The following is a 56424-nucleotide window of genomic DNA, read 5'->3' as shown; positions in this document are numbered from 1 at the left end:
CGGCGACTTCGTCGAGGTGCAGGGTACGGGCGAGGCGGGCGTCTTCGCCCGCGACCAGCTCGACGCGCTGCTCGACCTGGGCGTGGCGGGCTGCCTGGAACTGGCCGACGCGCAGCGGAAGGCGCTCTCGTCATGAACAAGGTCCTGCTCGCCACCCGGAACCGGAAGAAGCTGGTCGAGCTCCAGCGGATCCTGGACGGCGCGCTCGGCGCGCACCGGATCGCCCTGCTCGGGCTCGACGACGTCGAGGAGTACCCGGAGCTGCCGGAGACCGGCCTCACGTTCGGTGAGAACGCGCTGATCAAGGCGCGGGAGGGCTGCCGGCGTACCGGCCTGCCGACCATCGCCGACGACTCCGGGCTGGCGGTGGACGCGCTCAACGGCATGCCGGGCGTGTTCAGCGCCCGCTGGTCCGGCCGGCACGGCGACGACCACGCCAACCTCCAGCTCGTGCTGGACCAGGTCGGCGACGTGCCGGACGAGCACCGGGGCGCCGCGTTCGTCTGCACCGTCGCGCTGGTGCTGCCCGGCGGCAAGGAGCACCTGGTCGACGGCCGTCAGTCCGGCCGGCTGCTGCGCGCGCCGCGCGGCGACGGCGGGTTCGGATACGACCCGATCTTCCTCGGTGACGGGCAGGAGCGGACCAACGCGGAGCTGACGCCCGAGGAGAAGGATGCGGTCAGCCACCGCGGCAAGGCGCTGCGGGAGCTGGCCAAGCTGGTCGCGAAGGTGCTCCCGCCCGCCGCCTGAGCTCAGCCGAGCGGGCCGATCTCCCGTTCGATCGCCGCGCGCAGCTCCGGGCCGCGTACCACGTCCCGCGCGGCCTCCATGAGCGGCGCGAGGAACACGTCCGGTCCCGGCTCGCCGATGGTGCGGCCGAGCACGTCGAGCGCCGCCCGCCCGGCCGGTGACGGGGTCAGCGGCGCGCGGAGCTGGAGCCCGCGTACGGCCGCCAGCAGCTCCACCGCGAGCAGGCTGGTCAGGTTGTCCAGCACCGTGCGCAGCTTCTTGGTGGCCGCCCAGCCCATCGAGACGTGGTCCTCCTGCATGCCGCTGGTGGGCAGCGAGTCGATCGAGGCGGGCGCGGCGAGCCGGCGGTTCTCCGCGACGATCCCGGCGGCGGTGTACTGGGCGATCATCAGCCCGGAGTTCACCCCGGCGTCGGGGGACAGGAACGCGGGCAGCTCCCGGGAGCGGGTCACGTCCAGCAGGCGGTCCACCCGGCGCTCGGCGATCGCGCCCACCTCGGCGGCGGCGATGGCCAGGTAGTCGGCGGCGAAGCCGAGCGGCGCGCCGTGGAAGTTGCCTGTCGACTCGACCCGCCCGTCCGGCAGCACCACCGGGTTGTCCACCACCGACAGCAGTTCCCGGCCCGCGACCACCTCGACGAAGTCGAGCGTGTCCCGGGCCGCGCCGGCGACCTGCGGGGCGCAACGCATCGAGTACGCGTCCTGCACTGCGTGCGCCAGGTCGTCGCGGTGCGAGTCCATCACCGCCGAGCCCTGCAACAGCCGGTGGATGTTCGCCGCCGACGCGGCCTGCCCGGGGTGCGGGCGGATCGCGTGCAGCTCGGGCAGGAACGGCCGCTCCGAGCCGAGCATCGCCTCGATGGCGAGCGCCGCCGTCACGTCCGCCATGGCGAACAGGTGCCGGGCGTCGGAGACGGCGAGCAGCAGCATGCCGAGCATGCCGTCGGTGCCGTTGATCAGCGCCAGCCCTTCCTTGGCTGCGAGCGACACCGGCTTCAGCCCGACCCGGCGCAGCGCGTCCGCGGCCGGGATGCGGTCACCGGCCGGGCCGAGCACCCAGCCCTCACCGAGCAGCACCAGCGCGCAGTGCGCCAGCGGCGCCAGGTCGCCTGATGCGCCGAGCGAGCCGTGCTCCGGCACCCACGGGGTGACCTCGTGGTTGAGCAGGTCCACGAGCGCCTCGGCGACCAGCGGGCGGACCCCGGAACGGCCGAGCGCCAGCGACCGGACCCGCAGCAGCATCATGGCGCGTACCACCTCGCGCGGCATCGGCGCGCCCACCCCCGCGGCATGCGAGCGGATCAGCGCGTGCTGAAGCTCGGCCCGCCGCTCCGGGGCGACGAACGTGTTGGCGAGGGCGCCGAAGCCGGTGGAGACGCCGTACACCGGGCGGCCGGCCGCCTCGATTCCGTCCACGACGGACCGTGAGGTCGCCATCGCCTCGGTGGCGGCCGGGTCGAGCACGACCTTTGCGGTGCCGCGGGCCACCGCGAGCACGTCGGCGGCGGTGACGCCGGTGGACAGGATGGTCACGGTGGTCATCGCGGTACTCCGTTGTGCAGGACCTGGCGGATCAGTGGCACCCCCGGCCGGTAGGCCAGGTGCAGGTGGGACGGGGCGTCGAGGATGATCAGGTCGGCCCGCGCCCCGGGGGTCAGCCGCCCCACGTCGGTGCGGCGCAGCGCCGCCGCCCCGCCGGCGGTCGCGGCCCACACCGCCTCCGCCGGGGTCATCCGCATCTCGCGTACGGCGAGCGCGACGCAGAACGGCATCGACGACGTGTACGACGAGCCGGGGTTGCAGTCGGTGGCCAGCGCGACAGTCACGCCCGCGTCGAGCAGCCGCCGGGCGTCCGGGTACGGAGACCGGGTGGAGAACTCCGCGCCCGGCAGCAGCGTGGCGACCGTCTCCGAGCCGGCCAGCACGTCGATGTCGGCGTCGGTCAGGTGGGTGCAGTGGTCGACGCTGGCCGCGCCCAGCTCCACGCCGAGCTGGACCCCCGGCCCGGGGCCGAGCTGGTTGGCGTGCAGCCGTACGCCCAGACCGGCGGCCTGCCCGCAGGCGAGGATCGCCCGCGCGTGGTCGGCGTCGAACGCACCCCGCTCGCAGAACACGTCGATCCAGCGGGCGTACGGCGCGGCGGCGGCGAGCATCGGCCCGCAGACCATGCCCACGTAGTCGTCGGGGCGGTCGGCGTACTCGGCGGGGACCACGTGCGCGCCGAGGAACGTGGTGTCCTCGGTGAACTCGGCGGCGATCCGGAGCGAGCGGGCCTCGTCGGCGACGTTCAGGCCGTACCCGCTCTTGATCTCGACGGTGGTGGTGCCCTGCCGCAGCATCTCGGCGCGCAGCCGGCCCACAGTGGCGCGCAGGTCGTCGTCGGAGGCCGCGCGGGTGGCGCCCACAGTGGTCCGGATGCCGCCCCCGGTGTACGGCTCGCCGGCCATCCGGGCGGCGAACTCGGCGGCCCGGTCCCCGGCGAAGACCAGGTGGGCGTGGCTGTCCACGAAGCCGGGCAGCACCGCCGCCCCGCCGGCGTCGATCCGCCGGTCGGCGGCCGGCGCGTCGCGGGCCGGCCCGGTCCAGGCCACCTGCCCGTCCTCGACCAGCAGGGCGGCGTCGCGCCGGATGCCCAGCGGGTCGCCGTCGCGGCCGTCGTTCGTGACCAGCTCGCCGATGTGGTCGACGAGCAGGCTGCCGCGCATCACGAGTCGTCCTTCGCGGTCACCGCCGCGATCGCGTCCCGCAGCTCGGTGGGTACGTCCACGGTCAGGTGCCGGCCGCCGTCCACCACGGGCCGGCCGTCGACCACGACGCTCGTCACGTCGGCGGCGGTGGCGGCGAAGAACGCGCCGACCGGCGGCACACCGGCGGTGCGGGCGCTGTCCAGCCGTACCGTGACCAGGTCCGCCCGCTGCCCGACGGCGAGCCGGCCGGCGTCGCCCCAGCCCAGCGCGGCGTGCCCGCCGACGGTGGCGGCGCCGACCAGCTCGGCCGGCGTGAAGTGCCCCCGCCGCCGGGTACGCAGCCGCTCGTCCATCTCCAGCGCGCGGGCCTCCTCGAACAGGTCCACCACGGCGTGGCTGTCGCTGCCCAGGCTCAGCGGGCTGCCCGCGTCGGCCATCCGCCGCACCGGGCCGACCCCGTCGGCCAGGTCGCGTTCGGTGGTGGGGCAGACGCAGACCCGGGTACGGCTGTCGCCGAGCAGCGCCACGTCGGCGGCGGTCGGGTGGGTGGCGTGCACGGCTGTGGTGTGCGGGCCGAGCACGCCGTGGTCGGCCAGCAGCCGTGTCGGCGTGCACCCGTGCACGGCCCGGCAGGCGTCGTTCTCGGCCGGCTGTTCCGACAGGTGCACGTGCAGCGGCAGCCCGTTGCGGTCGGCCCAGCCGGCCACGGTGGCGAGCTGATCGGCCGGGACCGCGCGCACCGAGTGGATGGCCGCGCCGAGCCGGACGTGGTCGTCGGCCGGGCGGAACGCGTCCACCCGCGCCGCCCAGCGCAGCGCGTCGCCGTCACCGAAGCGGCGCTGCGGCCCGGCCAGCGGCGTGCCGTCCACGCCCCCGGCCAGGTACGCGGTGTCCAGCAGCGTGAGCCGGATCCCGGCGTGCGCGGCGGCCTCCACGAGCGCGGCGGACATGGCGTTCGGGTCGTCGTACGGGGTGCCGCCGGGACCGTGGTGCAGGTAGTGGAACTCGCCCACGCAGGTGATCCCGGACAGCGCCATCTCCGCGTACACGGCGCGGGCCAGCGCCAGGTAGGTGTCCGGGTCGAGCCGGATCGCGACGGCGTACATCAGGCTGCGCCAGGACCAGAAGTCGCCGCGCCCGTCGTGGGTGCGCCCGCGCAGCGCCCGGTGGAACGCGTGCGAGTGGGCGTTTGCCAGGCCGGGCACCGTCAGGCCGGGCAGCCGGACCGCGTCGCCGAGTACCTCCACCCCGGCGGCGGGCGGACTGTCCACGGTCAGCGGGGTGACAGCGGTGATCCGCCCGTCGGTCGCCTCGATCAGCACGTCCCGGGTGGGCTCGGCGCGGTCGGGCAGCCAGGCGTACTCGGCCAGCCAGCGGGTCAGCGGCATGCCAGCTCCTCCAGCACCCGGGCCAGGGCGGCCACCCCGGCGGCGCAGTCGGCGTCGGTGGCCGCCTCGGCGGGGGAGTGCGACACCCCGGTCGGGTTGCGCACGAACAGCATCGCGGTGGGCAGGTGCGCCGCCAGCACGCCCGCGTCGTGCCCGGCGCCGGTGGGCAGCACCGGCGCGTCGAGCAGCGCGGCCAGCCGGTCGGCCAGCCCGCGGTCGAACGCGACGAGCGGGGTCGCCGACTCCTGCGTGCAGGTCAGCGCGGTGCCGTCGCGGCCGGCCCGGTCGGCGGCCTTGGTGCGTACCGCCTCGACCAGACCGTACAGCGTCTCCGCCTCGGCCGCCCGCGCGTCGAGCCAGCCGGTGACCCGGGACGGGATCGCGTTGGTGGCGTTCGGCTCGACCGACACCCGGCCCACTGTGGCGTGCGCGTCGCGCAGCCGGGCCTCCTTGTTCGCCGCCAGCACGGTGAACGCGTACGTGAGCATCGGGTCGCGGCGGTCCGCCATCCGGGTCGTACCCGCGTGGTTGCCCTCGCCGGTGAAGTCGAACCGCCACCGGCCGTGCGGCCAGATCGCGGAGGCCACCGCGACCGGCGCGTCCAGGTCGACCAGCGCGCGGCCCTGCTCGACGTGCAGCTCCACGAAGGCCGCGAAGCGGCCGAGCAGCGCCGGGTCGGCGCCCGCCGGCCGCTCGCCGAGCGCCTCGGCGAAGGTCGTCCCGGCCTGGTCGCGCAGCCCGGCCGCGCGGTCGACGTCGATCTCGCCGGTGAGCAGCCGCGACCCCAGGCAGGGTACGCCGAACCGCGCGCCCTCCTCCTCCACGAACGCGGCCACCACCATCGGCCGGTCCGGGGTGACGCCCGCGGCCCGCAGCTCGTCCACGGCGAGGAACGCGCTGACGATGCCGAGCGGACCGTCGTACGCGCCGCCGTGCGGCACCGAGTCGAAGTGGCTGCCGGTGAGCACCGCCGCGCCGGCCGCCGGGTCGCCCCACCAGGCGAACAGGTTGCCGTTGCCGTCCTGCTGAACCGGCATCCCGCGGGCGTCGGCCTGGTTGTGGAACCACTCCCGCAGCCGCAGCTCCGGTTCGGTCAGCGCGTAGCGCAGGTAGCCGCCGCTGCCGGCGTCCCGCCCGACCGGGGCGATCTCGTCCCACAGCGCGCGGAACCGGTCCGCCAGGTCGGTCACAGGTCTCCCTCGGTCATGGGGACGCGCACGCCGGTGCGCTCGGCGACCGCGCGGGCGTCGTCGTAGCCGGCGTCGACGTGCCGGATCACGCCCATCGCCGGGTCGTTCGTGAGCACCCGCTCGATCTTCTGCCCCGCGAGGGCGCTGCCGTCGGCCACGCAGACCTGGCCGGCGTGGATGGACCGGCCGATGCCGACGCCGCCGCCGTGGTGGATCGACACCCAGGACGCGCCGCTGGCGGTGTTGACGAGCGCGTTCAGCAGCGGCCAGTCGGCGATCGCGTCGGAGCCGTCGGCCATCGCCTCGGTCTCCCGGTACGGGCTGGCCACGCTGCCGCAGTCCAGGTGGTCGCGGCCGATCACCACCGGGGCGCTCAGCTCGCCCGAGGCGACCATCTCGTTGAACCGCACCCCGGCCCGGTCGCGCTCGCCGTAGCCGAGCCAGCAGATCCGCGCCGGCAGGCCCTGGAACGCGACCCGCTCGCCGGCCATCCGGATCCACCGGGCGAGGGACTCGTTCTCCGGGAACAGGTCGAGGACGGCCCGGTCGGTGGCCGCGATGTCCTTCGGGTCGCCGGAGAGCGCGGCCCAGCGGAACGGGCCCTTGCCCTCGCAGAACAACGGCCTGATGTACGCGGGCACGAACCCGGGGAAGTCGAACGCCCGCTCGTACCCGCCGAGCTTGGCCTCGCCCCGGATCGAGTTGCCGTAGTCGAAGACCTCCGCGCCCGCGTCCAGGAAACCGACCATCGCCTCCACGTGCTTCGCCATCGACGCCCGGGCCCGGTCGGTGAACTCGGCCGGCTTGGCCGCCGCGTAGTCCCGCGCGTCGCCGAGGTCCACGCCCTCCGGCACGTACGACAGCGGGTCGTGCGCGCTGGTCTGGTCGGTCACGATGTCGATGGCCACGCCCCGGCGCAGCAGCTCGGGGAAGACCGTGGCGGCGTTGCCGACCACCCCGACACTCAGGGCCCGCCGGTCCCGCTTCGCGGCGAGCGCCCGCTCGACCGCGTCGTCGAGCGAGTCGGCGATCTCGTCGAGGTAGCGGTCGTGCGCCCGCCGCTCCAGCCGGGACCGGTCCACGTCCACGATCAGGCAGACGCCGCCGTTCATGGTGACCGCCAGCGGCTGCGCGCCGCCCATGCCGCCGCACCCGGCGGTGAGCGTCAGCGTGCCGGCGAGCGTGCCCTCGAAGCGCTTGGCGGCGACAGCGGCGAACGTCTCGTACGTGCCCTGGAGGATGCCCTGGGTGCCGATGTAGATCCAGGAACCGGCCGTCATCTGCCCGTACATGGTCAGGCCCAGCGACTCCAGGCGGCGGAACTCCGGCCAGGTGGCCCAGTCGCCGACCAGGTTCGAGTTGGCCAGCAGCACGCGCGGTGCCCACTCGTGGGTGCGCATCACCCCGACCGGCCGGCCCGACTGCACCAGCATCGTCTCGTCGTCGCGCAGCTCGGTGAGCGTGCGCACCAGCGCGTGGTACGACGGCCAGTCCCGGGCCGCCTTGCCGGTGCCGCCGTAGACCACCAGGTCCTCGGGGCGCTCGGCCACCTCCGGGTCGAGATTGTTCATCAGCATCCGGAGGGCGGCCTCCTGCGGCCACCCCTTCGCGGTGCGTGCGGTGCCGCGGGCGGCGCGGACGGGCTGGTGCATCTCGTACTCCTCTCAGCCGAGGAACAACTGGCGGCGGGCGGCGGACGACTCGAACGCCTCGAGCCGGTTCTGGGTCTCGGCCGGCGCGGCGTCGCAGATCGCCTGGAGCACCACCATGGCCAGCGTCATCGGGGCGGTGTGCAGGTCGAAGACCAGGTCGGCGCCGACGGCGGCGGGCAGGACCACCTCGGCGTGCTCGGCGGCCGGGCTCACCGGCGAGTCGGTGATCGCCACGACGGTCAGCCCGGCGTCCCGGGCCTCGCGCAGTGCGTCGAGGGTCTCCCGGGGGTAGCGGGGCAGCACGAACGCGAGCAGCGCCGTCGCGCCGGCCGCGACCGCCTGGTCCAGGCGGTCGACGAGCATGCTGCCGCCGTCGTCGAACACCCGCACGTCGGGGTGCACCTTCGCGGCGAAGTACGCGAAGTACGCGGCGAGCGGCGCGGCGGCGCGCAGCCCGAGCACCGGCAGCGGACGGCTGGCCGCGAGCAGCTTCCCCACCTCGGCGACCCGCTCGGCGTCGGCGAGCTGCGCGGCGAGCCGGTCGAGATTGTCCCGCTCGGCGTGCACCGCCCGTTGCAGGGCGTTGCCGGCGGCCGGTTCGGCCGACCCGGTGACAGTCAGTTCCCGCAGGCGGCGGCGCAGCGCGGGGTAGCCGTCGTGCCCGAGCGCCATGGCGAACCGGGTCACCGACGGCTGGCTGACGCCCGCCAGCTCGGCCACCTCGGCGGCGGACAGGTAGGCCGCCGCGCCCGCGTGCCGCACCAGGCAGTGGGCGATGCGGCGCTGGGTCGGGGTGAGCCGTACGCCGTGGAAGAGGTCGAGCAGGCGGTCAGGGGCGGCCGCACTGCTTTCATTCACCCCGCGACTCTATGCATGAAAACTTTCAGAGCGCAAGCGTCGATCAGCCGTTCCAGGGCTGCGCGGGAGGCGTGAGCGCCCTTACGGTGCCACCCGTGACACCCGAGACCCCGGCGGATGCGTACGACAGCCATATCCGTGCCCGAGTCATCGACTTCTTCACCCTGGAGGGATTGCCCTGGCCGCGTCGGCTCTGGGATGTCGGCTCGTTGCTCGCTCTGGAGGAGTTGCTGGAAGCAAGCTCGTGGGCACGGCACTGCGTTCTGTCCGCGGCCGCGGTCGACTGGCAGCGTCACGAACTCCTGAAAGCCATCGGGCCGGACGTCGGTCTCGGGGACAGAGAACTGCGTGTCCAGCTGACGTCGCTGCTGAAGCAACCGCTTCCAGATCCCAGCCCCGCTCACCGTCGACTGCGGGAAGTTGTCGAACATGCCCGGGGTGGCTACCTGGATCGCTGGGCTGCGGCAGCCGCACTACCCGAGGGGCGCCGGCCCCAGCCGGAACGGCTTGCCCGTGTCATCGCGGCGCATCTGCTCGACCTCGGCTACGACGCGAGTTACCTGGCCACCTGGATCGGGCAACTCGCGCACCGGCGCGCGAGCGCAGAGGAAGTCCTACAGGGTGCCGTCGCTCTCGACAGGGCCGCGCCGCACGAATTCACCGTTCTCGTGGTTCTGGAAAGTGCCCCCGAGCGCGAGCAGGCACAAAAGCACGAGATGTGGCTCTCGGGCCGGGAGGTCGTGGATTGGCTGAAGCAACGTGGCCATCCGACCAGTGGTGTCCGGGCCGGCGGCGGATTCCTCTACCGGATGACCGCGCGGGACCCGTTCAGTGCGGCGAGCCAGGCCCGTGAATTCGTCGAGCGGATGGTGGCGCGGTCGTCGTTCATGCGCGGCAACCGAGGTGGTATCCGTCCGGCCGCGCAGATGTGGGTCGACCAGCATCCTGACCCGATCCCCTTCGTCACCCCGGCCCGAGGTGCGGATGTCCTGTCCCTGGTGAACGAAGGGCATCTCTACCAGGTAGATGGGCAACGAACGTTGATCGACGACGCCCTGGAGCTTGCGGCGCCTGTCAACCGCGGTGTGCTCGGGCCGGCTGTGGCCGGAGCGTGGGCAGCAGTGGAATCACTGCTGTCGCACCCGGATGACCCGGCCGAAGAGCAGCGGTCAGGCAAGGCGGTCGCAGCGGATCGGCTGGCGGCCATCATCGCCTGCTCGTGGCCCCGAGCCGAGTTGACCGCCCTCGCGCACAGGCACCAGCCCTCGACCCCTGATGCGCTCACCGAGCAGTTGGCAGGTTGCACGACCAACCGCGATCGGGCCTCAGCCGTGGCCGAAGCCCTGGCGGCCGGGAAGTCACTCCACCTGGCCGACCGGTTCCGCCGCGATGCGGACATCGCGGCGGTGCACCGGATGCGCCGGGTTGTCGCCAGCCCGAGGGGAGAACTGGCAACCGCAGTAACGATTTTCCGCATCGGCATACGTCGTCTGTGCCGGACCCGCAACATCGTGCTGCATGGTGGCTCCACCCAGGGGGTGGCGTTGAAGGCCGCCCTGCGCATTGCTGCTCCGCTGGTGGGCGCCGGGCTGGATCGGATCACGTACGCAGCGCTTGCGGAAGGCCTAACTCCGCTCGACCTGGCCGCGCGGGCCGAGGTAGGTCTCAAGTTGGTAGGGGGCGAGACCGGTCTGAGCGTGGTCGATCTCCTTGAGCCCCGCCGGTGACCTGAGAATCAAACTGACCAAAGCAAGAGGGCCCCGGCCAATTGGCGGGGGCCCCTGCAATGCTGAGACGAGTATACACGGGCCTTGGAGATCGACGGGCTCAAGAGATAAGGCTTCTCCCAGGCCATCTCGTCACCGCCGCGATGGAATTCTCAGGCACGTACGACGTTGAACAGCCGATGTCGGCGCTGACGAACGCAGGCGGCAAGCTCGCGAGCGTGCTCTCTGTATGATCCCGCACGGCGGGTGAGCAGAGGAGTGGGGCATGCAGCCGGAAGGTCCGTACAGGTTCACCGAGGTGCTGGGCGAGTGCCAGGTCGGCAGGGCCTGGGCCGCGCTCGACGGGCAGGACCGCGCGCTCACCGTGGCGGTCCTGGACGGCGCCGCTGCCGGTGACCAGCGCTGGCGCGAGGCGTTCACGAACGCGGCGAACGTGCTGGCTCAGACGCCCGGCGGCCACCGGTACGTGAACTCCGACTTCGCCGCCGGTCAGCCCTGGGTGGCGTACCCGTCCGACGAGGACGGTGCGGCCGAGCGGCTGTTCCGCAGCCTGGGCATGGACTACCAGCGCACCGCCACCGGCGAGATGCTCCCGCCGCCCCCGCCGGTGTCCGCGCCGCCGCAGCAGGTCTCGTCGCCGCCGCAGTTGCCGTGGAGCCCGCAGCCGTGGGCGATGACGCCGCAGCAGCCGGTCTCCGGTGCGCCCGTCTCGTCCGGCGCGCCCGTGTCGCCCGGCATGCCGGTGTCGCCGGGCATGCCGGTGTCGCCGGGCATGCCGGTGCCGGCGATCCCGGCCCAGGCCACCGCCGCGGATCCGCTCGTGCCGACCGGCGGTCCCCGGATCGCCCCGGTCGCCCGCCCGCCCAAGAGCCGTACCGGCCTGTGGATCGGTGGCGTGGTCATGGCGGCGGTGCTCGCCGGTGGCGCTGGTCTGCTGGCCGGGCGGTCGCTGGCCGACGGCGGCGAACCGTCCACTCCGACTGCCAGCGCCTCCCCGGCGCTGTACGAGGCCACTCAGCAGTCGCTGAACAAGGCGAAGTTCGACGCCACGCTCATGCCGATCGCCGAGCCGTGGCTCGACGGGGTGGGCGGCTGCGCGATCAACACCGAGAAGAGCGGCCCCGGGCTCGCCGCCGGGGAGAAGCAGCACGTCTTCTGCCGCTACCTGGGTGTGTCGCTGCACTTCGCCGAGTACGAGTCGGCCGAGAAGAAGGAGGCGGCGCGCGCCTTCCGCCAGCAGATGGGCATCATCGGCCGGGCGCTCGCGCCGGGCATGCGGGAGGCCGGTCCGGCCACCGGCGGCGTCAGTGGCGCACAGGGCAGCTACGTCGAGTACGCCGGCAACGGCCAGGACGGCCGCCCGGTCTGCGGCATCTGGTGGGGCCGCGACGACAACACCAGCGCGATCTACATGGAGACGCCCTGCGGAGCCGGGCTCGGCGGCAACTGGGACGCGCTGCGCGACCTCTGGCAGCGCCACAGCTAACGGACGCGGGCGCCGTTCGGCGGCGGCACCAGGCAGACGTCGCTGCCCTTGGTGACGCCCGCGGCCAGGTCGAAGCGGACCACGCGTGCCCCGCTGAACTGCCGCTCGGTGACCGCCACGCCGCTGCCGCCGAGCCGGACGATGACGTCCCGGTTGGCCCCGTCGGCCCAGTCGGTGGCCTGGAACAGCCAGACCCGGGCCCGTCCGGGCAGCAGCGTCGACACCGTCCGCCCGGGGCAGCCGCCGGGTCCGGCCGCTACCACGTAGGCGTCCGCCGCCGGGCCGTACCAGGTCTGGGCGTTCCACGACACGGTGGTGGCCAGCACGAGGTCACCCGGGCGGCGTTTGTCGTCCAGGTAGCCCAGCGCGCCCCGGTAGTCGACAGCGTTGGCGCCGCCGCCCTGGGCGAAGGCCCGCGCCGGATGGACAGTCGCCACCACGGCGGTCGCCAGCTGCGGAACGGCGAGCGCGAGCACCAGCACCACGCCGACCACCCACCGGATCCGGGCGGGCAGGCCGGCCCGCGTCGGCGGCGGCGCGACGGCGAGCGCGGCGAGCAGCAGGCAGGCGGGCACCGCGTAGAGCGCCAGCCGGCCGTTGAACGGGTAGACCGACACGGCCGCGCCGGCCAGCCCGGCCGCCAGCGGCGTGAGCAGGACCAGCACGGCCACCGTGGAGAGCCTGCGCAGCCCGGCGGCCGTGCCCAGCACCAGCAGCGGTACGACGACCCACGCCGACCAGGCCACGAACGGCACCGTGGCGAGACTCCGGTACGTCGCCGCGAGCCATTCCACAGTGGCGGCCAGGTCGGTGAGCGGGTGCGCCGGGTAGATCGACTTTGCCCGCCAGTACGCGGCGAGCTGCGGATCGGCGAGCCCCGGTGCCAGGAACAGCACGTAGACCACGAGCGCCACCACGGCCCAGGCCGGCGCCGGGGCGAGGAACCGGCCCACCTCCCGCCACCTGCTCGCCCACTGCCGATCAGGGCGGGACAGCGCGTACCCGCCGAGCAGCACGCCGAGCGCGCCGGTGACCGGAATGGACAACGTGCTGACGAACGCCATGACCGCCGCGGCCGACCAGAACACCGCCGACCCGGCCCAGGTGACGCCGTCCCGGACGAGCAGCAGCGCCAGCCCGACCACGAGCGTGACGCCGAACGCCTCGGCGCTGTACTGCTTCAGCTCGTTGGAGTAGCCGATCAGGAACGGCGCGACGGCGACCAGCAGCAGCGCCGCCAGCGCGGCGAGTGGTGGCACGAGCCGCCGGCCGAGCCAGGCCACGAGCGGCAGCAGCGCCAGCCCGAACAGCAGCGGCACCAGCCGCAGCGCCCGCTCACCGTCGCCGAACTGCTCGTACGCGAACCGTTCCAGCCACAGCCAGCCGGGCGGCGCGGACTGGCTGAACGCCAGCGGCCGCAACAGGTCCAGGTAGCCGCGCTCCCGGATGTTGTGCGCCACGTACAGCTCGTCGCTCCAGAAGCTGCGCGCGTACGCCCACTGCCGGATCCGCAGCACGGCGCCCAGCGCGACCAGCAGGCCCGCGACGGACCAGTACGGGGACCGGCTCAGCCGGTCCCACGCGACGGCGACGTACGCCACCGGCGTGCCCGGCCGCGACGGCGCCGGTGTCGCGGGCGCCATCGAGGGGGAGAAGGCCGGGCGTGTCACGGACACGGCGAGACGGTATCAAAACGTCTTTCACGTCAGCGGCCCCGCGACCGGCTCCGATCACTCCCCGGCGCGGTCCGGAGCGGACGGCAGGTCCGGAGCGGACGGCAGGTCCGGAGCGGACGGCAGGTCCGGAGTGGACGGCAGATCCGGAGTGGACGGCAGGTCCGGAGGGGACGCGACCGGCGGCACCGCCGTGCCGACCAGCCCGGCGGCCCGGCGGTGCCGGCGCGCGGGTCGCGGCAGGCCGACCAGGAACTCCGGGTACAGCCCGAAGAACGTCCGGGCGCTGCGCAGCTCCAGCGTGTGCGCGTGGGACCAGCGCACCGAGTTCGTCGCGCGGGCCCAGTGGTGGGTCCACCGCACGTCACCGAGCACCGCCACCGGCATCCCGTGCCGCCAGGCGCGCAGCCCCAGCTCGTGGTCCTCGTAGTAGAGGAAGAACCGCTCGTTCCACCCGCCCAGCTCGGTGACGTCAGCGGTCCGGCCGGCCACCGCCGCGCCCATCACCCAGGCCACGTGGCGCGTCTCGCCGGGCGCGGCCACCAGCCGGTACGAGGCGTGCAGCCGGGACAGCGGCCACACCTTCCGGTTGCCGAGCTTCGCCGTCGCGTACGGGAAACCACGCCCGTTGGCCTGCGGTGTGCCGTCGGTGCCCAGCAGTTGCGGCGCGACCAGCCCGCCGTGCGTGTCCAGGTGCCGGGCCAGCGCGTCCAGTCCGTCCGGGCGTACCTCCAGGTCGGGGTTGGCGAACAGCACGTACCGGCCGGTCGCCTGGCGCAGCGCGACGTTGTTGGCCCGGGAGAAGCCGACGTTCTCCGGCAGCCGGATCACCCGCGCGCCCAGCTCCTCGGCGACCGCCGCCGAGTCGTCGGTCGAGGCGTTGTCGACCACCAGCCACTCGTACGGCTTCGGCCCGCGCCAGCAGCGGCGCAACGTGTCCGCCGAGTGGTAGGTGACTGTCACCACGGTCCACGGCTGTGCCGTCATCACGCCCTCCGAGCGGTCAGGTAGCCGAGCAGCGACGCGAACCCGAAGCGCCGCCCGGTCCAGCGGCGGCGAGCCGCCGGCCCTTCGGCCAGCCCGCGTCCGACGCCGCGCAGGAACGGGCGCAGCAGGCCCTGCCGGACCCGCCGGGCGGCCAGCGCGAGGTGCGCGAGCGCCAGCACCGGCACCGCCACGAGCAGCAGCGGCCAGGTGAACGTGCGGGACGCGACAAGCAGCCGGTTGCGGGCCAGCAGGAACGCCCGGAACCCCTGCAACCGGGTGTCGCCGTCCACGCTGTGCCCGCCCGCGTGCGGCAGCACCACGTCCAGCGCGCGCGTGCGCAGCCCGGAGGCGTAGAGCCGGAACGCCAGGTCGGCGTCCTCGCCCCACGCGAACAGGTGCTCGTCGAAGCCGCCGAACCGCCGGTACAGCGCGGCCGGGAAGACCGCCGCGCCGCCGGACGGGCCGAGCGGTGCACGGCCGGCGGTGGACCGCCTGTCGATGAACAGCGACACCGGGTTCAGGTCGATGCCCACGTACTCGCCGCCGTGCATGGCGAGGCCGACAGCGAGCGGGGCGGCCGGGTCGGCGGCGACGGCGGCGCAGATCCGGGCCAGCGCGTCGTCCGGCAGCCACACGTCCGGGTTCAGCAGCAGCAGGTGGCTCGTGGTGACCGTCGCCGCGGCCCGGTTGCAGCCGGCCGCGAAACCCGGGTTGGTGGAGTCGGGCAGGTACGCGTACCGGTCGGCGGGCAGGTGCCCGGCGATTACCTCGGCGCACCCGTCGGAGGGCCAGTTGTCCGCGAAGACGAACCGGACCGGCAGGTCACCGGCGCTGCGGACCCAGGTCGGCAACGTCTCGGCGAGCATGCCGGCGGACCGGTAGAGGACGGTGACCACGGTGAGCCCGTCGAACGTCATGCCGTGCTCCTGCCCAGCCGGTGCAGCACCCAGAGGCCGGGCACGAGGCTCAACCAGGTCGGATAGATCAGCGGATACAGCTCGTAGACGCCGAACAGCGCGAAGTAGACGACGAACGCCCGCGCCAGCTGCCCGGCCGGCGCGCGGGAGAACTCGAACCACCGCTCGGTCGCGCCCACCGCCAGCCCCAGCGCGGCCAGGAAGAACACCGCACCCAGCGGGCCGTAGTCGAGCAGCGGGATGGCCACGAACGTCGCCGTGTTCATCAGGTACGGCTGGCTGAGCTGGGACGTCAGCCCGTACAGGTCCGCCTTGCCCACGATCGGCTCGACCCGGGAGCCGAGGAACGTCAGCGAGTACGTGCCGTACCGGGGTTCCAGGTGTTCCCGCTGCGACCACACCCGCCCGAACGTCTCGGTGGACGAACTCAGCGACAGGTCCAGCGACCCGGCGCTGCTGGTGAGCGCGTTGCTGCCGTAGCGGGCCCGGAACTCGGTCTCGAACGCGCCGGTGCCGGCCATGGTGCGCTGCCCGCCGAGGAACACCGCCGCCCCGAGCGCCAGCGCGCCGATCAGCAGCACCACAGGGGTACGCGCGGCCAGGAACGACGCGGCCCGCCCTCGGGTACGCCGGACCGACAGCGCCGCGATCAGCGCGGGCGCGATGCCCACCAGCACCGAGTTCTTGCTCGCGCCGAGCGCCGCGCCGACGGTGAAGACAGCGGTGAGCGCGTAGTAGACGGGCAGCGCCCGGCCGCGCGCGGACAACGCGCGCAGCAGCGAGACGGCCATGCCGAGCGTCCACGCCTCGGACAGCAGCCCGATGACCAGGTTCGACTGCTCGCGCAGCACCTGCCGGGCGGCGTCCGGGTTGTCGGCGAGCAGCGGCGGCACGGTTCCCCGGAACCGGATCGCCGCGGTCACCACAGCGATGCCGAGCAGCACGAACAGGTACGTCAGCAGGCGCCGCTCGGACGGCCAGGACAGCGCCGGACGGGACCGTTCGCCGTCCTCGTCCCGCCTGTCGATCAGCCGCCGGCCGGCCGCCCAGGCCAGCAGGAAGACGGTGACGTAACCGGCGAGCACCGGCAGCACGCCGCGACCGGCCCACGAGTCGTACGGGCCGGGCAGTACCCGCACGGCGAGCAGCGCGGCGGTCCAGACGGCGGCGCAGGCGGCGAGCGCCCACATCCGCAGTCGCGCGGCGAGCAGCGTGCCGACCGCCAGCGCGAGCGCGACGGCGATCCCGGCGTCGAGCGTGGCCAGCAGTGCCGCCGCGCCGAGCGCGAACGGGATCCCGACCGACCAGAGGCGTCGCTCAGCGGCTGTCACGGGCGACCGTCCGGTACAGGTCGTGCCAGGTGTCCACGCATCCGTCGAACGAGTGCCGGTCCGCGTACTGCCGGGCCAGCTCGCGCCGCCGCTCGTCCCACGCGGCCGGGTCAATGGCGGTCCGTACGGCGGCGGCCAGCGCCTGCGGCGTCAGCTCCGCCCGGTACGCGAGCACGCCGTCACCGGCGGCTGTCACCTCGGTCAGGCCGCCCGCGCCGGAGTGCACCACCGGCACACCCAGCGACATCGCCTCCAGCGCGCTGCGCCCGAACGCCTCCACCCGGGACGGCACCAGCAGGCAGTGCAGCCGTTGCAGGAACGGCGCGGCGTCCACCCGGCCGACCAGGTGCAGGTTCGGCCGCTCCTCGACGTCGACGGTGCCCGCGCCGGCCACCAGGAACTCCACGTCCGGCAGCGCCGCGGCGACGCCTGCCAGCAGGTCGGCGCCCTTCTCCCGTTCCAGCCGGCCGAGGAAGCCGACCCGGACCGGGCCGTCCGGTGCGAGGCCGCCGGTGTCGGTCACCTGCGGCCAGATGGCGGGCAGCGGGTTCGGGATCACCCGCACGTCACGGATCCGCCCGCGTACCCGAAGCTCGTGGGCCTCGAAGCCGGAGACCGCGACCGTCGCGTGCGGCCGCAGCCGCCGGAACATCAGGTCGGTGCTGATGTTTGCCTGCACCGCGGCCTTCGCGCGCAGCGTCTCCGCCGTGTCGCGGTACTGCCAGAGGCTGTTGTGCAGCGTCACCACCAGCGGCGTGCGGCGGCCCCGCACGCCCAGGCCGGCGCGGGCGTGCATCGCGGCGGAGAGCAGGTGCGCGCTCACCACGTCCGGCCGCAGCTCCTCGACGAGGGCGCGGATGCCGCGCGCGTACCCCAGGTCCACCCGCTTGGCCGCGCCCAGCGGACGCCACGGCACGCCCGCGTCCCGCAACGCCGCCGCGACCTCGTCGTCAGGGGTGGCGGCGACCACGTCGACGCCGCGGGCCGCGAGCGCCGGAAGCATCTCGATCAGGAAGCGCTCGGCGCCGCCGAGCTGCCGCCGCCCCGACCCGCCGGTGGTGCAGACGAACAGCACCCTCATCGGACGCCCATGCCTTCCAGGGCGCCGCGGGCGATCGCCCGCCGCGCCGCCCCGCCGCCCACCGCCGCCCGGGCGAGCACCCCCACTGTGTACGCGGAACAGGCCACAGTGCCCCGCCACCCGGCCAGCTCACGGCTGGCCCGGATGAACTCCCGGGTCTGCCGGCGGGAGATCTCCTCCGCGGCCCACCGCCGCTTCGCGCTCGCGTCGTCCTCGTGCGTGACGACGGCGTCCGGCAGGTACGCCAGGCGCAGCCCGAGCCGCCGCACCGCCCAGCACAGCCGCAGGTCCTCGGAGTAGAAGAACGACGACTCGTCCACCCCGCCGATCCGGTCCAGCGTCTCCCGCCGGATCGCCACGAACGGCCCGGAGAGCCAGTCGCCACGCTCCGGTGGCGCCACGATCCGCAGCCTCGGGAACACCAGGCTGAGCCCGGTGGCGTGCGCGACGCCGGTGCCCACTGTGAGGAACCGGCCGGCCGCGGTCTGGTCCCGGCCGGTCGCGTCCAGCACCTTCGGGAACGCCGCGCCCACAGCCGGGTCGTCCAGTTCGGCCGCCAGCCGCTCGATCGCGCCCGGCCGCACCAGGATGTCGTTGTTGGACAGCACCACCCGGGACCGGGTGCTGTGCCGGACGCCGAGGTTCATGCCCTTGGCGTAGCCGAGGTTCGTCTCCGAACGCACGTACCGCGCGCCGGTCTCGGCGCACATCGCCCGCAACTTGTCGCTGATCTCGGCGGCGCTGCCGTTGTCCACCACGACGGCTTCCACACCCTCGGGCAGCGAGCGGACGCAGCCGTCGGTGCGCTCGAAGTCTTCCCAGGTCAACACGACGATTGAGACGTCCACCGCTAGGCCATCCGATTGACGAGGAGGTGCGTGGACCGCTGGAGTCGCTGCCGGGTGCGCAACGCGTAGACGCCGTAGGCGACAGACGACGCGACCGCGGCGCCGAGCGCGCCGGCCCACGGGATGAGCAGAACGTACAGCACGACCGACACCGACATGGTGACCAGGGCCACGGCGGTGGTGGCCTGCTCGCCCGCGCGCTTGAGCAGCGCCGCGCTCCACGTCTTGCCGGCCGACAACGCCAGCGTCCCCGGCAGCAGGAGCAGCCCGAAGATCCAGGCGTCGTGGTAGTCGGGCGCCAGCACGCCGAGCACCGCCAGGCCGATCACGGCGAGCGCGGCGATCGGCAGCGCCGACCTGACCACGTCGCGGCCGTGGTCGCCGATCGCGTCCGGGTCGCGTTCGGCAAGGATCCGCTGCGCCCGTACCACCGCGCCGGACTGCGCGAACTCCAGCGCCGCCACCGCCAGCGCGAACACGCCGAGCGCACCCGCGCCGGCGAAGCGGGCCACCAGGACCTGGCTCAGCCGGTACGTCAGCATCTGCGCGCACACCCCGACGTGCAGCCGGCCCACCGCGAGCAGGTCGGCGCGGTACTCCGTGCGCCCGGCCGTCGCCGCCGGCACCGGACCGAACCGCCGCGCCCAGCCCAGCACCGCCACCCCGAGCACCGTCGCGGTGGCGACCTGCACGCCCAGCCAGAGGACGCTCCACAGGCCACCGTCGAGCCGGTGGCCCAGCCACAGCAGCCCGTACCCGGCCACCAGCACCGCACCGCCGAGCGCCCGCATCGTGTAGACGAACCAGAACCGCTTCAGGCGCAGGCCGAGCGAGGCAGCAGTGTTGAACACGGTGAGCGCGCAGCCCGCCCCGATGCCGACCGGGTGGCTGCCCAGCCCGGCCAGCGTGGTCAGCAGCGCCGAGGCCAGCGCGGTGAGGCCGAGTGACACGGTCAGGATGCCGGCGATCCACAGGCGACCGCGCGACATGATCCAGCCGGCCGGGCGGGACAGCAGAAACGTGTCGACGGACAGGCCGCCGAGAGCCGCGCCCACTGTGGCGCTGACCATGTTCGCCGCGAGTTCGCCGCGTTCCGCCGCCGGCAGCGTCACCGACACCAGCGCGGCGAGGCCGGTCAGGCCCAGGGCGACCAGATAGAGACGCTCGGGGGAGACGATCCGCCGGAGCCGGCCTAACACCCGGCGCCCAGGCGCCGGCACCGGCCACGAGCCGGCCACGCGGAATCCACTCGATCTTCCCCCGAGATGCGCGGATGTGTGCGGGCCTGTTCTACCCGACATGAGCGCCGCCGCGCAATGGACCCGGCGGGCGGGTACGCCCAGGGCTCCACGACGCCGGTAGGGTGACGCGTCGTGGACCTCGCCCACTTCCGCGACACGATCGGCAGGCGGTGGCCGATCGTGCTGGCGCTGACGCTGCTGTGCGGCGCGTTCACCGGGGTCCTCGCCGAACGCCGGCCGCCGGTCTACCGGGCCGAGACCCAGATGCTCGTCACGTTCGCCGCCGAGAAGTCGGCCGAGCCCCAGCCCCGCCCGCCTGCGGACGAGGCGGGCCGGCTGATGCAGCGGCGGGTGAAGACGTACGCCACCATGATGAACACGCCCCGGCTGACCCGCCCGGTGATCGACTCGCTCGGACTGCCGTACACCACCGACGACCTGGCCGGCCGTGTCGTCGCCTCGTCCACTGTCGACTCGCTGGCGATCGACGTGGCGGTCACCGACCGGTCCGCCGGCACGGCCGCGGCGATCGCCGCCGCGCTCGCCGCCGAACTGCAACGGATCGCCGAACGTGACCTGCCGCCCGCCGGACTCGGGCTCAAGGCCCACGTCGCGGTGGTCCGGGCCGCCGCGCCGCCGCCGCGTCCCGAGCCGGTGCGGTGGCAGTGGTACGCCCTCGGCGGCGCGCTCGGCGGCCTGGCCGTCGGGGTCGGCATCGCGCTGGTGCTCGGCTACCGCAGGGCCGGCACTCCGGTGAGCGCGGACGTGCGGGCGCTCTGGGCGACGGTGGCGCGCCGCCGTCCGGCCGACGCCGTCGCGGAGCCGGCGGGTGTGCCGGGTCAGAGCGACGGCCGGGTGTCCAACGCTTCGGTGAAGGAGCGGCAGGCGTCGTAGCCGGGCAACAGGCCCGCCGCCCGCGCCTCGGCCAGGCGCGGTGCCGACGCGTCCCGCTCGGACAGCAGCGGCGTCGCCGCCGGCCAGTCGATCCCGAGGTCCGGATCGAGCGGGTGCACCGTGTGCTCGGCCGCCGGGTTGTACGTGGCGGAGCAGAGGTAGCTGAGCGTCGCGTCGTCGGTGAGCGCGCAGAACCCGTGCCCCAGCCCCTCGGCCAGGTAGACGGCCCGCCGGTCGGTGTCGTCGAGACGTACCGCCTCCCACCGGCCGTACGTCGGCGAGCCGACCCGCACGTCCACCACCACGTCCAGCACCGCCCCGCGCGCGCAGGTCACGTACTTGGCCTGCCCGGGCGGTACGTCGGCGAAGTGGATGCCGCGCACCACGTCCCGCGCCGACACGGACAGGTTGCCCTGCGCCAGCCGCAGCGGATGCCCGACCGCCTCGGCGAGCCGGTCGAAGCGGTACCACTCCAGGAACAGGCCGCGCGGGTCGCCGTGCAGGCGCGGGGTCACCTCCCAGGCACCCTCGATGCCCAGCGGACGGATCTTCACGACGCGCCCACCGTCCCGGACCGGTCGGCGAGCAGGCCCAGCAGGTACTCGCCGTAGCCGCTGCGGGTCAGCGGATGGGCCAGCATCCGCAGCCGCTCGTCGTCGATCAGCCCGGACCGCCAGACGACCTCCTCGACGCAGCCGATCTTCATGCCCTGGCGTTCCTCGATCACCCGGACGAACTCGGCGGCCTGCATCATCGACGCGAACGTGCCGGTGTCCAGCCAGGCGGTGCCCCGGTCGAGCACCGTCACCGTCAGCTCGCCCCACGCCCGGTACGTCTCGTTGATCGCGGTGATCTCCAGCTCGCCGCGGGCGCTCGGGGTCAGCTTGCGGGCGATGTCGACCACCCGGTTGTCGTAGAAGTAGAGGCCCGGCACCGCGTACCGGGACCGGGGGCGGGCCGGCTTCTCCTCGATCGACAGCACCCGGCCGGCGTCGTCGAACTCGACCACGCCGTAGTCCTGCGGGTTCGCCACCGGGTACGCGAAGACCCGCCCACCGGCCGGTTCGCGGTGCTGCGCGAGCTGCCGGCCGAGCCCGACGCCGTGGAAGATGTTGTCGCCGAGGATCAGCGCCACCGACTCCTCGCCGACGAAGTCGGCGCCGAGCAGGAACGCCTGCGCGATGCCCTCCGGGCGGGGCTGCTCGGTGTACGACAGGCGCAGCCCCCACTGACTGCCGTCGCCGAGCAGCCGCTCGAACTGGGTGCGGTCCTCCGGTGTGGTCACCACCAGGATCTCCCGCACCCCGGCCATCACCAGAGTGGAGAGCGGGTAGTAGACCATCGGCTTGTCGAACACCGGCATCAGTTGCTTCGAGACGGCCCGGGTGATCGGCCAGAGCCGGGATCCGGTGCCACCGGCGAGAAGGATTCCGCGCACCCGCGGAGACTACCCGCGACGCCGCCGCCCCCGTGGCCCGTCGACGTCCCGCCCGGGCTGCCGCTACGGCGTAGACTCCACGACCCGTGAGGGTCCTCGTCACCGGCGGCGCCGGCTTCATCGGGTCGGAGTACGTGCGGATGCTGCTGGGCGTGCCCGGCGGCGACGCGGCCGGGGTGCCGGTCGAGGGCCCGGCCGCGCTCACAGTGCTGGACAAGCTCACCTACTCCGGCAACCTGGCGAACCTGGCGCCGGTACGCGACGACCCCCGGCTGCGCTTCGTCCGCGGTGACATCTGCGATCCGGCGCTTGTCGACGAGGTGGTGCCGGGCCACGACGTGATCGTCCACTTCGCCGCCGAGTCGCACGTGGACCGTTCGATCACCGGCGCGGCACCGTTCGTCACCACGAACGTCCTCGGCACCCAGACGCTGCTGGACGCCGCGCTGCGGCACGGCGTCCGCCGGTTCGTGCACGTCTCCACCGACGAGGTGTACGGCTCGATCGACTCCGGCTCGTGGACGGAGGACTGGCCGCTGGCGCCGAACTCGCCGTACTCCGCGTCGAAGGCCGGGTCGGACCTGCTGGCGCTGTCCTACCACCGCACCCACGGCCTGGACGTCGTGGTGACCCGCTGCTCCAACAACTACGGGCCGTACCAGTTCCCGGAGAAGGTCGTCCCGCTGTTCGTGACCAACCTGCTCGACGGCGGCACCGTGCCGCTCTACGGCGACGGCGGCAACGTCCGGGACTGGCTGCACGTGCACGACCACTGCCGGGGCGTGGCGATGGTGCAGGAGAAGGGGCGGGCCGGTGAGGTCTACCACATCGGCGGCGGCACCGAGCTGACCAACCGGCAGCTCACCGAGCGGCTCCTGGCGGCGTGCGGGGCCGGCTGGGACCGGGTCGTGCCGGTCACCGACCGCAAGGGCCACGACCGCCGGTACTCGCTGGACATCAGCAAGATCAGCAGCGAGCTGGGGTACGCCCCGAGCATCGACCTCGACCGGGGCCTGGCCGAGACGATCAGCTGGTACCGGGACAACCGGGCCTGGTGGGAGCCGCTGAAGACGGCCGGCCCCGAATGACCCGGATCCTGGTCACCGGCGCGGGCGGGATGCTCGGGCGGGACCTGCTGGCCGTGCTGCGGACCCGGCCGGACCTGTCCGTCACCGCCGCCGGCCGCGCCGACCTCGACGTCACCGACACACACGCGGTCCGGGACGCGGTGGGCGGCCACGACGTGGTGTTCAACGCGGCCGCGTGGACCGACGTGGACGGCGCCGAGACGCGCGAGCGGGACGCCACCGCCGTGAACGGCGACGCGGTGGCCGCGCTGGCCGGCGCCTGTGCCGTGTCCGGCGCGCGTCTCGTGCACGTCTCCACCGACTACGTGTTCGCCGGGGACGCCACCGAGCCGTACCCGGAGGACGCCCCGACCGGCCCGGTCAACGCGTACGGGCGCAGCAAGCTCGCCGGGGAGCGGGCGGTGGCCCGGCTGCTGCCCGAGACCGGGTACGTGGTGCGCACCGCCTGGCTCTACGCCACCCACGGGCGCAACTTCGTCACCACCATGCTGCGGCTGGCGGCCGAACGCGACCGGCTCGACGTGGTGGACGACCAGCGCGGACAGCCCACCTGGTCGTACCGGCTCGCGGAGCGTCTCGTGGCGCTCGCCGACGCGGCGCTCGCCGGCGACGCGGCACCGGGGACGTACCACGGCACCGCCGCCGGCGAGACCACCTGGTACGGCCTGGCCCGCGCCGTGTTCGCCCTGCGTGGTCTCGACCCGGACCGGGTCCGGCCGACGACGAGCGACAGCTTCCCGCGCCCGGCGCCGCGCCCCCGCTACAGCGTGCTGGCGCACGGCCGGTGGGCCGCCGCGAAGCTGCCGCCGCCGGGGGAGTGGCACGCGGACCTGGCCGAGGCGTTCAGCGCCCTCCGCCCCGGAACACCTCGGTGACGGTACGCAGCACGATCTTGATGTCGAGCCAGAGCGACCAGTTCTCGACGTAGTAGTTGTCGAACCGCGCCCGGTCCGAGATCGGCGTGTCCCCGCGCAGACCGCTGACCTGCGCCAGCCCGGTGAGCCCGACCGGTACGCGGTGCCGCATCGCGTACCTCGGGTATTCCATGGAGAACTTCTCCACGAAGTACGGCCGCTCCGGCCGGGGCCCCACCACGCTCATCTCGCCGCGCAGGATGTTCCACAGCTGCGGCAGCTCGTCCAGTGAGGTACGCCGCATGAACCGCCCGATCGGCCCGACCCGCTCGTCGTGCGCGATCGACCAGGTGGTCTGCGACTCGTACTCGTCGGCCGGGCGCATCGACCGGAACTTGATCACGTGGAACGGCTTGCCGTACCGGCCGATGCGCTCCTGACGGAAGAACACGCCCCGGCCGCCGTCGAGGAACGTGGCGACGGCGCAGAGCAGCAGCAGCGGGCTCAGCACGAGCAGGGCGGTCACCGCGAACACCACGTCGGAGGCGCGTTTGAGCCGCCACCGGGGGCCGGTGAGCGTGGTGTCGCCGATCTTGACGATCGGGATGGCGCCGATGTGGTCGGGGTAGCCGCCCTGCGACCGCGAGCCCCACAGGCGCGGCACCGCCCACAGGTCACAGCGGGAACTGGCCGGGCGCAGCAGCGCCTCCATCAGGTCGGCCTCGGAGCAGTCCGGGTCCGCGATGACCAGGACCTCGCACTCCAGCATCTCGGCGAGCTTCTCCAGGTCGTCGATGGTGCCGATGAGCGGCAACGCGCCGATCCGCGGCCGCGACGGGGCGTCGACGGCGCCGACGAACCGCAGCCCGTACTGCGGGTAGCGCCGCAGCAGCCGGGCCAGCTCGCCGCCGATCGGCCCGCCGCCGATGACTATCGCGTTGTGCTCCACCCACCGGCGCTTGCGGGCCAGCAGGATGAGCCGGCTGTTCAGCGCCCGCCCGACGATCACCAGGCCGGCGGAGAGCGCGACACCGCGCATGAACCCGCTGACGTACGGCACCGAGTCGTGCCGCAACGCCGCGATGATCGCCCCCACCGCGCCGGAGGCCAGCAACCGGCCGCCGAGGCTCGGCAGTTCGTCCAGGATGCTGATGTGCCGGCGCGGCCGGTAGAGCCCGCCCGCGGCGAACAGGCCCACTGTGAGCGCGGCGTTGAACAACGTGCCACGCCAGTAGTTCTGGGTCAGCAGCAGCGGCGTGAGCAGCGCCGCGACGTCGATGGGCGCGGTCACCATCCAGGCCCGCAACCATCGGGTACGCGTCGACGCGCGCGACCCCGCGTACGGCAGCACAGTGGTCGTGTCCATGCCGCTGTCCATCGGCCTGTTCATGGCCACACCGGACGGCGGCGCGGACGGATGCTCGAACGCCGGCAGGCGTGGCATGGTCGATCCTCCCCCGTGACGCCGCCGGCCCGGATACAGAGACCGACGGCGATCGCAGGATACGAGCGACCCCGCCCCGCCGCCAGCACCGGCATGGCAGATCGACGTCCTACTTTCCGCTGATGGCGAGGATCTCGGGGACCGAGTCGCGGCGCACCGCGTCGAACAGCGTCTTCGAGCGCGCCGGATCGGGGAACACGACGCTCTCGCTGCCGACCCGGCCGGTGCCCTTGACCGGGCAGGTGAAGAACGTCAGGTTGCCGCCGCGCAGGCCCCGCATCTCCATCGCGAGATCCACCAGCGACAGTGACTTGTCGACGGCCACCGAGTCGGACGTGGCGCGGACGAACGAGTTCAGCTTGGCCGGGTTGGTCAGCACACCGCCCGAGGCGGCCTTGTCCAGGATCGCCTTGATCACCTGCTGCTGGTGCCGGATACGCGCGAAGTCGCCGTCCGGGAAGGCGTGCCGCTCCCGCGCGTAGTCCAGCGCGGCGGCCCCGTCCATCGTCTGCCGGCCCTTCTCGAAGGTCCGCGTGCCGATCAGCGAGTACTTCGTGGTGAAGCCCTTCTCCACGTCGATCTCGACACCGCCGAGCGCGTCGATGATCTCCTTGAAGCCGGCGAAGTCGACCATCGCCACGTTGTCCACCCGGACGCCGCTGAACTTCTCCACCGTCTGCACCATCAGCGGCACGCCGCCCCAGGCGTACGCGGCATTGATCTTCGCGTCGCGACCGCCGCGGCCTTCCTTCGACTTCGGGACGGCCGTCCAGGTGTCGCGGGGGATCGAGATGAGCTGGGCGCTCGACCGGTCCTTCGGCAGGTGGGCCAGGATGATCGTGTCGCTGCGCGAGCCGCCGGTGCTCTCCGGGTCGCGGGAGTCGCTGCCCAGGATCATGATGTTCATCGCGCCCTTGGCCTCGACCTGCGGCCGCGACTCGTCCGGGACGCCCTCGAAGGCGTCGACCCGCTCGATCGACTTGTCGACGGAGCGGTAGTAGAGGCCGCCGGCCAGGGCGGTGCCGCCGGTCAGCAGCACCACTACGAGCAGCACGATCAGGGCGATCCGCCGGCCCCGGCGGCGCCGGGGCGCCTTCTCCTCCACCGGCCCGCCCGGCTCCACATCGGAGCCCTGCGCGCGAGTGTCGGAATCGGTGAGCTGGTGGCGATCTGACATGCCGCGATGCTACTGATTCGCGTCGTACCGTGTGGACCCGCGCCCGGACGGTGACGCCCCGGCGGCGCGGGTCCGCCGCGGTGAGGTGGCCGGTTCCGGGCCTTGCCCCGGCCGGCTGCGGGATCGATGATAGTGAGGAATGCCACATCGACCGAGGAGTCGAGATGCAGGTCATCCACCAACCGCGGGTGGCGTGGGACGCCGCCCGGGTCATCGGCGGGGCGATCCACGACGAGCAGCTGTTCGGCTGGCTGCGTGGCGAACTCGGCGCCCTGATGGGCCCTGCGGCGGCGGTGGCCCTCGACGAGAGCCGGGACCGGGTCCGCTGGGCCGGCGACGCCCGGCTGCCGGTCGAGACCGGCGTGTGGCGCGTCCGCCTGGAGGACTCGCTGCGGCAGCGCCCCGACCTGGCCGGCGGGCTGGCCGGTGTCGTCTCCACCGCCCGTACGCTGCGCCCGGTTTAGCTTTCGCTTAGCTCGCTTGTCCCACGGCGCGCCGGTCCGGCAGCATCGACCGGCGTGACCGACGGCCCCGCACCCCACCCGCCGACCACCGGCGCCGCGCCCGGACCCGCCACCCCGGACGACCGGCGCCGCACCGCCGCACGCCGTCGCCGCCTGGCCGCCGCCGGGCTGGTCACCGTCGCCGCCGCGGTCGCGGTGACCCTCGCGGTACGCGGCGGGGCCGCCCCCGCCTGCGCCGCCCCGGCTGGGCGCGCTGCCGTGGCCGCTCTTCCGCCCGCGGTTCTGCCGCCCGGCGCTGCCCTGCCGGTGGCTGCGGCCCCGCCCGTCGGTGGCGCGACGCACAGCGGCAAGGCCACCTTCTACGACTCCGAGGGTGCCGGTGGCAACTGCTCCCGGCCCGCCGCGCCCGCCGACCGGATGTACGTCGCGCTCGGCCCGAGCGAGTACGCCTCCGGCGCCTCCTGCGGCGGCTTCCTCGACGTCACCGGCCCACGCGGCACCGTCCGGGTGCTCGTGATGGACCAGTGCCCGGAGTGCGCACCAGGCCACCTCGACCTGTCCGCCGAGGCGTTCGCCCGGATCGCCGATCCGGTGCAGGGAGTGGTGAAGGTCAGCTACCGCGCGGTGGTGAACCCGAGGCTGCCCGGCCCGCTCACCTTCCGGATGAAGGAGGGCTCGTCGCAGTGGTGGTTCGCCGTCCTGGTCGGTGACCACGGCAACCCGCTGCGCTCGGTCGAGGTTCGGCAGAACGGTTCGTGGCGGGCGGCGCAGCGGCAGGACTACAACTACTGGCTGATCCCGTCCGGGGCCGGTCCCGGCCCGTACGAGATCCGGGTCACCGACGTGTACGGCCACCGCGTGACGGCCACCGGCGTCCGGATGCTCCCCGGCCAGGTGCAGCGCAGCAAGACCCGCATGTACGGCGCCGATCCCGCCACCCCCAGGCCGACCCCGAAGAAGCCGACCCCGACGCCCAGAACCTCCACCCCAAGCCCTTCCACCCGCACAACGTCGCCGGCCCCCGCCCCCGCCCCGGTGGACCCCGTCGTGCAGGCAGCCGCCGCCCTTCCCACCCAAACCCCCTGTTCCTGACCCGCCCCCACCTCGTTGATCTTGCACTTGCGGCCCTCGACATGCCCTGAATGCGGCTTTTGCGGGGGCGGAAAGTGCAAGATCGGCGGGGCAGGCTAGGGCGGGGCGGGGCAGGGCGGGGTGGGGTGGGTGGGTCAGGGGGAGGTGGGGAGGTCCAGCCACATGAGGATCTCGTCGCGGGCGTCGGTGGGGGACAGGCGCAGTGCGGCGGGGAGGCGGCCGATCTCGCGGTAGCCGAGGCGCTTGTAGAAGCGGTCCAGCCCCAGGCCGTCGCGGACCGTCACGTGCAGCGCCGTCAGGCCGAGGCCGCAGGCGATCCGCTCGGCCTCGCGCATCAGCGCCGCGCCGTGGCCGCGTCCCTGCGTGTCCGGGTGCACCATGACGCGCTTGAGCACCCGCCAGTGCGTCTTGAGGTGGAACCGGTTGTCGGCGATGACCAGCACCGCGACCAGCTTCTCGCCCTCGTAGCCGGCGAGCAGCCGGTCCGGCCCGTCCGCCACCTCGTCGAGCGTGGAGGTGGCGAGCGGGCGTACGTCGTCGGCCGTCACCGGGGCGACGAAGCCGACGGCGCCGCCGGCGTTCGTCACGTCCACCCAGAGCGCGATGATCTGCTCGCGCAGTTCGGGAGTCAGGTCGGGGTCGAGTACGAAGCGCAGGTCCACGACGCCATCCTGCGCGTGACGACGTGGCCCGGACCCGCGTTCGTGATGCGGGTGACACAGTTGATGGTGCGGGAGGGGGGTTTCGAACCCCCACGTCCTCTCGGACACAGGCTCCTAAGGCCTGCGCGTCTGCCGTTCCGCCACTCCCGCCGGCCCGCTGAGTTTAGAGCGTCGCGCCGGAGCCGTGTGTACTCCGGGCCGCGACCGGCCGCGACGCGACGAGCCGCGACGAGGCGGCCCGTCCGGCGACCTCAGTCGAGGCCGAGGTCCCGGCGCAGCTTGGCGACGTGGCCGGTGGCCCGCACGTTGTAGAACGCCTGCTCGATCTTGCCGTCCTCGTCCACCACGAACGTCGAGCGGATCACGCCGGTGACGGTGCGGCCGTACATCTGCTTCTCGCCGAACGCGCCGTACGCGGTCAGCACCGCCTTGTCCTCGTCGGAGACCAGCGGGAACGTGATGGCGTCCCGGTCGCGGAACTTGGCGAGCTTCGCGGGCTTGTCCGGCGAGACGCCCACCACCTCGTAGCCGACGGCCTGGAGGGAGGCGAGCGAGTCCCGGAAGTCACACGCCTGCTTCGTGCAGCCGGGCGTCATGGCGGCCGGGTACGCGTACAGGATGACCTTGCGGCCGCGCAGGCCGGACAGGGACAGCGTGCCGCCGTCGTCGGTGGGGAGGGTGAAGTCGGGGGCGGGGTCGCCGGGCTTGAGGCGGTCGGTCATGGCGGTGACGATACCGCCGGGCCGGTACGGTCGGCGGGCGGCGACGCGCGGGCGCGGTGACGGGCACCATGTGCAGTTGCAAGATATTGGCAACAGTGCCTTCCTGGAAATACGCTGAGCGCGTGGACACCCTGGCGATGCACATCTCCAACGGGATCATCAACGGTCCGGTCGCCGCGATCTTCGCGGCTCTCGCCCTCGCCGCGCTCGCCTTCTGCGTGCTGCGGGGCCGCGCCGACCTCGACGACCGGCTGGCCCCGATGGCCGGGCTGGTGGCGGCGTTCATCTTCGCCGTGCAGATGCTCAACTTCCCGATCTTCACCGCCGGGGTCAGCGGTCACCTGCTCGGCGGGGCGCTGGCCGCGCTGCTCGTCGGCCCCTGGGTCGGCGCGCTCTGCGTCGCCGTGGTGCTCATCGTGCAGGCGCTGGTCTTCGGTGACGGCGGGGTGGCGATGCTCGGCCTCAACATCACCAACATGGCGCTGCTCGGCACCGCCGCCGCGTACCTGCTGATCGCGCTCCTGCTGCGCGTGCTGCCGCGCACCCCGGCCGGCCTGGCGGTCACCGCGTTCGTGTCCGCGCTGGTCAGCGTGGTGGTCGCGTCCCAGGGCTTCGTCCTGCAGTACTGGCTGGGCGGCACCACCGACCTCGGCGGCAACCTCACCGGCCTGGCCGGCACCATGGCCTTCGCCCACCTGCTCATCGGCATCGGCGAGGGCCTGATCACCGCGACCACTGTGGTCACCGTCGCCAAGGTCCGGCCCGACCTGGTGTACGCGCTGCGCGCCCTCAAGCCGGCCACGCCGGCTCCCGCCGTCCCGGTCGCCGGAGGTGCCCGATGAGCAAGCGTCACTGGCCGTTCCTGCTCGGCGGCCTGCTGGTGGCCCTGCTGCTGGCCGGCGTGGTCAGCAACTACGCCTCCTCGCACCCGGACGGGCTCGACTCGTCGCTGCTCAAGGGCTGCACCGTCAACGCCGACGACGAGATCACCGGCGGCAGCTGCCCGGCCCAGCAGGCCAAGGACCACGAGCTGGCGGACAGCCCGCTCGCCGACTACGGCGTCCGCGGCATCGGCAACGACTTCCTCTCCACCGGCCTGTCCGGCGTACTCGGCGTGCTGCTCACCTTCGCGCTCGGCGGCGGCCTGTTCTGGCTGGCCCGCCGCCGCGGCCCCGCCACGCCCGTCACGTCCGCCGGGCCCGGGGCGCCTGACACGACCACCGCGACCACCGACCCGGCGGGCGACGCAGCGACCCCGTCCACCGGCACCCGCTGACCATGGGCGCCGGGCACGCGCACGTCCTCTACCGCGAGTCCGGCTCGCCGGTGCACCGCCTCCCGCCCGAGGTGAAGATCGCCGCGATGGTGCTGTTCACCATCGCGGTGGTGGCGACGCCCCGGGAGGCGTACTGGGCCTTCGGCGGCTACGCGCTCCTGGTCGCCGCGGTGGCCGCGCTGGCCCGGGTCGGCCCGCGCTGGCTGCTCAGCCGGGCACTGATCGAGCTGCCGTTCGTGCTGTTCGCGTTCGCGCTGCCGTTCCTCGGGGCGGGGGAGCGGGTCGAGGTAGCAGGGCTCGCCCTGTCCGTCGACGGGCTGCACGGCGCGTTCAACATCCTCGCCAAGGGCACGCTCGGCGTACTCGCGTCGCTCCTGCTGGCGGCGACCACGACGACGCGTGACCTGCTGCTCGGCCTGGACCGGCTGCGGTGCCCACAGATCCTCACCCAGATCGCCACGTTCATGCTGCGCTACCTGGAGGTGCTCGTCGGCGAGGCCCGCCGGATGCGCGTGGCGCGGGTGTCGCGCGGCGACGACCCACGGTTCCTGTGGCAGTTGCGCGGCTTCGCGGCCGGGGTCGGCGCGCTGTTCCTGCGCGCGTTCGAGCGCGGCGAGCGGGTCTACCTGGCGATGCTCTCGCGCGGCTACACCGGCCGGATGCCGGCGGTGTGGCAGGGGGCCGGCGCGGCCACCGCCGGCCAGTGGGCGGCCGCCGCGACCGTGCCGGCGATCGCGGCCACCATCGCCGCCGTCGCGCTCGTCCTGCAATGATCGGGTACGTGCAGCAGCCGCCCTCCCTCGACGTCAACGGCGTCCGGTACGCGTACCCGGACGGTCACGTCGCCCTGCACGGCGTGGACCTGACCGTGCCGCGCGGCGATCGGGTGGCGCTGCTCGGGCCCAACGGCGCCGGCAAGACCACGCTCGTGCTGCACCTCAACGGCATCCTCACCCCGACCGAGGGCACGGTGACCGTCGGCGGCCTGACCGTCAGCCGGGACCGGGACACGCTGGCCGAGGTACGCCGCCGCGTCGGCATCGTCTTCCAGGACCCGGACGACCAGCTGTTCCTGCCCACAGTCGCCGAGGACGTGGCGTTCGGCCCGGCCAACCTGGGCCTGCGCGGCGCCGAGCTGGCCGCCCGGGTCGACGAGGCGCTCGCGGCGGTCGGCATGAGCGAGCATCGGGACCGCGCGCCGCACCACCTGTCGTTCGGGCAGCGGCGCCGGGTGGCGGTGGCGACGGTGCTGGCCATGCGCCCGGAGATCCTGGTGCTGGACGAGCCGTCGTCGAACCTCGACCCGGCCGCCCGCCGCGAGCTGGCGGAGATCCTGCGCTCCCTGCCGGTGACGCTGCTCATGGTCACGCACGACCTGCCGTACGCGGCCGAGCTGTGCCCCCGCTCGGTGATCCTGGACGGCGGCCGCATCGTCGCCGACGCCCCCACCGCCGACCTCCTGTCCGACGAGGCGCTGCTCACGGCCCACCGCCTGGAGCTCCCCTACGGCTTCGCCCCCCGCCCCACCTGACCCGGCCCTCGCCTCTCCCGCCCTCTCCGCCGTGAGTGCGGCGGGAGTGGAACGTGATGGGTGTGTCGGGGGCGGTTTGACACCCGTGGTGTTCCACTCGTGCGTGCCCGGGGCGCTCGCAGCGCTCGGTGATCTTGCCATTGGGGCCCTCGAGATGTCGTGAACGCCTTGGATGCCGGGGCGGAATATGCGAGATCGCGGGGGTTCAGGTGGGCACTAGTTCCTCGTTCGGGCTGGTTGTTGTGGCGAGCGTCCTCCCGTTATGCGAGATTGGCGTTTCGCATCGTGGGAGCAGTGGAGATCTTGGTAGGAAAGGGCCCCTATGGGGGCCGTTTGGTACCAAGATCTCGCCGAGGGCCGGGGACGCTTGACAACCTCCACTCACAGATCGCCAGGGCGGGGCGGGGCGGGGTCAGGGCGTGGGGGTTGGGTGGGGGGTGGCGCGGGCTGCCCTCGCGGCGGTGCGCAGGCGCAGCAGTCCTGCCGCGACCGCGCCGGCGCCTGTCGCCAGGCCGACCACCACGAGCACCCGCACCAGCGTGGCCGGGCCGGCGGCCGGGGGGATCGCGCGGGACAGCGCGGCCAGGTTCGTCGCCCCGGCGAACAGCGTGAGGCAGGCGCCTGCGAGCGCCAGCACGAAGTCGGCGGCCGGGCGGCGGGCCAGCGCGAACCCGCCCGCGGCGAGCGCGCCGAGCCCGGTGAGCAGTGTCCACACCTGGCCGGTGACCAGCTCGGCGAGCGTTCCGCCGACGCCGGGCGCGCCGGTGTCCAGCGCGCGGGCGACGGTGAGCGCCACCGTGGCGGCGCCGCCCAGGGCGAGCAGCGCGCCCACCGCGCGCAGCGCCCGCACCCCGGCGGCGGTGCCACCAGGTGCCAGCCCGGCCGCGCCGATCAGCAGGAAGCCCAGCGTGGCGGCAACCCACCAGGGGTACGGGTCGGGCGGCGGCACCCAGTCCAGCGTGCCGCGTACGGCTCCGGTGGTGTCACCGGCGCGCAGCGGCACCGCCCAGTCGCGTACCCGGTGTTCCCGGTCCGGGTCGGCGGCGACGGCGGCCGGCGGAGCCTCCTCCCGCCACAGCGTGCGCTGGTCGTGCCAGCGGGCGGTGGGGCCGTCGTCGATCCGCCGCCAGTCGGGCGCGGCGGCCGGGTTCGCCTCGGCCGGCAGCCGGGTCTCCCCGGCCAGCGTCCGGTTCAGGTACGTGGCGGGGGAGCGGGTGTTCTCGTACACGCCGCCCGGGCCGATGCGCAGGTACGGCTCACCGGAGTAGCCGAGCACGGTGACCTCGGCGCCGGTGTCGTTCGTCAGCTCCAGTCGTGCGCCGGCCTCCACCATGCGCGCGGTGAGGCCGGGCCGATCCGGGTCGACGCCGCTGATCGTGGCGCGGTAGTCGGTGCCGTCGGGCGCGTCCGCGCCGTGTGCGGCGGCCGGCGCGGCGAGCGTGAGCACTGCGGTGGCCGCGACGGCGAGCACCAGCGCGGCCCGGCGCAGGGGTGCGATCACTTGCCGGCCGCCTCCACCGCCGACTTGAGCCCTTCGGGGCTGCGGTCCTGGAGCTCGCTGCCGTTGACCTTGATGGTCGGGGTGCTGGTCACGCCGGACTTGCTCGCCTCCTCGGTGACGTGCTCGGTCCACGACCGGTACGTGCCGTCGGAGACGCAGGAGGCGAACTCGTCCCGGTTCAGTCCGACGCCCGCGCCGATGTCGACGAGTTCGTCGTTGCTGAGCCCGGCGCCGCCCTCCGGCGGCTGCTTGGCGAAGAGCTGGTCGGTGAACTCGCGGAACTTGCCGCCCTGGGCGGCGCAGCCGGAGGCGGCCGAGGAGCGGGTCGAGTATTCCGTGGTGGAGAAGCGGTTCAGGAACGCCACCGGGTGGAACACCAGCTTCGCCTTGCCCTCACTGACGAGCTGGTTGAGCGTCTCGCCGTTGACCTGCTGGAACTGCTTGCAGGCCGGGCAGAGGTAGTCCTCGTACAGGTCGATGGTGACCGGCCCGGTGCCGAGCACGATGCCGGTGCCGGCGTCGTTGGCCCCGGGCGGGGCGGTGAACTCGTCGGACTTCTGGCTGGAGTAGACCGCCCAGCCGATGCCGCCGGCGATGACGAGCACCAGCACCGCGGCGATCGAGGTCCAGAGCGTCCGCTTGCGCCGCTTCTCCCGGGCGATCTGCTCGCGTACGACCCGGGCCGCGTCCTTGCGCCCCTTGCGACTACTCATCGGTGTCCTCCACGGTGTCGTCGCCCGCCAGCCACCCGTCCACGGAGAACGGGGTGCGGGGCCAGATCAGCAGGAACCCGGCGAGTACCAGGAACCCGAGGTCCCGGAGGATCTCCGGGAGGTAGCTGGGCGTCTGGCCGGCGGCGAGCTGCCCGCCGCTGCCGAAACACCCGCAGTCGATGGCCAGGCCACGGGCCCAGGCCGAGGCGATGCCGGCGATGAAGACCACGAGCAGCGCCGCTGAGACGCCGGCGCTGATCCGGGTGGCGAGCCCGGCGAGCAGCAGGACGCCCAGGGCCAGCTCGACGAACGGCAGCGCCGCGCCGATCACCGTGGCCACGTCGTACGGCATCACCTGGTACGCGTTCACGGCCCGGCCGGAGGCGGCAAGGTCGCCGACCTTGGTGCCACCGGCGATCAGCCACACGGCGGCCAGTCCGAGGCGGGCCGCGACGCCGAGCCAGGGCCGCAGGGCCGGCCAGCGGCCGTCCCGAGGTGAGGGGGAGGGGGTCACAGTCATTCGTCGTCCGAGCGCCACGAAAGGTTCCCGCTATCCGGCCAACGTGTCGCCGACGGCGTCGACCAGTTCGTCGCGGGCGCGGGCGACCCGGGAGCGGATCGTGCCCACCGGCACCCCCTCCACGTCGGCGGCCTCGGCGTACGACAGGCCGAGCAGTTGGGTGAGCACGAACGCGGAGCGCCGCTCGGCGGGCAGCCGGCGGACCAGGTCGGTGGCGCCGAGCTGCCCGGCCGGGTCCGGGTACGGGCGGTCGGTGGCGGCCTGGGCGGCGAGCCGCGCGTCGAGCCGGCGGCGGCGCACCACTGTGCGCAGGTGGTCGGCGCAGGCCCGCCGGGCGATGCCGAGCAGCCAGGTCCGCACGCTGGAGCGCCCCTCGAAGCCGGGCAGCGCCCGGAACGCCCGCAGGTACGTCTCCTGGGTGAGGTCGTCCGCGGTGTCCGGGTCGACGAGCGCGGCGGCGAAGCGCCACACCTCGGCCTGGGTGGCCCGGACGAAGGCGGCCTGCGCGTCGCGGTCGCCGTCGCGGGCGGCCAGCGCCCAGCCGGTGGCCGCGTCCCGGGCAGCGTCGGACGCCGACTCGGGGCGGTCGGCGGCGGGGTCGCGCGGGCCGGGGATCACGTCACCCGAGGTTACGCGGCGTACCTGGAGGGGACAGGGTCCTTCGACCCATTCCGTGGTCCCGCACACGCCGGGAACTTTTCCCGCCCACCGTCCGACTACCCTCCCATGACCTCCGAGCAGGCCCGGCGTGGCGCGCGCCGCCGTGCCGGGTGGGCGCTCGGTCACGCCCGCCCGAGACCGGCTCGCCGGACCCGCCCCGGTTCGGGAACCATGGCGGTCATGACTGCTGCCGTACGCCGCCCGTCCCGGGCCGTCGCCGCCCGCTCCGGGGCCGCCGCCGGGCTGCTGCTCCTGCTGGTCGCCCTGCTGCTCGCCCCGGCCTCCCCGGCTGCCGCCCACGCGGTGCTGGTGAGCAGCAGCCCTGCCGCCTCCGCCGTGGTGCCCGAGGCGCCCGCGCAGGTGGTGATCACGTTCAGTGAGGGCGTCCGCAAGGTGCCCGGGAAGGTCCGGGTGATCGCCCCCGACGGCTCGCGCGCCGACCGGGGCGAGCCGACGTTCCAGGGCGCCGAGGTCACCATCCCGGTGGACCCGTCCGGCGGGCGCGGCACCTACCTGGTGAGCTACCGGGTCATCTCGGCCGACAGCCACCCCGTCTCCGGCGCCTTCACCTACTCCGTCGGCGCACCGTCCGAGCCACCCACCGACAGCGGTTCGGACAACCGGGCGAACCCGGTCACCGAGAACGCGGTGAAGGTGGCGAAGTACGCCGGCTACGTCGGGTTGCTGCTGCTCGTCGGCCCGGCGCTGGTGCTCGCCGCGCTCTGGCCGCGCCGGCTGTCCCGCCGGGGACCGGCGCGGCTGGCCTGGACCGGGCTGGGCCTGCTGGCGGTGGCCACGGTGGCCGAGGTGTGGCTGCAGGTGCCGTACGTCAACGGCGGTGGTTTGTTCGACGTGACCGGCTCCGGACTCAGTGACGTGCTCGGCAGCGCCTACGGCACCACGCACCTGGTCCGGCTGGGCCTGCTCGCGGCGGCGGCGTTCCTGCTCCGGCCGCTGTTCGCCGGCCCGATCGGCCGTACCGACGGGATCATCCTGGCGGTCCTCGGCGGCGCGGCGCTGTTCACCTGGCCGCTGGCCGGGCACGCGGCGGCCTCGCCCGCGCCCGCGGTGTCGGTGGTGGTGGACGCGGTGCACCTGGGCGGCATGGCGGTGTGGCTGGGCGGCCTGGTCATGCTCGCGGTGTTCCTGCTGCGTCAGGCCGACGAGCGCGAGCTGGACGCGATCCTGCCGATCTGGTCCCGCTGGGCCGCGCTCGCGGTGGCCGCGCTGCTGCTGGCCGGCACCGTGCAGGGCCTGATCGAGGTGGCCGGTCTGCAGGCGCTGTTCGACACCACGTACGGCCGGCTCCTGCTCGCCAAGATCGCGCTGTTCGTGCTGGTGATCGGCGTGGCCGCGTACTCCCGGGCGCTGGTGCGGCGGCGGGTCGCCGCCGGCCGGCCGGGCTCGATGCGGCGGGCGGTGGTGGCCGAGCTGGCGATCACGGCGGTGGTGCTGGGCGTGTCGGCGACGCTCGTGCAGACCACCCCGGCGCGTACCGCCGCCGCGAACGTCGCGGGCGCCGAGCAGGGCTACTTCTCGGCCACGCTGAGCAGCCCGCTCTACTCGCTGGAGGTCCAGGTGGACCCGGCCGAGACCGGCAACAACTCGATGCACCTGTACGCCTACACCAAGGACAGCCGCCCGCAGCCGGTGCAGGAGTGGAAGGTCACCGCCGCGCTGCCGTCGGCCGGGATCGAGCCGATCACCGTCCCGCTGCTGCCGTTGAGCGACAACCACGCCACCGGCGAGGTCAACCTGCCGGCCCGGGGTGACTGGCAGGTGCGCATCACCGTCCGCACGTCCGACATCGACCAGGCCACGGTGACCGCCACCGTGCCGATCAAGTAACGGAAGGTCCCATCTGATGATCCGTCTCCGGCGCTCCGCGACAGTCGCCGCGCTGACCCTCACCGCCGTCGCCACGGCCGTGCTCGGCGTGGCCGGTGCGGCCTCGGCGCACGTCACGATCAACCCGGCCGAGGGTACGCAGGGCGGCTACGGCCGGTTCGCGTTCCGGGTGCCGAACGAGAGCGACACGGCGTCGACGGTCAAGGTCGAGGTGAACCTGCCGGAGAACGCCCCGGTCGGCTCGGTCTCCACCATGCCGGTGGCGGGCTGGACGGTGGCGGTGGAGAAGCGCAAGGTCGATCCGCCGATCGAGGTGCACGGCAGCCAGCTCACCGAGGCGGTCTCCAAGCTGACCTTCACGGCCGCGCCGAACGGCGGCGTGAAGCCGGGCGAGTTCCAGGAGTTCCCGGTGTCGATGGGCCCGCTGCCGCAGGCCGACACGATGGTGTTCAAGGTGCTCCAGACGTACTCCGACGGCAACGTCTCCCGGTGGATCGAGGAGCCGACGCCGGGCGCGGAGGAGCCGGAGAACCCGGCGCCGGTGCTCAAGCTGGCCGCGGCGGCGCCCGCCTCGTCCGCTGCGAGCGCGCCGGCCGCCGCAGCCGACGACGATGACGACGACGGCTCCGGCGGGGCCACCGCCCTCGGCGTGGCCGGCCTGGTCGCCGGACTGGGCGGCCTGGCCCTCGGCGGTCTGGCGTTCGCTCGTACCCGGCGGGAGCCCGCCGCGAAGTCCTGAACGCGAGCCACGCACCGGCCCGGCGGAACGATCCGCCGGGCCGGTCGCCGTTCCGGCCCCGGTGCCGCCGATATCCGGCGATCGGCCGATCCCCGTCGGTAAGGTCGGCCGGGTAATCGGCTACCGAGAGGGACGACGCGAATGCGTTTCGTACGCACGATCGCCGGCATGGTGCTGCTGGCGTTGGGGATTCCGGCGCTGCTGGCGGGCGGAGGTCTCTGGCTCGCCGCCCGGCACGCCGGCCCGGACGGCGGCTTCGGCGCCCGGTTCGAGCCGGTCCGCACGCCGGCCCGCGCGGTGCTGGTGACCGACGTGGACGCGTTGCTACGCGCCGACCTGCCGCTGGCGCGTACCGGACAGGCCCGGCTGCACCTGACCGCGCGGGACGACGACGGCCCGGTCTTCCTCGGCCTCGCCCCGGCCGACCAGGTGCGACGGTGGCTGGCCGACATCCCGCACAGCACCGTGCGCCGCGTCGCGGTCACCCGGGGCCCGCTGCCTGTCGATCTCGACCCGGCCACCGTCGGCGCCGCCACCGCCGCGCCGATGACGGAGCCCTTCTGGGTACGCGAGGGCGTCGGCTCCCTGGAGTGGAGCCCGGCGGAACTGTCCGGCCGGTCGCTGAGCCTGGTCGTGATGCGCGTGGACGGCGCGGACGAGCTCGACCTGCGGATGCGTGCCGAGCTGCGGGCCGGATGGTTCCCCGGGCTGGCATGGGCGCTGCTGGCCGGCGGCACGCTGCTGGTGGTCCTCGCGGTGGCGGTGCTGCTGCGCCCGCTGCGGCCGCGTGAGGTGGTCTTCGTGGTCGAGCCGGACCAGGTGCCGGTGCTGGCCGGGCGTCTCGGCGTCACCTCGCTGAGCGGCCTGGGCCGCCAGCCGGGCCCGGTGTCGCGACCCGAGCGGCACCTGGTGGCGGTGGGCTCCGGGTCCGGCGGGCGGACCCGTGCGGCGATCGCCGCCCCGCCCCGCCGGTGCCCCGACGACAAGGACTGAGGACGGGAAACCGAACGGCCCTCCGCGCTGCCGACGCGGAGGGCCGTTCATCACCGGGGGATCGGTGCTACCTGGGAGAAAACTGAGGTAGTTGATACCAGATTAGCGCTGATCGCCGTTTGTTGCGAGGTGTGTCCGTTCAGTCCGGGTCATCGGTTTCTCGCCCGCATGACGGCGGATCGGCAGCACCGCGAGCAGGAGCAGGCTGAGCAGCACGTACACGTTGCGGACGACGAAGTCGACAGGATCGTCCGTGTGCACGATGGCGGTACCCCAGTCCTGGAACGTCACCAACCCGTACACGATCGGCAGGCCGACGACGGCGACCAGCGCGAAGAGGCCGCCGCGACGGCGGGCCCCGGCGGGCGTCGCCGGATCGGCGTCCAGTGCCGCGTCGACGAGCACCACCACCGCGGGGATGAACCAGTACAGGTGGTGGATCCAGGTGATCGGGCTGACCAGCCCGCCCACCAGCCCGGTCACTGTGAGACCCACGAGCGCGTCCCCCGCCCGGGCCGCGCGCGCCGCCCGCCACAGGCCGAACGCGGCCACCGCCAGCGCGAGCAGCAGCCACAGCAGCCGGTCCGGCTCGGCCGGCGCGGTCAGGCGGCTGAGCAGCCCGAACAGCGACTGGTTGCCGGTGTAGTCGGGGCGGCCCACCCGGTCGGTCACCCACAGCTCGTGCGTCCAGAACCGCCACGAGTCACCCGGCGCGACCGCCGCGGCCAGCAGCGTGGCCACCGCCGCCGTCACCGCCGCCACGGCCGCCGCCCGCCACTTCCGGGCGGCCAGCAGGTAGAGCACGAAGATGCCGGGGAACAGCTTGAGCGCCGCGGCCAGGCCCACGCCCACACCGGCCCAGCGCCGCCCTTGCGGTACGGCGAACAGCAGGTCGCCCAGGATCAGCACCACCAGCAGCATGTTGATCTGCCCGAGCGTGAGCGTCTCCCGCGTGCTCTCCACCGCCAGCACCAGCAGCACGGCGACGGTCAGGCCGAACCCGCGCGGCAGATCGTGCCGCCGCAGCACCGGCAGCACCAGCCAGCGGGTGGTCACCACCACGGCGGCCACCGTCAGCACCGCGAAGGCGGCGATCGCCACCCCGAGCCTCAGGTACCCGAACGGCGCCAGGAGCAGCGCCGCGAACGGCGGATAGGTGAAGTACAGCGCGCCCTGCAGCCGGTCCGGCTGGACGTAGTCGTAGAGCGGGTGCCCGGCCGCCCACCAGTCCATCGCCGACATGTAGATCTTCTGGTCGTAGTAGTCGTGGCGCAGGTTGGGCAGGTAGAGCGCCGGCAGGATCGCGGCCAGCGCCAGCACCGTGAGCACCCGGCGAGCCGTACGCGCGCCCGCGTCGTCGCGGGCGACGGCGGGTGGGGCGACGGGTTCGGCTGGCACGCAGGAAACCCTAGCGGTCCACCTCGGCCGCCGGGCCGAGGCGCGGGCGCGTCGGCGGCGCGTAGTCTGTTCCGGTGGCTGATCTTCTCGTCTGGATCGACTGTGAGATGACCGGGCTCGACCTGCGGCGGGACGCCCTGATCGAGGTCGCCGCGCTCGTCACCGATCCCGACCTCAACGTGCTCGGTGACGGCGTCGACGTGGTGATCCACGCCGACGACGAGGCGCTCGACGGCATGCCGGAGATCGTGCGCACCATGCACGCCAAGTCCGGCCTCACCGAGGAGGTACGCCGCTCCACGGTGACGCTGGCCGAGGCCGAGGACATGGTGCTCGACTACGTGACCAGCTACGTGAAGGACCCGCGCACGGCCCCGCTGTGCGGCAACTCGATCGCCACCGACAGGGGCTTCCTGGCCCGCGACATGACCCGGCTCGACGCGCACCTGCACTACCGGATGATCGACGTGTCCTCGATCAAGGAGCTGTGCCGGCGCTGGTACCCGCGGGTGTACTTCGGGCAGCCGCAGAAGGGCCTGGCCCACCGGGCGCTCGCCGACATCCGGGAGAGCATCCGCGAGCTGGAGTACTACCGGCGGACCGTGTTCGTGCCGCTGCCGGGGCCGGACGTCGAGGCCGCGAAGGCGATCGCCGCCCAGCTCTGAGGGCCCCGCCGAACCCGGTGGACGGGGTCGGCGGGAGTGTGGCTATGATTAGTCCGCGCACCGCCCCGGGCGACCGGAGCGGCGAGCATGGTGGCTGTAGCTCAGTTGGCAGAGCACCGGGTTGTGGTCCCGGTTGTCGTGGGTTCAATTCCCATCAGTCACCCCACACGACGAAGCCCCCTCCTCCGGGAGGGGGCTTCGTCGTGTGCCGGGGTCAGGGGGTGGGCTCGACGCTGGGCGTACCGGCGTCCGGCGTGGTGTCGGCCGACGGCGGCTCGTACGGCAGGGCGCTGCCCTTGACGTACTCGTCCCAGCTCATGTTCCAGTCGGTCCAGCCGTTGCCGTTCTGGAGCTTGCGCTCGGTGCCCTTCACGGTGATCGGGTCACCGATGCGGGTGTTGGCGAACAGCCAGTTGCCTTCCTTCATCGAGACGTTGACGCAGCCGTGCGACACGTTCGTGCGGCCCTGCACGCCCTCGGACCAGGGCGCGGCGTGGATGAACTCGCCGCCCCAGGTGAGCCGCTGGGCGTAGTCGATCTCGGTGCGGTAGCCCTCCTCCGGGCCCAGCTCCTCCATGGTGTCGAAGACCGTGTGCCGGAGCTTCTCGATCACCACCATGGTGCCGCTGGAGGACGGGGTGCTCTTCTTGCCCAGGCTCACCGGGATGGTCTTGACCACCTTGCCGTCGCGGGTGACGGTCATCCGCTTGGTGCGGTTGTCGACTGTCATCACGAACGACGGACCGATCTTGACGTCGACGCTGAGGTCGGCCCGGCCGTACCAGCCGCCGCCCAGCGGCAGCCCGCCCGCCTGCACCTTGTAGCTGACCGTGCTGTTGGCCTTCCAGAACGTCTTCGGCCGGTAGCGCACCTCGGTCGGGCTCACCCAGTGCCAGATGCCCTCCTGGGCCGGCTTCGAGGTGACTGTCATCCGGCGCTGGATGTCGTCGCGGTAGTCCTCCGGGATGGCCCGGCCGAATTTCACGATCAGCGGCATGCCGACACCCACCACCTGGTTGTCGCCCAGGAAGCTGGTGACCCGGATCTGCTTGGCCGGCTTCGCCATCGTGGTGAACGTGCTGGTGGCGGTGGCGGGCTTGCCGTCGTCGCCGGTCGCGGTGACGGTCGCCGTGTACGTCTGCCCGTACTCCAGGGCCGCTGACGGCAGCCAGCTCCCGCCGTCCGCTGCGAGCGTGCCGTCGACGACCTTGCCGGCGGCGTCCTTCAGCTCGACTGTGGTCTCCTGCGCCTCCTTCGTGGTGAAGGTGACGGCGGTGGACGCCGGTACGTCCTTGGCGTCGGCGGCGGGCTCGCTGATGGTGGCCGCCGCCTTCGGGGCCTTCTCACCGCCGTCGCCGCCGCCCTGCCAGCTCGACGGCTTGTCGCCGCCGCCGCTGGTGCAGGCGGTCAGGGCCATCGCGGCGGCGAGCAGCCCGGCTGCCAGCGCACGGCGGCGGCCGACGCGTCGGGCGCTCGCGCCCCGGATCGGTTCGTCCTGGCCAGCTCGCATGACTCCCTCACAAGGTGATGCCGTTCCCCGTCGTCTCAGGTCAGACGCGCCGGAGCGGGTACGCGTTGCCGGACGTGAAACGGAACACCCCGCACGGGTGTAACGATTCCACTGGCGTCCGGCGCTTCGTCGGAGGTGGCGTGTCCGACCACGTTACGCCGGTCAGAACGGCGCCGGCTGCCCGCCCTGCGGAACCGGCAGCGCGCTGCCGGCGACGAACTGCGACCAGCTCATGCTCCACGCCGTCCAGCCGTTGCCGGGGGCCAGGCGGCGCTCGGTGCCCTTCACCGTGATCGGGTCGCCCACCATCGTCTTGCCGAACAGCCACCGGCCGTTGGCCATCGACACGTTGACGCAGCCGTGCGAGACGTTGCGGCGCCCCTGCACGCCCTCGGACCAGGGCGCGGCATGGATGTACTCGCCGCCCCAGGTGATCCGCTGGGCGAAGTCGATCTCGGTGACGTAGCGGTTGGCCGGGTCCGGCTCGCTGCGGGTGTCGAAGACGGTGGACTCCTTCTTCTCCATCACCACCATCGTGCCGCTGGAGGAGGGGGTGCTCTTCTTGCCCAGGCTCACCGGCAGCGTACGGATCACCGCGCCGTTCTCGGAGACCGTCATCTGCTTGGTCGCGTTGTCCACGGTCATCTCGAACGCGCGGCCGATCTTGGCGGTGGCGCTGCGGTCGATGTTGCCGTACCGGCCGTTGCTCAGCGGGATCCCGGCCAGCGCCAGCCGGACCGTGATCGTGGTGCCGGTCTTCCAGTACTCCCGGGCCCGGTAGTACGCCTGCGTACCGTTGTCGACCCAGTGCCAGGCGCCGGGCTGCGGCGGGTCGGTCTGCACGAACATCCGCTTCTGCACCGCGGCGCGGTCCTTCTTCGGGATGCCCGGGGAGAACTCGGCGACCACCGGCATGGCCACGCCGTACGTCTTGCCGCTGAACATGTAGAGGCCGGAGCCGATCATCGACTTGGGCTTGGCCATCGTGGTGAACGTGCTGGTGCCCTGGTAGGTCTGGCCGTCCTTGCCGGCGCCGGTGACCGTGGCGGTGTACTTGGTGCCGTACTTCAGCGCTGCCGACGGCACCCAGCTGGAGCCGTCGCGCCGCATTCGCCCGGCGACGTTCGTCCCGTCGGCGGCGGCGAGCACCACCTTCGACACGGTGCCGCCACCGGGGATGCGGGCGCTGATCTCGGTGCTGACCGGCCGGGCGTTCGCGCCGTCGGCCGGGCTCACCGTCAGCGGCGGCGCGGCGGCGCTGTCGCTGGGTGCGACGCTCGGGTCGGGTGCGGAGGACGAGACGCCGCCCACCTGCTGCTGACCGGGCACGAACTCCGGCTTCTTCCCCTCGTCGCCGCCGCCGCACCCGGTCAGTGCCAGCGACGCCGTCAGGACCAGGACGCCCACCGTCGCCCCGGCCCGCGCGAACCTGCCCATGCCCACCCCTGTCCTCGCATGCCTGGCGGACATCGTGCCGTATCGACGCTCACACGCCCGCCCCCGCGCCGGAACGGATGACCGTTTTGGCCGCTTTCGCCGGTTAAGCTCGTCCGAAGGGTGGACCCCGGTATCGGATTGGAACCCGCCTCGGCGGGCGTGCTAATCTTCTTCCCGTTGTCAGCGAGCGCCGCTAGCTCAACTGGCAGAGCAGCGGACTCTTAATCCGCGGGTTCGGGGTTCGAGTCCCTGGCGGCGCACCAACGATCAAGGCCTCGACCGGGCGTTCCACGCCGGTCGGGGCCTTTTTCGCGTACGCGGGTGCCGGTGCGGCGGGGTGATCGTCAGTGGGTGGAACGCCGCGGTTGTCAAACGGGCCGGAAGGCACCCATGACGTTCCACCGGGGCGCGGCCCAGCCTGGTGGCGGGGTGGAAACCGGCCCGGGGGTGCGCCTTGTGCCGCCGCCCTAAGCTGATCATGGTCGTGCGGCCATGATGGACGGTCGGGCGACGACGATGAGAATGGGAGAAGACATGAAAGCCTTCCGACGGCCGCGGATCCGCAGCCTCGTCGCCGCCACCTCGGTCGCGGGCGCCCTGGTGCTCGGTCTGGGCGCGCCCGCGTACGCGGACTACTCGAGCCCGACCTACTCGACCCTGAAGGCCTGCAACGACGCCCGGCCGAAGTACCAGTCGTCGTGGACGAAGCCCCAGGCGTGCCGCCCCATGTACAACTGGGACGGCACGAAGGTGATCGGGTACGCGTTCCTGGTGATCACCCGGGCCTGATCGGCATCCGCCTGCGGTACCTGACGCCAGGGAGGGATCGTGTCCGCTGAGGCCACCGGCAGCTCGGACACGATCCTCGTCTGCATCCGGGGCAACTCCGGCTCGGGCAAGAGCAGCATCGCCCGCGAGCTGCGACGCCGGCACGGCCGGGGGTGCGCCCTCGTCGAACAGGACTACCTGCGCCGCATCGTCCTGCGCGAACGGGACAAGGCCGGCGGCGTGGCCCCCGCGTTGATCGAGCAGACCGTCCGGTTCGCCCTCGACCACGGCTACCACGTGATCCTGGAAGGCATCCTGTACACCGGCCGCTACCGCGACGTGCTGACCTCGCTGCGCGACAGCCACCGGGGGCGGTCGCTGTTCTGCTACCTCGACGTGTCGCTGGCCGAGACGCTGCGCCGGCATCTGACCCGCCCGCAGGCCGGTGACTTCACCGCCGAGCAGATGAGCGGCTGGTACGCCGCGCACGACGTCCTGGGCTGGCCCGGTGAACTCGTCCTCCCGGAGACCACCGGCCTGGACGAGGCGGTCGAGGCGATCGTGGCCGTCTCCGGGCTGCCCCAGGACGGGCGCGACGACGACAGACGCTAGCCGGCGTCACTTGCCCTTCCGGTTACCGCAAGGGGCAGTCTGGGGTCATGTTGTCGATCAGCGAGTTCAGCCAGATGTGTCACCTGTCGCCGCAGGCGCTGCGCTTCTACCACGCCGAAGGGCTGCTCGTGCCCGCCGAGGTCGACGGTCGGACCGGCCACCGCTCGTACGCCTTCGACCAGGTGGAACGGGCCATGCTGATCACCCTGCTGCGGGACACCGGGATGAGCGTCAAGCTGGTCCGGCGTGCCCTCGACGAACCGGACCAGGCGATCGCCCTGCTCGACCGGCACAGCGACGAGGTCAGCCGGCAACGGCAGGCTCAGGCAGACGCCATCGCGGCGGCCCGCGCCGTCTTCGAGGCGCAGCCCGAACCGCGGTTGCGGCACGTGCCGGCCACGACAGTGGTGGCGCGGCTCGTACCCGGCACACCGCTGGGCCGGGACGCGCAGGAGTGGGACCGGGCCGAGGAGATCATCACGGCGGCGGCGGCCGACCTGGTCACCACGGTGCGGCAGGCCGGCGTCACCTGCCTGGGTGAGCCGTGGCGGACGCTGGCGCTGGAGACACCGGAACAGGACCGGCGGGTACTCGACGGCACCGGGCCGTTCTGGACGGTCAAGGTCGCGGTGGATGGCATCCCGGAGACGCTGCCGTCCCTGCCCGCCGACCTGATCGTGCAGACGCCCGACGCCCACGACGAGCTGTCCGTCTTCGTGCCGGGCCGCAACACGATGGCCAAGTACTGCACAGCGTCCTGCGCCTGCTCGACGCCGTCCCGCCCGACGGCGACCGGTTCGTCAACCTCGCGCGTCTGCGTCAGGAGGTGCGGCCCGACGGCGTACTGAGCAGCGCCCCTGTCGAACGCCGACCGGGGTGACCCACTGAGGACCTCAGCGCTGAACCGGTCCGCAGCCCGGATATCAGAACGTCGACCAGACCCTGACGATCGGTGCCGCATTGCTTTCGACTGGTAATCGTCTTCGCCGATTACCTCGCTCGCGTCCGCATGATGATCACCAACGCGTCACTCCGCGGACGAGGGCGATCCCGATGCCCGAATGCGGCGAATATCGCTCGATGTTCTGACGATACGAATCGCGGGCAACGAGAAGTGGCGCACCACGACCACCTACGGCGGCGACCGGGTTTCGGTCGATCCGCCGGCTGGCGGCACCCCGACGACCTCGATCACGAACGCCCTCGGGAAGACCACTGAACTGCGGCAGTACAAGGGCAGCGGGCCGACGGGCGACTTCGACAAGACCGAGTACACCTACACGCACGCCGGCCAGTTGAAGACGGTCAAGGACCCGGCGGGCAACGTCTGGACCCACGAGTACGACCAGCTGGGCCGCAAGACGAAGTCGACCGACCCGGACGCCGGCGCGTCGCCGTTCGGCTACGACGACCTGGACCGGCTCACCAGCACCACGAACGTCCTCCAGCAGACGATCAGCACCAAGTACGACGAGATCGGCCGGAAGATCGCCGTCTACAAGGGGGCCGCCGACACCGGGGAGCTGCTGAGCAGCTGGACGTACGACCTGGAGATGCTGGGCGAGCTCTCCTCGACGAGCCGCTGGATCGACGGGCACGAGTACGCCACGTACTTCTCGATCTACGACGAGTTCTACCGGCCGCACGCCACCTACTACTCCGTGCCCGAGCACGCCGGTGCCGAACTGGCCGGCTTCTACACCTTCGGCACGGAGTACAACCGGGACGGCAGCGTCCAGTCGGTGAGCATGTCGGACGGCGGTGGGCTGCCGTTCGAGACGGTCGCCTACACCTACGACGATCTTGAGCGCCTGACTGCGGCGACCGGTGACGCCCCCTACCTGACCGACGTCGAGTACGCCGGCACCGGCGAGGTCCTGCAGACCGAGGCTCGGGTGGGCACCCGGAAGGTCTGGTCGACCTACGAGTACGAGCAGGGCTCCAAGCGGCTCACCCGGCAACGGCTGGACCGCGAGTCGGCCCCGGTCGTGGACATCGACGCCCGCTACACGTACGACCAGTCCGGCAACATCCTGCGGATCGCCAACAACCCGTCCGGGACGCAGGACACGCAGTGCTTCACGTACGACTACCTGCGCCGCATGGAGCGGGCCTGGACGTCGGCGAGCACCGCGACCGACCCGTGCGCCGGCGGGCCCTCGGTCACCGGGGTGGGCGGCGTGGCCCCCTACCACCACGCCTACACCTTCGACGTCACGGGCAACCGCAAGACCGAGGTCCAGTACGGGACCAACGGCACTCCGCTCATCGAGCGCAGCTACACCTATCCCGCCGCGGGCCAGGCGCAGCCGCACACGCTGAGCCAGATGACGGAGAAGACTCCGCAGGGTGACCGGCTGTACGAGTACGAGTACGACGCGGCCGGCAACACGAAGAAGCGGACGAGGACCGGCGAGGACCAGACCCTGGTCTGGGACGCCGAGGGCAACCTCGAGTCGGTCACCGAAGCCGGCAAGAAGACCAGCTTCCTCTATGACGTCGACGGCTCCCGGATGCTCCGCAAGGAGCCGGCCTCGACCACGCTCTACCTGCCGGGCATGGAGATCCGGCTGAACCACCAGACCCGGTCCACCGACGCCACCCGGTACTACGCGCTTCCGGGCGGGGCGAGCCTGGTCCGCAAGGTGGACGGCCTCCGGTACGTCGCGAACGACCACCACGGCACCGGCCAGGCAGTGGTGGACCAGAGTGGCGCTGTCACGCACCGGCGGATGACCCCGTACGGCGAGAACCGGGGTGCCTCGCCCGGTCAGTGGCCGACGGAGAAGGGCTTCGTCAACGGGAACATCGATTCCACGACAGGCCTGGTCAACATCGGCGCGCGGGAGTACGACACGATCACCGGCCGGTTCATCTCGGTCGACCCGATCATCGACGTCAACGACCCGCAGCAGATGAACGGGTACGCGTACGCCAACAACAACCCGATCTCGTTCTCCGACCCGGACGGTCTCAAGGCCTGTTCCGACGACGCCTGCGGGCCGGGCGCCGACTACGAGGACATGTACGGCAACTACCACAAGGTCAAGGGCCACAACGACGGCTGTGGTGGTTGCTCGGGCGCGTACGACCCGGACGAACCCACGATCAACGTCCACAACAACCCGCGAGCATCAGCGGACGAGCGGGCTGCGGCCGCGCGGGCGGCGGCGGAGAAGGAAAGGCAGCGGCGCATTGCCGCGGCCAAGGCGAAGATGCTCAACGCCGCCAAGGCCCTGGCGAAGATCCTGATGGACGAGTTGGGCATCACCGATGCCCTGGACTGCTTCCTCAAGGGCGACATGGGCGGCTGCCTGGCCACAGCAGCCAACGTCGCGGGCGCGGCGATCGGCGGCGCCCTGGGCAAACTCGCAGTCAGATACGGCGCCCCATGGAAGTGGAAGAAACTCGCCAACTTGACCAGCCGGGTCAAGGGCCTGCTCGGCGACCTGGTCGGCAGCGCCAGGGCATTCCTCAAGTGCAAGAACAGCTTCGTGCCGGGCACGTTGGTGGTGATGGCCGACGGGTCGCGCAAGCCGATCGAGGATGTCAAGACCGGCGACATCGTGTTGGTGACCGATCCGGTGACCGGCAAGACGACGATCAAGCCGGTGGTGGCGACCATCATCGGTCAGGGCAGCAAGAACCTGGTCGAAGTCACCATCGATCCCGACGGTGACAGCGGCGACGCCACGGAGCGCGTGGTTGCCACCGACAACCACCCGTTCTGGGTGGCCGGCTTGGACGAGTGGGTCGACGCCGCCGATCTGCGGGCCGGTCAGTGGCTGCGTACCTCGGCCGGCACCCACGTGCAGATCAGCGCGACCCGGCAGTGGACGGAGCCGGCGCAGGTCCACAACCTCACCGTCGACGACATCCACACGTACTATGTGCTCGCCGGCAATACGTCAGTCCTCGTTCACAATACGAACAACGGCATTTCCATGGACGAGGCATTGGATCTTGCTGCAGCCCACGTTGGCGACAACCCCATGTCGCGCCGCTCGGGCAGCAAAGCTGTTCAGTTTGAGAACGGATACGTCGATGAGAATGGCAACAAGGTACGTAAAATCGCACGGTTCGATGTCAATCCCAACGTTCCGCACGTCCAGAAGCTAGGACCCCATCTCAACCTGGAGACGCAGATTAACGGTAGGCCCGTGACGTCGGGACCGCTCAAGGATCCCCATCTTCCGATCGACCCGTCTACGATTAGGTCAGGGGACTACTGCTGATGTCCGGCTGTAAGGGGTGGGAGTGAAGGTTCTATATCACAAGGACACCGGCGAGCTCGAGTTGTCTGGGACAGATCGGGAACTACGGGACTTGGCGGCTCGATTGCGATCAGGCCGGGGTCGTATCCCTTTAGATGTCGGAGGAGATCCGGCGCCCTACGATAAGGCTCTGCCCGCCATTGAGTTCGAGCGCACCGAGGGCAATCTCATGATTTCCTATCTGTCCGATCGTGACGCGTTGCGGATAGAGGGTGGTGCGGAAGAGCTAGAGGTGTTCGCGTCTGTCCTTGAAGAATTTGGGGATGAAGGTGATATCACCGCCCATATTCATGTGGAGCATGTTCCGGGGCATGAATATCTCTCCCCAAGAACCGAACCCCTGGTGATTGCCCTAAATGCGTAGAAATCCAATTGGGGTGTCTACTGCCAGACACTGAAGTTGGGACGGCAAAGGGGCGTGACCTTCTGTCACGCCCCTTTGCCGCCTGCTGGTATCGCCCCTCCATGGTCCGCCTCTGGGGCGGCGTCGGTTCTCGCGGAAATGCCTTTGTCTGGCGAGAGTTGTGCCGGTGAGCAGGTCACCCCGTTGAGTGTGAAGCTAGTCGGCGACGAGCCAGTGGCTGCGTACCTCGGCCGGCACCCACGTGCAGATCAGCGCGACCCGGCAGTGGACGGAGCCGGCGCAGGTCCACAACCTCACCGTCGACGACATCCACACGTACTATGTGATCGCGGGCGATGCGCCGGTCCTGGTACACAACTGCGGTGGCGACATTCCTGCGCCGTCGATGGCGGACAAGCCGCTCGGGTCGGAGCGGCCGGACGCTAATCCGCTGGAGGGTACGCGGTACACGGAGAAGGTTCAGGAGCAGATCAAGAGTGGCGATGATCATGCGTTCCCTGCGTCAATTGACACCTTGCCAACGATGCGGGATACGTCGATGGTCAAGGGGGGCGACGGAATTCCGCGTCTGCATGTGAAGCTTCCCGGCTCCGTGAATGGTTCGAGGGGCACGTTCCATTGGATTATTGAGCCTGATGGTTCGATTAGCTATCGATTTTTCGACCGGAGGATGAAGTAACTATGGCCAGCGAAGCTCAGGCCAACATGCTCAGTTTGCTGCCTCCTGACCTGGCTGGACTTGCCTTCGATCTCAGTACGGTCGCTGGATCGAAGGAGTACTGCTTTCCCCTCGCTGCAGCTCCTGCAGTGCTCAAATCGCTCTTGACGAACGGTGTGACTCCGCTTGGCGGAGACCTTTGGGACTTTAAAGATGGCGAGTACTACCCGTCAGGTGAGAACTGGTATGCAGAGGCTGTGGAAGGGGAGCCGGGAGAGGTTCGTGAAGCGCGAGTCGAAGCGACCGCAGGGCGGTTCTTTGCCCGCTACGCGACTGCGGGCGACAAGCGAGTCACGTTCGTCGTAAGGTCCAACCTGGCGGCCTCCTGATGTTTCAAGTCGGGATCAAGGCGGATGCGAAAGGTTGAGCCAACGAGTTCGCATTTTGCGGTGATGCGACGGAGTGGCTAGAAGCCGGAGGATGGCGAGCGGTCGTGCAGGTTGCTCGTGGTCGACTGACGTTGCCGCCACGGTTGCAGTCATGGGGCTGGCGCTTCTGTGCATACATCGAGCTCCCGCCCTCTGCCGCAACGTACGATCATGGCCTGGAAATTGCGGCGGTGGCGTGCCGCGTCAGCGGTGCGGCGTCGATCGCCGGCAGCGCGTCGAGGGTTGGTGTCGCGAAGCGATCGTCGCGGCCCCTCACTCGAGAAGGCTTCTGATCGGCTTGGGGTTCATGGTTCTGTTGTGTGAGCGCGTGCGCGGGGCCGGACCGGCTGTAGCGCGTGCGTCCGGCGTAGACGGGAGCTCTTGATACTGTAGAGCAGTTTTCAGCCAGTCGGATCTTGGTCGGGGACCGTGGTCCGGCTGGCTGACTGCTTAGGCGCGCGGTTGCGGCTGCTACGGGGACGCTTAGCGGTGTGGGCCTGCTCGTCGTCCCTGGGTCACCGGAGGTATTCGAGCTGTTGAGCGAAGTTGCAGGAAATACCCTCGCAAGGCCCGACATACCCCGTTGCGACTATGGCGGCTGATTTGAACATATGTAGAAGATTTCGGTGCAGCTCATCACGTCTGCCCCCGGTCAGAGCGTCGACGGCGCCCGTGGGTTCGAGCGGCGAGCAGGTGGAGTGTCGAACCGGGCTGTACGAGCCCACACGAGCCGGCTGGCGGCGGCGATCACGTGCACGTTCAGACCGGGTGACTAACCAGCCTCCGAACTCTCCCGGGAGGCGCCAGCACCACGGCGATGCGGACCAGCGTGCCGTCCGGGATCACGGTGTGGCCATGGTTAATCGGCTGTCGAACTCCTTTTCGCGCTTCTAGGCTGCGATCATTCCGGAGGGTTCAAACGTGTTGGAAGTCCTGCCTGGGATCGGCCTTGATCATGCCCGGTTCGGGGAGAGCCGTTCCAGCCACCGCGAGCGGCTCGGAAGCTACGAGGCCTTCGAGCGAGTGCCGGGTGCGGGGCTGGCGGACATCTATGCAGGTGGAATGATCATGCTGTCCTACGACGAGCTGGACCGCCTCGTCTTCATAGAGATCGGAGGCGAAACAGCCGTGTCACTTGGCGGAACTCAATTAACGGGAAGGCCACTCGCGGCTGTGCTGGAGGAGCTCACTCAGGGCGGTTTCACGGTTGAGTTCGACGGCGACTCGTCGTACGCAATCTCGTCAACCGAAGTTGAGCTCTTCACCAGCTCACCGGATGACCTCGATGAACCGGCTGGGGGAGTCTCGATAGCGCCAGCCGGGGGAGAATGAGTGCGGAGTTGCGCGCCCGATTTGCTGTCAGCTGCTGAGCAGGGCGCAGCTACGTTGCCCACGCCGATCCACCGCAGCAATGGACCGATGACCGTCATCAGGGTCAGGAGAATCCACTGACCACCCCGGCCATGGGCGTAGCGTAGATCGGGAACCTCTGCCGTCAACAAATCCAACGGCTAGGCACGACGGTCAGCGAGCCGGCCCGTCGCCGGACTCGGCGAGCCGGTTGAGGTTCAGCAACTGCCGGCGGGCCATCACCAGATCACCGAGGCAGCCACCGAGGGCGATCACCGGGTTCGTCCGCATCACCACCTTGAGCAGCAGGCGGGTGCCGTTCCCGGCGTCGGGCACCAGGACGTACGACAGAACCGCGCCCATGATCTCGCCGGTGAGGTGGTGCCCCGGCTCGACCGCGAGGATCCGGCCCCGCCGCCGCCCGCCGGCAGTCGTGAACGTCTCGCCCGCCACCGGCTCGGAGAGGTCCACCAGCCGTTGCGGTGAGCGGCGGCCGAGATTGTCGATCCAGTCGTACGAGTAGGGCGCGAGCCGGATCTGGGCGACCCACCGCCACACGGCGGAAGGTGGCGCGTCCACGCTCACCCCGCGCCACGCCCGCAGGTTGGGCACGGGAACGAAGTCGTCGCACGGGTACCGGCGACGTGTCTCGTCGTCGGAGACACCCCACCGGTCACCGAGCATCGGCCCGGCCCAGCACCAGCGTGGTCCGCAGGTCGAGCACGACGGTGCCGCCGAAGTCGTCCACCAGCCGGTCGAGGGCGGCGATCCCGCGTCGCTGCCGCTCCGGTGTGCGGGACAGGTACGGCCCGAACGTGCGCATCAGCGCCAGGTACCGCTCCTTGTCCAGCGGCAGCTCCCGCCGGAACACCTCGCGGCGTACGTCGTCGAACTGCCCGCTGTCGAGGACGTCCCGGTGGAACCAGTCGACGGGCCGCTCCCGGACGGTCGGGTCGACGGATCGCAGTGCGGCCCGGACGGCGGCCTGCTGGTCGGCGTCGGCGTAGTCGTAGCGGTGCCCGAAGACGGCGAGCGTGCCGCCGGGTGCCAGGGCGCGCCGGGCCAGGGTGTTGCGGGTGGCGGCGTCCAGCCAGTGCCAGGCCATCGCGCAGGCGAGCACGTCCACCCTGCCGGTGGGCGGCGACCATCGCTCGAACGTCGTCGCCTCGACGCGGGCGTCCGGGAATCGCTCGGCCAGCCGGGCCGCCATCAGTGCGTCGGGCTCCACGCAGGTCAGGGGCGCACCGAGGCGGGCCAGCACCTCGGTGCCCTTCCCGGTGCCCGCGCCGACCTCGGCCACCGACGCCGGTGCCCCGCCGTGGTAGGCGCGTATCGACTCGGCGATCTCCGGCGGATATCCCGGCCGCGCGCGCTCGTACAGGTCGGCCACCGTGCCGAAGAGCTCCATCACCAGCACGATACGGCTCCGACCGGTTCCCGACCGGCCGCGAGGAAGCCGGCGTCCGCCTCTCCAGCCCACTCCACGGGTACGCCGCACCTCCCGCCACGTGATCGACAGTGCCGGCGGACCCGGGCCGGCGGTGTTGCCGGCGTTCGGGGCGTACACCCTGGTGGTGGGCCCCTCTGGGGCCGCGACCGGGCGGGTCGGGCCCGGCATTGCGGTGAGGCCGGCCCTGCGTTTTCTGGGTGGTGTTCCGGCGTGCTAACGTCGCGTCCCGTTGTCAGTGAGCGCCGCTAGCTCAACTGGCAGAGCAGCGGACTCTTAATCCGCGGGTTCGGGGTTCGAGTCCCTGGCGGCGCACCAACGAACAAGGCTCTGACCAGGCGTTCCGCGCCGGGTCGGGGCCTTTTTCGTGTCCAGGTCCGCCGCTGGCCCGCGGGGACGCTCACCCGCTCCGGAAGCTGCGCCGGTACGCCTGCGGGCTGGTGCCGGTGATCCGCCGGAAGCGGTCCCGGAAAGCGGTGACGGAGCCGAATCCGACCTGCGTCGCCACCCGGTCCACCGGATGCGCAGTGGTCTCCAGCAGGTGCTGGGCCTGGTGGACGCGGATCCGGTGCAGCCACCGCAGCGGGGTGGTACCCACCTGGTCCCGGAACCGGCGGTTCAGGGTGCGGACGCTCATGCCGGCGTGACGGGCGATGTCGGCCAGCGCCAGGTCCCGTCCCGCGTTCTGGCGCATCCAGGTCAGCAACGGCTCCAGTGTGGTTCCGTCGGGGGCGGGCGGTTCGTGTGCGATGAACTGCGCCTGCCCGCCCGCGCGTTCCAGCGGCATCACGGACAGCCTCGCCGCGTCGGCGGCGACGGCGGCACCGTGGTCGGTTCGGATCAGATGCAGACACAGGTCGAGCCCGGCGGCGGCGCCGGCCGAGGTCAGGATCTGGCCGTTGTCGACGTACAGGACGTTCGGGTCCACCTGGACCCGTGGGTACCGGGCGGCGAGCTGCGCGGCGGCGACCCAGTGGGTGGTGGCGCGCCGCCCGTCGAGCAGGCCGGCGGCGGCCAGTGTGAACGCCCCGCCGCAGATCGAGGCGATCCGGGTGCCGCGGGCCTCGGCGGCACGCAGCGCGTCCAGGACCGGGGCGGGCGCCGCCGCCCCCGGGTCGGTCACCCCGGGCACGATGACGGTGTCGGCATCGGCCAGGACGTCCAGGCGCCACGGTACGGCGATGTCGAACACGCCGGTGGTCACCGTCGGCCGTTCGGCGCAGACGACGACGCGGTAGCCGGGACGGCCGCCGGGCAGGCGGGTGCGGTCGAAGACCTCGATCGGGGTGGCCAGGTCGAACGGTACGACGGTGTCGAGGGCGAGCACGGCCACGGTGTGCATGGGGAGATCGAAACAGTCAGGACCCGGCGGTCACCGGTCGGCCCGCGTCGGGCACCCGCCGGGTGAGGCGGTGGTACAGGTCGGTGACGGACGGGCCGCCGGCGAAACACCAGAGGGCGATCACCGGGTCGCAGAGGGCGCAGCCGAACGACGAGTCGTGCAGTGACGGGATGATCGGGGTGCCGCGACGGTGGTGCAGGACGTCCCAGACGGTGTGCAGGAGCCAGCCCACGCCGATGAAGGTGTACGAGGTGAGCCCGGCGTAGCCCACCGCCACCAGCAGGGCGCAGAACGCCAGCTCCCACAGGCCGAATCCACCGCCGCTGAGGTAGGCAGCCCCCGCGCCGGTGACCACGAGTGCGTTGAGGCGCCGTCGGTGCGGTTCGGGTACCACGGAGTTGAGCCCGACGTAGACCAGCCCGATCACCACCGGCATGACATAGCGAAGCATGATCCCAGTCCTGTCCCGGTCCGCGGAAGCGTGTCGGAAAGGCAGCCTAGGCAGGCCGGAGGTGGGGGACGAGAGGCGAAACTGCCGGGGTCCGACGGATTCCGGCCACGCCGATCAGCCCCGGGTCGCCCTGTCTGCCCGGGGTGGTGGGGGGCGTGCTAACGTCTCGTCCCGTTGTCAGCGAGCGCCGCTACAGAGGTTGAAAGGCCAAGGTTCGAGTTATCTCGGTGGCTCGGGTTCGAGGGTCATGCCGGTGCTGGCGAAGAAGCCGGCGAGGAGATCGGTCTGT

General features: G+C 72.2%; 53 protein-coding genes, 4 tRNA genes and 2 pseudogenes (1 of these 59 only partly in view). 28 read left to right on the top strand and 31 right to left on the bottom strand.

From position 1 onward, the window contains the following. Both rph and rdgB read left to right on the top strand, forming a co-directional pair. On the top strand, positions 1-136 hold the end of the coding sequence (gene rph / locus SM452_RS19185) for a ribonuclease PH (protein WP_210893717.1). The gene continues 593 nt to the left of window position 1, outside the view; 136 of the gene's 729 nt are visible here — the last part of the coding sequence; its start codon lies beyond the left edge, outside the window; its stop codon occupies positions 134-136. Beyond that, entirely contained in the window at positions 133-750 is a 618-nt protein-coding gene (rdgB, locus tag SM452_RS19180; RefSeq protein WP_262014865.1) for an RdgB/HAM1 family non-canonical purine NTP pyrophosphatase, read from the top strand. The genes rph and rdgB overlap by 4 nt, the downstream gene beginning before the upstream one ends. A 2-nt stretch (positions 751-752) precedes the next feature. On the opposite strand, the gene hutH is transcribed toward rdgB, so the two are convergent. From hutH to SM452_RS19150, 6 genes are read right to left on the bottom strand one after another with little or no spacing between them, the layout of a single operon-like run. After that, positions 753-2291: a histidine ammonia-lyase gene (gene hutH / locus SM452_RS19175; RefSeq protein WP_355507358.1), complete on the bottom strand. Its 1539-nt coding sequence runs from the start codon at positions 2289-2291 to the stop codon at positions 753-755. Continuing rightward, positions 2288-3454, bottom strand: coding sequence for an imidazolonepropionase (gene hutI / locus SM452_RS19170; protein WP_463840414.1), 1167 nt, complete (start codon positions 3452-3454; stop codon positions 2288-2290). The genes hutH and hutI overlap by 4 nt, the downstream gene beginning before the upstream one ends. After that, positions 3454-4818: a formimidoylglutamate deiminase gene (locus SM452_RS19165; protein WP_355507546.1), complete on the bottom strand. Its 1365-nt coding sequence runs from the start codon at positions 4816-4818 to the stop codon at positions 3454-3456. Before SM452_RS19165 ends, hutI begins: the two co-directional genes overlap by 1 nt. Then, positions 4815-6014, bottom strand: coding sequence for an allantoate amidohydrolase (locus SM452_RS19160; RefSeq protein WP_355507362.1), 1200 nt, complete (start codon positions 6012-6014; stop codon positions 4815-4817). Before SM452_RS19160 ends, SM452_RS19165 begins: the two co-directional genes overlap by 4 nt. Then, positions 6011-7666, bottom strand: coding sequence for a urocanate hydratase (gene hutU / locus SM452_RS19155; protein WP_463840413.1), 1656 nt, complete (start codon positions 7664-7666; stop codon positions 6011-6013). The genes SM452_RS19160 and hutU overlap by 4 nt, the downstream gene beginning before the upstream one ends. Before the next feature lie 12 nt (positions 7667-7678). Then, a complete protein-coding gene (locus SM452_RS19150) occupies positions 7679-8524 on the bottom strand; it encodes a MurR/RpiR family transcriptional regulator (protein ID WP_262014860.1) in 846 nt (281 codons plus the stop codon). Between the two features lie 95 nt (positions 8525-8619). Between SM452_RS19150 and SM452_RS19145 the strand changes: the two genes are divergently transcribed. Further along, positions 8620-10251: a hypothetical protein gene (locus tag SM452_RS19145; protein WP_463840412.1), complete on the top strand. Its 1632-nt coding sequence runs from the start codon at positions 8620-8622 to the stop codon at positions 10249-10251. Between the two features lie 265 nt (positions 10252-10516). Continuing rightward, positions 10517-11737, top strand: a complete 1221-nt coding sequence (locus tag SM452_RS19140; RefSeq protein WP_463840411.1) for a hypothetical protein — start codon at positions 10517-10519, stop codon at positions 11735-11737. Here the strand turns inward: SM452_RS19140 and SM452_RS19135 are convergent. Genes SM452_RS19135 through SM452_RS19105 form a run of 7 tightly spaced genes read right to left on the bottom strand, consistent with a single transcriptional unit; the run spans position 11734 to position 19773 of the window. After that, positions 11734-13413, bottom strand: a complete 1680-nt coding sequence (locus SM452_RS19135; protein WP_355507371.1) for a glycosyltransferase family 39 protein — start codon at positions 13411-13413, stop codon at positions 11734-11736. The two genes, SM452_RS19140 and SM452_RS19135, sit on opposite strands and share 4 nt — an antisense overlap. A gap of 54 nt (positions 13414-13467) precedes the next feature. Next, entirely contained in the window at positions 13468-14397 is a 930-nt protein-coding gene (locus SM452_RS19130; protein ID WP_355507373.1) for a glycosyltransferase family 2 protein, read from the bottom strand. Continuing rightward, positions 14397-15314 (bottom strand): glycosyltransferase family 2 protein, encoded by a 918-nt coding sequence (locus tag SM452_RS19125; RefSeq protein ID WP_262014856.1) that lies wholly within the window; start codon positions 15312-15314, stop codon positions 14397-14399. The genes SM452_RS19130 and SM452_RS19125 overlap by 1 nt, the downstream gene beginning before the upstream one ends. Continuing rightward, positions 15311-16645: a hypothetical protein gene (locus SM452_RS19120; RefSeq protein ID WP_463840410.1), complete on the bottom strand. Its 1335-nt coding sequence runs from the start codon at positions 16643-16645 to the stop codon at positions 15311-15313. The genes SM452_RS19125 and SM452_RS19120 overlap by 4 nt, the downstream gene beginning before the upstream one ends. Further along, the gene (locus tag SM452_RS19115; RefSeq protein WP_355507378.1) at positions 16632-17726 is read right to left on the bottom strand and encodes a glycosyltransferase family 4 protein; all 1095 of its coding nucleotides are present in this window, start codon (positions 17724-17726) and stop codon (positions 16632-16634) included. Before SM452_RS19115 ends, SM452_RS19120 begins: the two co-directional genes overlap by 14 nt. After that, a complete protein-coding gene (locus SM452_RS19110; RefSeq protein ID WP_463840499.1) occupies positions 17723-18556 on the bottom strand; it encodes a glycosyltransferase in 834 nt (277 codons plus the stop codon). Before SM452_RS19110 ends, SM452_RS19115 begins: the two co-directional genes overlap by 4 nt. Positions 18557-18576: 20 nt before the next feature. Continuing rightward, positions 18577-19773: a polysaccharide biosynthesis protein gene (locus SM452_RS19105; protein WP_463840409.1), complete on the bottom strand. Its 1197-nt coding sequence runs from the start codon at positions 19771-19773 to the stop codon at positions 18577-18579. 174 nt (positions 19774-19947) lie between these two features. Between SM452_RS19105 and SM452_RS19100 the strand changes: the two genes are divergently transcribed. Then, on the top strand, positions 19948-20709 hold the full coding sequence (locus SM452_RS19100) for a YveK family protein (protein ID WP_262014851.1): 762 nt from the start codon (positions 19948-19950) through the stop codon (positions 20707-20709). On the opposite strand, the gene SM452_RS19095 is transcribed toward SM452_RS19100, so the two are convergent. Further along, positions 20655-21263 carry a dTDP-4-dehydrorhamnose 3,5-epimerase family protein gene (locus SM452_RS19095; protein WP_463840408.1) on the bottom strand — a complete coding sequence of 203 codons (609 nt, stop codon included), beginning with the start codon at positions 21261-21263 and terminating at the stop codon, positions 20655-20657. The genes SM452_RS19100 and SM452_RS19095 overlap by 55 nt on opposite strands. After that, on the bottom strand, positions 21260-22147 hold the full coding sequence (gene rfbA, locus SM452_RS19090; protein WP_262014849.1) for a glucose-1-phosphate thymidylyltransferase RfbA: 888 nt from the start codon (positions 22145-22147) through the stop codon (positions 21260-21262). The genes SM452_RS19095 and rfbA overlap by 4 nt, the downstream gene beginning before the upstream one ends. Positions 22148-22233: 86 nt before the next feature. Between rfbA and rfbB the strand changes: the two genes are divergently transcribed. Then, positions 22234-23235 (top strand): dTDP-glucose 4,6-dehydratase, encoded by a 1002-nt coding sequence (gene rfbB, locus SM452_RS19085; RefSeq protein WP_463840407.1) that lies wholly within the window; start codon positions 22234-22236, stop codon positions 23233-23235. Beyond that, a complete protein-coding gene (gene rfbD / locus SM452_RS19080) occupies positions 23232-24110 on the top strand; it encodes a dTDP-4-dehydrorhamnose reductase (RefSeq protein ID WP_402809960.1) in 879 nt (292 codons plus the stop codon). Before rfbB ends, rfbD begins: the two co-directional genes overlap by 4 nt. Here rfbD and SM452_RS19075 read toward each other — a convergent pair. Next, entirely contained in the window at positions 24079-25533 is a 1455-nt protein-coding gene (locus SM452_RS19075) for a sugar transferase (RefSeq protein ID WP_262014846.1), read from the bottom strand. The two genes, rfbD and SM452_RS19075, sit on opposite strands and share 32 nt — an antisense overlap. 109 nt (positions 25534-25642) lie before the next feature. Next, on the bottom strand, positions 25643-26710 hold the full coding sequence (locus SM452_RS19070) for an LCP family protein (RefSeq protein WP_463840406.1): 1068 nt from the start codon (positions 26708-26710) through the stop codon (positions 25643-25645). Between the two features lie 164 nt (positions 26711-26874). Between SM452_RS19070 and SM452_RS19065 the strand changes: the two genes are divergently transcribed. Both SM452_RS19065 and SM452_RS19060 read left to right on the top strand, forming a co-directional pair. Continuing rightward, positions 26875-27174 (top strand): hypothetical protein, encoded by a 300-nt coding sequence (locus tag SM452_RS19065; RefSeq protein ID WP_262014844.1) that lies wholly within the window; start codon positions 26875-26877, stop codon positions 27172-27174. Positions 27175-27228: 54 nt separating this feature from the next. Next, complete coding sequence (locus SM452_RS19060; protein WP_355507396.1) at positions 27229-28266, top strand: expansin EXLX1 family cellulose-binding protein; 1038 nt, start codon at positions 27229-27231, stop codon at positions 28264-28266. A 134-nt stretch (positions 28267-28400) separates the two neighbouring features. Here SM452_RS19060 and SM452_RS19055 read toward each other — a convergent pair whose 3' ends face one another. From SM452_RS19055 to bcp, 3 genes are all read right to left on the bottom strand, one after another. After that, entirely contained in the window at positions 28401-28928 is a 528-nt protein-coding gene (locus SM452_RS19055) for a GNAT family N-acetyltransferase (protein ID WP_262014842.1), read from the bottom strand. A gap of 64 nt (positions 28929-28992) precedes the next feature. Beyond that, positions 28993-29078, bottom strand: a tRNA-Leu gene (locus SM452_RS19050). A 101-nt stretch (positions 29079-29179) separates the two neighbouring features. Next, complete coding sequence (gene bcp / locus SM452_RS19045) at positions 29180-29650, bottom strand: thioredoxin-dependent thiol peroxidase (protein ID WP_463840405.1); 471 nt, start codon at positions 29648-29650, stop codon at positions 29180-29182. A 122-nt stretch (positions 29651-29772) separates the two neighbouring features. Here bcp and SM452_RS19040 point away from each other — a divergent pair, with 122 nt between their 5' ends. The 4 genes from SM452_RS19040 to SM452_RS19025 are packed head-to-tail and all read left to right on the top strand — an operon-like array spanning position 29773 to position 32457. Further along, positions 29773-30492: an energy-coupling factor ABC transporter permease gene (locus SM452_RS19040; RefSeq protein WP_030270233.1), complete on the top strand. Its 720-nt coding sequence runs from the start codon at positions 29773-29775 to the stop codon at positions 30490-30492. After that, positions 30489-30926, top strand: a complete 438-nt coding sequence (locus tag SM452_RS19035) for a PDGLE domain-containing protein (protein WP_262014840.1) — start codon at positions 30489-30491, stop codon at positions 30924-30926. Before SM452_RS19040 ends, SM452_RS19035 begins: the two co-directional genes overlap by 4 nt. Positions 30927-30928: 2 nt before the next feature. Next, on the top strand, positions 30929-31699 hold the full coding sequence (gene cbiQ / locus SM452_RS19030; RefSeq protein WP_262014839.1) for a cobalt ECF transporter T component CbiQ: 771 nt from the start codon (positions 30929-30931) through the stop codon (positions 31697-31699). After that, a complete protein-coding gene (locus tag SM452_RS19025; protein WP_355507403.1) occupies positions 31696-32457 on the top strand; it encodes an energy-coupling factor ABC transporter ATP-binding protein in 762 nt (253 codons plus the stop codon). The genes cbiQ and SM452_RS19025 overlap by 4 nt, the downstream gene beginning before the upstream one ends. A gap of 412 nt (positions 32458-32869) precedes the next feature. Here SM452_RS19025 and SM452_RS19020 read toward each other — a convergent pair whose 3' ends face one another. Genes SM452_RS19020 through SM452_RS19005 form a run of 4 tightly spaced genes read right to left on the bottom strand, consistent with a single transcriptional unit; the run spans position 32870 to position 35809 of the window. Then, positions 32870-33958: a hypothetical protein gene (locus SM452_RS19020; protein WP_463840404.1), complete on the bottom strand. Its 1089-nt coding sequence runs from the start codon at positions 33956-33958 to the stop codon at positions 32870-32872. After that, a complete protein-coding gene (locus tag SM452_RS19015; protein WP_463840403.1) occupies positions 33955-34671 on the bottom strand; it encodes a thioredoxin domain-containing protein in 717 nt (238 codons plus the stop codon). Before SM452_RS19015 ends, SM452_RS19020 begins: the two co-directional genes overlap by 4 nt. Next, positions 34664-35191, bottom strand: coding sequence for a MauE/DoxX family redox-associated membrane protein (locus SM452_RS19010; protein ID WP_463840402.1), 528 nt, complete (start codon positions 35189-35191; stop codon positions 34664-34666). Before SM452_RS19010 ends, SM452_RS19015 begins: the two co-directional genes overlap by 8 nt. Before the next feature lie 30 nt (positions 35192-35221). After that, complete coding sequence (locus SM452_RS19005; protein ID WP_463840401.1) at positions 35222-35809, bottom strand: sigma-70 family RNA polymerase sigma factor; 588 nt, start codon at positions 35807-35809, stop codon at positions 35222-35224. A gap of 222 nt (positions 35810-36031) precedes the next feature. On the opposite strand from SM452_RS19005, the gene SM452_RS19000 reads away from it, so the two are divergent. The 3 genes from SM452_RS19000 to SM452_RS18990 all read left to right on the top strand — a co-directional run bounded on the left by SM452_RS19000 (position 36032) and on the right by SM452_RS18990 (position 39431). Then, positions 36032-37699, top strand: coding sequence for a copper resistance CopC/CopD family protein (locus tag SM452_RS19000; protein ID WP_436798870.1), 1668 nt, complete (start codon positions 36032-36034; stop codon positions 37697-37699). A 16-nt stretch (positions 37700-37715) separates the two neighbouring features. Next, complete coding sequence (locus SM452_RS18995) at positions 37716-38438, top strand: YcnI family copper-binding membrane protein (protein ID WP_463840400.1); 723 nt, start codon at positions 37716-37718, stop codon at positions 38436-38438. 141 nt (positions 38439-38579) lie between these two features. Next, entirely contained in the window at positions 38580-39431 is an 852-nt protein-coding gene (locus SM452_RS18990; protein ID WP_262014831.1) for a hypothetical protein, read from the top strand. Between the two features lie 102 nt (positions 39432-39533). Here SM452_RS18990 and SM452_RS18985 read toward each other — a convergent pair whose 3' ends face one another. Next, positions 39534-40829 (bottom strand): glycosyltransferase 87 family protein, encoded by a 1296-nt coding sequence (locus tag SM452_RS18985; protein WP_463840399.1) that lies wholly within the window; start codon positions 40827-40829, stop codon positions 39534-39536. 74 nt (positions 40830-40903) lie between these two features. Here SM452_RS18985 and orn point away from each other — a divergent pair, with 74 nt between their 5' ends. Both orn and SM452_RS18975 read left to right on the top strand, forming a co-directional pair. Then, entirely contained in the window at positions 40904-41494 is a 591-nt protein-coding gene (gene orn, locus SM452_RS18980; protein ID WP_013474266.1) for an oligoribonuclease, read from the top strand. A gap of 90 nt (positions 41495-41584) precedes the next feature. Further along, a tRNA-His gene (locus tag SM452_RS18975) sits at positions 41585-41660 on the top strand. 48 nt (positions 41661-41708) lie between these two features. Here the strand turns inward: SM452_RS18975 and SM452_RS18970 are convergent. Continuing rightward, complete coding sequence (locus tag SM452_RS18970) at positions 41709-43004, bottom strand: L,D-transpeptidase (protein WP_262016086.1); 1296 nt, start codon at positions 43002-43004, stop codon at positions 41709-41711. Between the two features lie 162 nt (positions 43005-43166). After that, entirely contained in the window at positions 43167-44441 is a 1275-nt protein-coding gene (locus SM452_RS18965; protein ID WP_463840398.1) for a L,D-transpeptidase, read from the bottom strand. A 187-nt stretch (positions 44442-44628) separates the two neighbouring features. On the opposite strand from SM452_RS18965, the gene SM452_RS18960 reads away from it, so the two are divergent. The 9 genes and pseudogenes from SM452_RS18960 to SM452_RS18920 all read left to right on the top strand — a co-directional run bounded on the left by SM452_RS18960 (position 44629) and on the right by SM452_RS18920 (position 52877). After that, positions 44629-44704, top strand: a tRNA-Lys gene (locus tag SM452_RS18960). Between the two features lie 271 nt (positions 44705-44975). Beyond that, positions 44976-45230, top strand: a complete 255-nt coding sequence (locus SM452_RS18955) for a hypothetical protein (RefSeq protein WP_262016088.1) — start codon at positions 44976-44978, stop codon at positions 45228-45230. Between the two features lie 39 nt (positions 45231-45269). Continuing rightward, entirely contained in the window at positions 45270-45821 is a 552-nt protein-coding gene (locus SM452_RS18950) for a kinase (RefSeq protein ID WP_463840397.1), read from the top strand. A gap of 47 nt (positions 45822-45868) precedes the next feature. Then, positions 45869-46669 carry a MerR family transcriptional regulator gene (locus tag SM452_RS18945; RefSeq protein ID WP_463840396.1) on the top strand — a complete coding sequence of 267 codons (801 nt, stop codon included), beginning with the start codon at positions 45869-45871 and terminating at the stop codon, positions 46667-46669. A 249-nt stretch (positions 46670-46918) separates the two neighbouring features. Next, positions 46919-49747 (top strand): annotated as a pseudogene (locus tag SM452_RS18940) (polymorphic toxin-type HINT domain-containing protein); the annotation flags it as partial. Positions 49748-50078: 331 nt separating this feature from the next. After that, positions 50079-50459: an Imm32 family immunity protein gene (locus SM452_RS18935; protein WP_162959161.1), complete on the top strand. Its 381-nt coding sequence runs from the start codon at positions 50079-50081 to the stop codon at positions 50457-50459. 211 nt (positions 50460-50670) lie between these two features. Next, positions 50671-50823 (top strand): annotated as a pseudogene (locus tag SM452_RS18930) (polymorphic toxin-type HINT domain-containing protein); the annotation flags it as partial. A 317-nt stretch (positions 50824-51140) separates the two neighbouring features. Further along, entirely contained in the window at positions 51141-51506 is a 366-nt protein-coding gene (imm40, locus tag SM452_RS18925) for a hypothetical protein (protein WP_162959159.1), read from the top strand. A gap of 960 nt (positions 51507-52466) precedes the next feature. Next, positions 52467-52877, top strand: coding sequence for a hypothetical protein (locus SM452_RS18920; protein WP_120571369.1), 411 nt, complete (start codon positions 52467-52469; stop codon positions 52875-52877). Between the two features lie 192 nt (positions 52878-53069). Here the strand turns inward: SM452_RS18920 and SM452_RS18915 are convergent, their stop codons facing one another. Both SM452_RS18915 and SM452_RS18910 read right to left on the bottom strand, forming a co-directional pair. Beyond that, positions 53070-53579, bottom strand: a complete 510-nt coding sequence (locus SM452_RS18915) for a polyketide cyclase (RefSeq protein WP_463840395.1) — start codon at positions 53577-53579, stop codon at positions 53070-53072. Next, positions 53569-54303, bottom strand: coding sequence for a class I SAM-dependent methyltransferase (locus SM452_RS18910; RefSeq protein ID WP_162959158.1), 735 nt, complete (start codon positions 54301-54303; stop codon positions 53569-53571). Before SM452_RS18910 ends, SM452_RS18915 begins: the two co-directional genes overlap by 11 nt. A gap of 281 nt (positions 54304-54584) precedes the next feature. Between SM452_RS18910 and SM452_RS18905 the strand changes: the two genes are divergently transcribed. Then, positions 54585-54660: transfer RNA gene (locus SM452_RS18905), tRNA-Lys, on the top strand. Positions 54661-54742: 82 nt separating this feature from the next. Here the strand turns inward: SM452_RS18905 and SM452_RS18900 are convergent. Together SM452_RS18900 and SM452_RS18895 are read right to left on the bottom strand one after the other, a co-directional pair. Further along, a complete protein-coding gene (locus tag SM452_RS18900) occupies positions 54743-55684 on the bottom strand; it encodes a GlxA family transcriptional regulator (protein WP_120571366.1) in 942 nt (313 codons plus the stop codon). Between the two features lie 16 nt (positions 55685-55700). Beyond that, entirely contained in the window at positions 55701-56135 is a 435-nt protein-coding gene (locus tag SM452_RS18895) for a DUF6010 family protein (protein ID WP_120571365.1), read from the bottom strand. Between the last annotated feature and the right edge of the window lie 289 nt (positions 56136-56424).

The sequence above is a fragment of the Micromonospora sp. SYSU B005 genome, from assembly GCF_055362685.1.
Note: the sequence above shows the minus strand (reverse complement) of the source record. Positions and strands in the feature narration are given on the sequence as shown.

Excerpts from the sequence above, each read along its gene's own strand:
- SM452_RS18990 (WP_262014831.1), top strand. The coding sequence starts at position 38,580 with ATGCGTTTCGTACGCACGATCGCCGGCATGGTGCTGCTGGCGTTGGGG.
- SM452_RS18900 (WP_120571366.1), bottom strand. The coding sequence starts at position 55,684 with ATGCACACCGTGGCCGTGCTCGCCCTCGACACCGTCGTACCGTTCGAC.
- SM452_RS19065 (WP_262014844.1), top strand. The coding sequence starts at position 26,875 with ATGCAGGTCATCCACCAACCGCGGGTGGCGTGGGACGCCGCCCGGGTC.
- SM452_RS19015 (WP_463840403.1), bottom strand. The coding sequence starts at position 34,671 with ATGAGTAGTCGCAAGGGGCGCAAGGACGCGGCCCGGGTCGTACGCGAG.
- rfbD (WP_402809960.1), top strand. The coding sequence starts at position 23,232 with ATGACCCGGATCCTGGTCACCGGCGCGGGCGGGATGCTCGGGCGGGAC.
- SM452_RS19075 (WP_262014846.1), bottom strand. The coding sequence starts at position 25,533 with ATGCCACGCCTGCCGGCGTTCGAGCATCCGTCCGCGCCGCCGTCCGGT.
- SM452_RS18970 (WP_262016086.1), bottom strand. The coding sequence starts at position 43,004 with ATGCGAGCTGGCCAGGACGAACCGATCCGGGGCGCGAGCGCCCGACGC.
- hutH (WP_355507358.1), bottom strand. The coding sequence starts at position 2,291 with ATGACCACCGTGACCATCCTGTCCACCGGCGTCACCGCCGCCGACGTG.
- SM452_RS18895 (WP_120571365.1), bottom strand. The coding sequence starts at position 56,135 with ATGCTTCGCTATGTCATGCCGGTGGTGATCGGGCTGGTCTACGTCGGG.
- SM452_RS18995 (WP_463840400.1), top strand. The coding sequence starts at position 37,716 with ATGATCCGTCTCCGGCGCTCCGCGACAGTCGCCGCGCTGACCCTCACC.
- cbiQ (WP_262014839.1), top strand. The coding sequence starts at position 30,929 with ATGGGCGCCGGGCACGCGCACGTCCTCTACCGCGAGTCCGGCTCGCCG.
- SM452_RS18945 (WP_463840396.1), top strand. The coding sequence starts at position 45,869 with ATGTTGTCGATCAGCGAGTTCAGCCAGATGTGTCACCTGTCGCCGCAG.
- imm40 (WP_162959159.1), top strand. The coding sequence starts at position 51,141 with ATGGCCAGCGAAGCTCAGGCCAACATGCTCAGTTTGCTGCCTCCTGAC.
- rdgB (WP_262014865.1), top strand. The coding sequence starts at position 133 with ATGAACAAGGTCCTGCTCGCCACCCGGAACCGGAAGAAGCTGGTCGAG.
- SM452_RS19140 (WP_463840411.1), top strand. The coding sequence starts at position 10,517 with ATGCAGCCGGAAGGTCCGTACAGGTTCACCGAGGTGCTGGGCGAGTGC.
- SM452_RS19000 (WP_436798870.1), top strand. The coding sequence starts at position 36,032 with ATGACTGCTGCCGTACGCCGCCCGTCCCGGGCCGTCGCCGCCCGCTCC.
- SM452_RS19125 (WP_262014856.1), bottom strand. The coding sequence starts at position 15,314 with ATGACGTTCGACGGGCTCACCGTGGTCACCGTCCTCTACCGGTCCGCC.
- bcp (WP_463840405.1), bottom strand. The coding sequence starts at position 29,650 with ATGACCGACCGCCTCAAGCCCGGCGACCCCGCCCCCGACTTCACCCTC.
- SM452_RS19115 (WP_355507378.1), bottom strand. The coding sequence starts at position 17,726 with ATGAGGGTGCTGTTCGTCTGCACCACCGGCGGGTCGGGGCGGCGGCAG.
- hutI (WP_463840414.1), bottom strand. The coding sequence starts at position 3,454 with ATGCGCGGCAGCCTGCTCGTCGACCACATCGGCGAGCTGGTCACGAAC.
- SM452_RS19035 (WP_262014840.1), top strand. The coding sequence starts at position 30,489 with ATGAGCAAGCGTCACTGGCCGTTCCTGCTCGGCGGCCTGCTGGTGGCC.
- SM452_RS19025 (WP_355507403.1), top strand. The coding sequence starts at position 31,696 with ATGATCGGGTACGTGCAGCAGCCGCCCTCCCTCGACGTCAACGGCGTC.
- SM452_RS18965 (WP_463840398.1), bottom strand. The coding sequence starts at position 44,441 with ATGGGCAGGTTCGCGCGGGCCGGGGCGACGGTGGGCGTCCTGGTCCTG.
- SM452_RS18915 (WP_463840395.1), bottom strand. The coding sequence starts at position 53,579 with ATGCTCGGTGACCGGTGGGGTGTCTCCGACGACGAGACACGTCGCCGG.
- SM452_RS18910 (WP_162959158.1), bottom strand. The coding sequence starts at position 54,303 with ATGGAGCTCTTCGGCACGGTGGCCGACCTGTACGAGCGCGCGCGGCCG.
- SM452_RS19130 (WP_355507373.1), bottom strand. The coding sequence starts at position 14,397 with ATGACGGCACAGCCGTGGACCGTGGTGACAGTCACCTACCACTCGGCG.
- SM452_RS19010 (WP_463840402.1), bottom strand. The coding sequence starts at position 35,191 with ATGACTGTGACCCCCTCCCCCTCACCTCGGGACGGCCGCTGGCCGGCC.
- SM452_RS19070 (WP_463840406.1), bottom strand. The coding sequence starts at position 26,710 with ATGTCAGATCGCCACCAGCTCACCGATTCCGACACTCGCGCGCAGGGC.
- hutU (WP_463840413.1), bottom strand. The coding sequence starts at position 7,666 with ATGCACCAGCCCGTCCGCGCCGCCCGCGGCACCGCACGCACCGCGAAG.
- SM452_RS18955 (WP_262016088.1), top strand. The coding sequence starts at position 44,976 with ATGAAAGCCTTCCGACGGCCGCGGATCCGCAGCCTCGTCGCCGCCACC.